This window comes from Janibacter terrae, assembly GCF_039636765.1.
Classification (GTDB): Bacteria; Actinomycetota; Actinomycetes; order Actinomycetales; family Dermatophilaceae; genus Janibacter; species Janibacter terrae.
On record NZ_CP144167.1, the window covers coordinates 2977975 to 3034305 of the forward strand.

The window sequence follows — 56331 nt, forward strand, 5'->3', positions numbered from 1 at the left end:
AGGCCCCCACCACCTCGGTGAGGCCGAGCCAGGTGGCCATCTGCCCGAGCTCCTCGGCGAGCTCCCGGCGGTCGTCCGCTCCCCCGCGCCCCGGCTCCCAGCCGACCCGCTGCGCCCGGAGCGCCCCTACGGCCCGGTCGGCCTTGAGGTCCACCCGGCCGACGAGGTCCTCCCCGAGGAGGAAGGGGAGCACGTAGTACCCGTGGACCCGTTGTGCGGCCGGCGTGTAGATCTCGATCCGGTAGTGGAAGTCGAAGACCCGCTCGACGCGCGGTCGGCACCACACCAGGCTGTCGAAGGGAGACACCAGGGCCCGCGCCCGGACCCACCGCGGTCGGCGGGCGTCCGCGTGCAGCCACGCCTGCGCGCCCCAGCCGTCGACGTCCACCGGTTCCAGCTCGCCGTCGGCCACGAGCCGCTCGACCGCCGGGCGCACGTGCACGCGCTTGATCCGGAAGTAGTCGGCGAGGTCGGTCTCGGTGGCGACCCCCATGGCACGTGCGGAGATGCGCACGAGCTCGGTGTAGGCCGCCTCCTCGGTGGGGCGGGCCGTGGGGTCGAGCCACGCGCGGGCGTCCGCGGGCGGCACGACCCGCTCGAGGGACGCGTAGCGCCGCTCGAACTGGCTGGTCCGCCCCACCGACGAGATCGTCCCGGCCCAGAAGAGGTGCTCGAGTGCGTGCTTGACGAGCGACCAGTTCCAGCCCCAGTGCTCCCGGTCACCCTCGCGCTGGTGACCCAGCGCGGCTTCGATCTCTCGGGCGGTGCGCGGCCGGCCCGCGCGCACCTCGTCGAGCACTGCGGCGACGACCTCCGGGTGGTCGCGGGCCACCCGCTGCATGCCGCCCCAGGAGTCGTCGACGGCACGGCGCATGCGGGGGTGCTCCATCAGCGGCCAGGTGCTCGGGGGCAGCAGGCTCGCCTCGTGGGCCCAGTACTCGACCAGACGTCGCGGCGCCCGGTCACGCATGCGGTCCAGCAGCCCTGTCTCGTACGGGCCGACGCGCGAGAAGAAGGGGAGGTAGTGGCTCCGTGTGAGCACGTTGACGCTGTCGATCTGCACCAGCCCGACGGTGTCGACGACGCGTTGCAGGTCACGGGTGGTGGGCGCGTGATCGGGCCGTGGTCGGGCGAAGCCCTGCGCCGCGAGGGCAATCCTGCGGGCGGCCGGCGCGCTGAGTCTGCGGGTCACGTCCCCCACCCTGCCCTGTCCCGACGACAACCGCGCCGGGCACGGACGATGGCCGCGACCCGGTCGGGTCGCGGCCATCACCGGCTGGGGGTCAGACCCCGACGCGCGCCGTCTCGGTGACGGGCGACTCGACGGCGGTGCCGTTGACGGCCGCGTCGTGGGCGGCGTCCTGGACGTCGAGGTGGATCACGCCGTACGACCAGCCGCGTCGTCGGTAGACGACGCTGGGGCGCTGGGTGTCGGAGTCGTGGAAGAGGAAGAAGTCGTGCCCGACGAGCTCCATCCGTCGCACGGCCTCCGCGAGCGTCATGGGCGCGCTCTCGTGGACCTTCTCGCGGACCTCGATGGGGCTGTCGCCGATGGAGCCGAACTGGTCGGGCGCCTCGACGCTCTCCTCGCTGGGTCCGGTCTGCAGGGTGTCGGTGAGCTCGGCGGTCGCGTCGGCGACCGAGGTGCGCCGGCGACCGCGCAGGACGTGGCGCTTGTCGTGGGCGCGACGGAGACGCTCGAGGAGCTTTTCGGCGGCGAGGTCGACGGCTGCCTGTCGGTCCTCGTGGCAGGCCTCGGCGCGGATGACCGGGCCCTTGGAGCGGCACGTGATCTCGACGCGCTCGCTGAGCTTCGCCTGACGTGGGTTGGCCTCGTGACTCACCATGACCTCGATCCGCTGCACGCGAGGGTCGAGCTGCTGGACCTTCGACAGCTTGGTGTCGACGTAGTCGCGCAGTCGGTCGGAGACGTTGACATGGCGTCCGGTGATGGCAATTTCCACGGAGTCCTCCTTGGGACATCGGTGATGCAGTGGGTTACGCCTGGCGAGGGCGCACTGGCCGTGGCACCACCCCCCGTCCAGGGCGGCCTGTCGTCGCCGGCTGCCGCCCGCGAACGCGAAGGGCCCCTGCACCGCACCGGCTGCGCCGGTCGATCGAGGGACCCATGACGTCACGTTAGTCGGTGGGCCGAGGGAAAGGTAGGGCGGGTCTGCGCGATCTGCGGGGCGTCACCATGCACACCGCCATCCCCACCCGCGCGGCCCCCGCGGCCAGCAGCGCACGCCGGCCCTCGGCGAGCGTGGCGCCCGAGGTGAGGACGTCGTCGACGAGGAGGCAGTCCCTCCCGAGGACCCGCTCGGGCCGCGGCACGGTCATCGCGCCGCGCAGGTTGTCCAGCCGGTGGGCACGGTCGAGGCCCGCCTGGTCGGCCGTCCCCCGAGCCATCACCAGGGCGGGCGCGACCTCGACTCCCGCGACGAGGCGGGCGGCACGACGCGCGAGCAGGACCGTGGGTCGGTCCCCACGCCGGCGGACGGTGGCCGGCGCGGAGGGGATGGGGACGAGCAGCACAGCGCCCACCCCAGAGCCCGTGCCGGCGAAGGGGGGCTCCGCCACCGCGCGGAGCACGGCGTCGGCGAGCAGGCGCCCGAGCGGGTCGGTCAGGTCGCGTCGGTCACCGTCCTTGAAGGACTTCATGACCCGAGCGGCCAGGCCCTCGTAGCGCACCGTCCCGGTGCACCCCGGCCACCCGACGGGGACCGGGTGGGGCGCCACCCGACCGAGGTCCGTGAGCGCCAGGTCCGCCAGCGCGCAGCGGCACGACGCGCACAGGGCGGCGCCGGCGCGCCCGCACCCGGCGCAGCCACGCGGCAGGACGAGGTCGATGGCCGCCGCCACAGCGGCCACCGACCCCTTGCCCTGCCCTGCCACGTGCTCGAGTCTCGAGCCCCATGCGGGCGGGGGCGACCCCCTTCGTCCGACTGTGGACGGGAGTCCGTTGGGGCGAGGGTCTGGGGACCTCTCAGAGACCGGCGCTCACGACGCCGTCGAGGAGCGGCTGCTCGACCCATCGACCTCCGGCGCGCTGGTAGACGCGCCCTCCCGGGGTCGTGAGCACCACGTCCGTGTCGTCACCGGTGGTCATGACCCGGACCGCGCCGGCGCGCTCGGCCATCGCCTCGAACTTGCCGCCGACGTGCACGAGGTACGGCTGGAGCTGTGCCTGCTTGTCCCGACGCCCGAGGACGGCGAGCGTCGTGGGACCGACCCACACCGCGTCGATCATCTCCACGAGCTCCGCGGCGATGCGGAAGGTCTGCGGCGAGAGCTTGGTGGGCAGCCCGTTGGACCGCCGCACCACGCCAGCGACCTCGAGCGTGCTGCCGGTGTGGGGGGACTCCTCGGACACCACGGCGATGCGGCTGCCCTCCGGCGAGACGACCGCCGCACGGACGTACCGCCGGCCGAGCCAGGGCGCGGGGATGCGACGGGGCGCCGACGCCGACTCGTCCTCGGGGTCGGCGGTGGCATTGATCGCCCACAGGCGGTTGCCCGACTCACGGCCCAGCCCCGCCCCACCGACCCAGAGCACGCCGCCGTAGTCGTAGCAGGGACGGGTGAGGTCGGCGGCGAAGGTCGGGACCTCGATCCGGCTGCGGTCGTCACGCAGTCGCACGAGGTCCCGGCCGCGGCCGTCGACCGTGGCCAGCTCCTTGGCGTCGAGTCGCAGGCCGAGACGGGAGACCGACGAGGGGATCGGTGCGAAGCGGGACGTGGCCGCCCGGACGTGCTGCTCCGAGACCGAGGAGAGACGGTCACCGATCGTCAGCACCTTGCTCCCCGAGCGGCCGAGCACGATCGGCGCCGACGCCCGCGTGCGGTCGACGAACCCCAGCTGCTCCGGGGACGTCAACGGGCCGTCGACGCCCAGCTCGAGCGGGTTGCCGGAGAGGGTGATCGCCACCTCGGTGACGGCCGGGAGCGTCATGAGCGTCGCGACGAGCTGGGCGGCGAGCTTCGTGCGGGTCGTGGTGTCCTCGGCGACCGACTCCGCGTCGAGGTCGACCTGGGCCACGCCCTCCCGGACGGGGACGGCGTCGATGACGAGCCGGGCCCCGTTGTCCGTGGAGACCGCGTCCTCGAGGTAGTCCGGCACGCGCCCGAGCTGTGCTCTCACGAGCCGTGTCGCCAGCTGGTCCTGGGGGAACCACCGCTGGTCGACGACGAGGGTGTTCCACCCGATCGCCGGGTAGTGCACGGGGTAGTCCCGGAAGATGAAGCCGACCTCCTGCTCCTGGAGCAGCCGGCCGAAGCCTGCCTCGAGCTGGTCGATGCGCCACTGCCCCTCGACCCGGGTCATCGTGAAGTCGAAGCTCTCCCAGAGGTTGGGCGGGGCCACCTCGTACCGGCCCTCGGTGTCGATCGTCGCCGCCACCCGCACCCGCACCCTGTAGACGTCCTGCTGTCCCCTGACGCGTCGGACCGTGGGGTCACCGCCTACGTAGATGACCGTCTGGCTGTCGGGGATCCACCCCCTGGCGAGGGTGTCGGTCAGGTAGGCCCGGGTGATGTCGAGCCGTTGCCCGCTCGTCGCGCCCGCGTGCAGGAACCCGAGGATGATGTCCTGCGGCGAGGCGCCGGTCTCGGGTCTGTTGGGGATGCGGTTGAGCGGCGCCGGGGGCTCGCCGTCGACCTTGAGCCCCGGCCGCACGGTGGAGTCGGCCCCGAGACCGCACCCCGCCAGCAGGCCGGCGGCTGCGGCGCCGAGCGCCGTGCGCCGGGTCACCTCACCGGGACGACTCATCGGGGCTCCCGGGCAGGTCGCCCTCGCGCGGCGTGAGGGGCAGCGGCGAGGCGGTGAGCGGACCGCCCGCGGTGCGCGGGACGGTGAGACGGAAGCGCGAGCCCTCGCCCGGCTCGCCCCAGGCCTGCAGCCACCCGTGGTGCAGTCGCGCGTCCTCGAGGGCGATGGCCAGGCCGAGCCCCGACCCGCCCGTCGTGCGCGTGCGGGCCGGGTCGGCGCGCCAGAAGCGGTTGAAGACGAGCGAGGCCTCTCCTGCCCTGAGGCCCACACCGTGGTCCTCGACGAGGACTGCGCAGGCCTGGTCGTCGCCACCCACCCAGATGTCGACGGGGCGGCCCTCACCGTGCTCGATGGCGTTGACGACGAGGTTGCGCAGGACGCGCTCGATGCGCCGGGCGTCGACCTCCGCGACCGCGGTCTGGCCCGGCTCGCGGTGGACCGTGACGTCGCTCCCGCGGGCGTCGGCGATGGACTCCGTCGAGCTGACGACCCGGTCGACGATCGCGAAGAGGTCGACGGGGTCCTGCTCCAGCACCGCGGCGCCGGCGTCGTAGCGACTGATCTCCAGCAGGTCCGCGAGCAGCTCCTCGAAGCGGTCGAGCTCGTCGTGGAGCAGCTCCGCCGAGCGCCCGGCGACCGGGTCCATCTCGTCGCGGGAGGAGTGGAGCAGGTCGGCGGCCATGCGGATCGTCGTGAGCGGGGTCCGCAGCTCGTGCGAGACGTCCGAGACGAAGCGCTGCTGGACGCGCGAGAGGCCCTCGAGCTGGCGGATCTGCGTCTGCAGGTTGTCGGCCATGTCGTTGAAGGACTGCCCGAGCAGGGCCAGGTCGTCGTGGCCGCGTGCCGACATCCGCTCGTTGAGGTGGCCCGAGGAGAGTCGCTCGGCCGCGGCGGCGGCCCGCCGCACCGGGGTGACGATCATGCTCGTCACGATGTAGGCGATGGCCGAGACGAGCGCGATGAGGAAGAGGGCTCCGAGGGTGAAGGAGCGCGAGATCGTCCCGAGGGTCGCCTGCTCCTGGTCCATCGGGTAGATGAAGTAGATGTCGTAGGGGCCCGCCGAGGGGATCTCCACCTGGGAACCCACGACGACGGCAGGCACGGACTCGGACACGGACCCGGGGAACTCGGCGCCGACCCCTTCGGTCACCTGGCGGTTCAGCTCGATCGTCACCGTCTGCTGGCGGGCCGGGTCGGCTGCCACGGCGTCCCGCAGGGAGGTCGGGATGGACTCGAGCGTCACCGCCTCGGACTCCTCCGAGGGGATGCGCATGTCGGAGGTGTTGTTACCGCCCCGGGTGAAGATGACGTAGCGGCTGTTGTCCCCTGCCGGTGCCTTGAGGGTGCGGTTGACGAGGGAGTTGGTGAAGACGGGCAGCTCCGGGGTGCCCGTCCAGCCGTTGAAACCCGCCTGGGCGTCGTCGGTGAGCTTGCGTGACTCCGCCTGGGCGAGGCTGATCCGGTTGTCGACCAGTCCGTCCGCGATGGACCGGTACATCGTCAGGCTGATGATCGAGACGACGACGACACCGAGGAGGAGGGTGCTCGTGACGACGCGGAAGCGCAGCGAACGGCGCCACAGGTCGACCAGCGCCTTGATCCTGCGGACGACGAACCCGTCGCCGGACCTGCCCCCGACGGGGCCCTCGGGCCCGGCGGAGTCCGAGACCCCGGTCGGCTCGACCGCGGGTGCGGAGGCCATCGTCAGGACGGCCCCGCCTTGTACCCGACACCCCGGACGGTGACGACGATCTGCGGGTTCTCCGGGTCGTGCTCGATCTTGCTGCGCAGGCGCTGGACGTGGACGTTCACCAGACGGGTGTCGCCCGCGTGCCGGTAGCCCCACACCTGCTCGAGGAGGACCTCGCGGCTGAAGACCTGCCACGGCTTGCGGGCCAGGGCCACGAGCAGGTCGAACTCCAGCGGCGTCAGGCCGAGCGACTGGTCACCGCGCTTGACGGAGTGGCCGGCGACGTCGATCGTCAGGTCGCCGATCGTCAGGCGCTCGGGCTCGGGCTCGTCACCACGACGCAGCCGGGCGCGCAGCCGGGCGATGAGCTCCTGCGGCTTGAAGGGCTTGACGATGTAGTCGTCGGCACCGGACTCGAGGCCGACGACGACGTCGACGGTGTCGGTCCGGGCGGTGAGCATGACGATCGGCACGCCCGACTCCTGGCGCAGCCGGCGGCAGATCTCGATCCCGTCCATGCCGGGCAGCATGACGTCGAGGAGCACCAGGTCCGGTCGGGACTCGTGGAAGGCATCGAGCGCACGGGCGCCGTCCGCGACGTGTGCGACGTCCAACCCCTCCTTGCGCAGCACGATCCCGAGCATCTCGGCCAGTGCCTGGTCGTCGTCGACGACGAGGACGCGTCCCTTCACCTTGATCCCTTTCACACGGTGTCGCTGCCCGCCAATCATCACACAGCGTGCTGCCGGGCCCGGGTACCCGTGCGGCTAGTCTGGTCGTCGAGGCCCGCGACCGGGCCTGCGGACGAGGGAGCCGTACCCGCACCACGACAAGACGGACTCAGCAAGGAACTTCATGTCCTGGCTCGTCCTTGTCGTCTCGGGGATGCTCGAGGCCGTCTGGGCCACCGCGCTGTCCGCATCGCAGGGGTTTCGCCGACCCGGCGCCACCCTCCTCTTCGTCGTCTCGCTCGCTGCCAGCATGGCCGGCCTCGCGTGGGCGATGACCACGATCCCCACCGGCACGGCCTACGCCGTCTGGGTGGGCATCGGCGCGACCCTCACCGTCGTGTGGTCCATGGCGAAGGGGGACGAGCTCGCCTCCCGCGCCCGCACCGCTCTGCTCGTCCTGCTCGTCGGGTGCGTCGCCGGCCTCAAGGTGGTGTCCTGAGATGCCGTGGGCGATCCTGCTCGTCAGCACGGTCTTCGAGGCGGTCTGGGCGACGGCCCTGGGGCGGTCTGACGGGCTCAGCAGACCGCTCCCGACCGTCGTCTTCGTCCTCACCCTCGCGATCAGCATGGGCGGGCTCGGCGTCGCCGTCCGGTCGATCCCCATCGGCACCGGCTACGCCGTCTGGACGGGGGTCGGCGCCGCGCTCACCGTCACCTGGGCCATGGTGACCGGCGACGAGCCCTTCTCCCCCGTCAGGGCCCTGCTCGTCGCGGGCATCATCGCCGCCGTCGTCGGCCTCAAGCTCGTCCCCGCCCGCGAGACCAGCGGCTGACGAGAGCGCGAGGGGCCGCCGTCCGTGTCGGACGGCGGCCCCTCGCGGCCCACGGGTCGGCGCTCAGTAGCGGTAGTGCTCCGGCTTGTACGGCCCGGCGACGTCGACGCCGAGGTACTCGGCCTGGCCCTTGGTCAGCTCGGTGAGCTCGACGCCGAGGGCGTCGAGGTGCAGGCGGGCGACCTTCTCGTCGAGGTGCTTGGGCAGCGTGGTGACGGACGGCTTGCCCTCGTCGTCGACGTACTCGTCGGCCTTGGCGAAGAGCTCGATCTGGGCGATCGTCTGGTTGGCGAAGGAGTTGCTCATGACGAAGCTCGGGTGCCCCGTGGCGTTGCCGAGGTTCATCAGACGGCCCTCGGACAGCACGATGATCGAGTGCCCGTCGGCGAAGGTCCACTCGTGGACCTGCGGCTTGATCTCGATCTTGGTGACGCCCTCGATGCGCGCCAGGCCGGCCATGTCGATCTCGTTGTCGAAGTGACCGATGTTGGAGACGATCGCCTTGTTCTTCATCGAGGCCATGTGCTCGGCGGTGATGACGTCGTAGCAGCCGGTCGTCGTGACGAAGATGTCGCCGTAGGTGGCGGCCTTGTCCATCGTGGTGACCTCGAAGCCCTCCATCGCGGCCTGCAGCGCGCAGATGGGGTCGACCTCGGTCACGACGACCCGGGCGCCCTGGCCGGCGAGCGCGCTCGCGACACCCTTGCCGACGTCGCCGTAGCCCGCGACGACCGCGACCTTGCCGCCGATCAGCACGTCGGTGGCGCGGTTGAGGCCGTCGAGGACGGAGTGGCGGGTGCCGTACTTGTTGTCGAACTTGCTCTTGGTCACCGCGTCGTTGACGTTGATGGCCGGGAAGAGCAGCTCGCCGGCCTCGGCGAGCTGGTAGAGGCGGTGGACACCGGTCGTGGTCTCCTCGGTGACGCCCTTGATGCGAGCGGCCACGGTCGTCCACTTCTGCGGGTCCGCCTCCAGTGTGCGGCGCACGAGCGCCTTGAAGACCGTGAACTCCTCGGAGTCCTCCTCGGTGGTGGGCGGCACCTGTCCGGCGGCCTCCCACTCCTTGCCCTTGTGGACGAGCATCGTCGCGTCGCCACCGTCGTCGAGGATCATGTTGGGACCCTCGTCGTCGGCCCAGGTGAGGATCTGCTCGGTGCAGTCCCAGTACTCCTCGAGGGTCTCGCCCTTCCAGGCGAAGACCGGGACACCCTGGGGGTCCTCGGGGGTGCCGGCGCCGACGACGATCGCCGCGGCGGCCTCGTCCTGGGTCGAGTAGATGTTGCAGCTGGCCCAACGGACCTCGGCGCCGAGCGCCGTGAGGGTCTCGATGAGGACCGCGGTCTGCACGGTCATGTGGAGGGAGCCGGCGATCTTGGCGCCCGCAAGCGGCGCCGAACCAGCGAATTCTTCGCGCAGGCTCATGAGGCCCGGCATCTCGTGCTCGGCGAGACGGATCTGGTGACGGCCGGCCTCGGCGAGGCCCAGGTCGGCGACCTTGTAGTCGAAGGACACGTGAAACTCCTGTGACAGGTGTGGGATCGGACCCGGCGCGGCCCTTCTGGGCTCTCGCGGGGCATCACCCACGCCGGCTCACAGCAGTGTAGGCGCTGGGCCCCGGTGCGCGGGTCGCGTCAGTGCGCGGCGTGCGCGCCCTCGTCCTTCTTCCCGAAGGGCAGCACGTGCATGACGGCGACGACGACGGCACCGACGAGGCCACCGAGGATCGCCGAGGCGACGGTGTTGGTCAACCAGCCGAGCGCACCCCCGAGTGCGCCGGTCGCCTCGTGCACGACCTCCTCGAGGTGGTGGACGAGCTCGTAGGGCTGCGGCAGCCAGCCGGTCTCGTCGAGGCCGACGAGGATGATGTGTCCACCGACCCAGATCATCGCGGCGACGCCGACGACGGACAGCACCGTGAGCAGCTTGGGCATGCCCGTGACGAGGCCACGACCCAGGGTCTGCGCGAAGCCTGACTCCCTCTGCGTGAGGGCCAGACCGATGTCGTCCATCTTCACGATGAGGGCGACGGTGCCGTAGACGACGAACGTGATGGCGATGGCCACGGCGACCATGACCGCGAGCAGGTACCAGAAGGAGTCGTTGAGCCCCTCGTCCAGGACGGCCTTGAGCGAGATGACCATGATCTCCGCGGACAGGATGAAGTCCGTGGTCACCGCACCCTTGACGATCGTCTCCTCGTCGGCGGGCCGTGGCTCGGCGTGCGCACCGTCGTCGTGCCCGGCGATCTTCTCCCAGATCTTCTCGGCGCCCTCGAAGCACAGGTAGGTGCCGCCGAGCATGAGCAGGGGCGAGAGCAGCCAGGGCAGGAAGGCGTTGAGCAGCAGGATCGCCGGGACGATGAAGACGAGCTTGTTGCGCAGCGAGCCGATGGTGATCCGCTTGATGATCGGCAGCTCGCGCTTGGGGTCCAGGCCCTCGACGTAGCGCGGTGTGACGGCGGTGTCGTCGACGACGACGCCCGCGGCCTTGACGCTCGCCCGGCCGGAGGCGGCCGCCACGTCGTCGATGGACGCCGCTGCGGCACGGGCCAGGACGGAGATGTCGTCGAGGAGCGCGACGAGGCCGCCGCTCATCGCAGGGGCCCGGGGGTCACGTGGGTCGTCAGCACGTGCACAGCGTAGCCAGCACACGCCGGCGCCCGGCCTCCAGCCACGCCGAGACGCTCACGCCATCGGTGGCGACTCGAGGACGTCCTCGGCCGGGTTGAGCTCGAGGCCGAGCAGCGCGTTCTCGACGACCTCGGTCAGGGCCGGGTGGATCCAGTACTGACCCCGGACCATGTCGGCGACGGGCTGGTCGAAGGCCATCATCTGGATGAGCGGCTGCACGAGCGTGGAGGCCTGGGGGCCGAGGATGTGCCCCCCGACGAGGGCGCCGGTCCGCCGGTCGGCGATGACCTTGCACACGCTCGTCGTGTCCTCCATGGCCCAGCCGTAGGCCGTGTCGCCGTACCGCTGCACCTTGACGGTGACGTCGATGCCCCGCTCGACGGCCTCGGCCTGGGTCAGGCCCACCGAGGCGATTTGGGGGTGGGTGAAGACGGCGGCCGGCACGGCGTCGTGGTCGAAGGCCCGCAGGTCGTCCGGGTGCGCCAGGTTGTGCGCCACGGCGCGGGCCTCCTGGTTGGCCACGTGCTTGAGCTGGAAGGGGGAGCTGGCGTCCCCGAGGGACCACACGCCGTCGACGCTGGTCCGGCCGTACTCGTCGACGACGACGCGGCCGTCGTCGTGGACGTCCACCCCGGCCGCCTCGAGCCCGAGGTCGTCCGTGCTGGGTGCCCGGCCAGCGGCGACGAGGACGGCGTCGACCTCGACCCTCGACCCGTCGGACAGGGTGGCGGTGATGCCCCCTTCGTCGCGAGTGAGGTCCGTGACGGTCGTCCCGCTGCGCACGTCCCACTGCTCGCGCGCGGCCGCGGTGAAGGCCCGGGAGATGTCCTCGTCGAGGTGGCGCAGCAGCGTGTCGCTGCGCACCGCGAGGACCACCTGGGTGCCGAAGGCGGAGAAGACGTGCGCCATCTCGGCGGCGATGTAGCCCCCACCGATGACGAGCATCCGCCCGGGCAGCTCGGGCAGCCGCATGACGCTGTCGGAGGTGTGCAGGGTGACCCCCGCGCGGGCGGCCGCCTGCGCCAGCTCGTCAGGGACCACCGGGTGCGACCCGGTGGCGATGACGACCTGCCCGGCCCGCACGTCCTGCGTGCTGCCGTCGGGCATCTCGACCGACAGGGTCCGCGGTCCCGTGAACCTCGCGTGGCCGCGCAGCAGGTGGACGTCCTCGTCGTCGCGGCGGTAGGCCTCACCGGCGGCCGCGATCGGGTCGATCCGACCGAAGACGCGGTCGCGCACGTCGGTGAAGCGCACCCGCTCGAGCGTCGCGTCGACGCCGAGGCGTCCCCCTTCGCGCACGGCCGTGGCGATCTCCGCGACGTGGACGAACATCTTGGTCGGGATGCACCCGACGTTGAGGCAGGTGCCCCCGAAGACGTCACCGCCCTCGATCATCGCGAAGGTGCGGTCCGCGAGGTCATCGGTCAGCAGGCTGTTGCCCGATCCGCTGCCGATGACGGCGATGTCGACGTCGATCACTCGGTGGCCTTCCGTGGGAGGTGGAGGTCGGAGATGCCGGGGGCGGTGGCCGGGTCGAGCCCGTGCCCGATGGCGAGGTAGGTCGCGGCGTAGTCGGTGAGCGCGACGAGCTCCGCGAGGCGCTCGAGGTCGTGGCCCGGGCGGGCGGTGTGCTCGAGCACCCGCACCCCGGTCGTGCGGGCGTGGTCGGCGACCGACTGCGCGGTGTTGTGCCGTTCGACCTCCATCGGGTCGGCGTCGTCCGCGGGCACGGGGTCCCGCAGGAGCAGCAGCCCGAGCTGCGGCCCCGACGGGCCGTCCAGGTAGGGGTCGGCGAAGATGTCCCGACCACCGTCGGGCGCCTGCCGCCCGCGGGCCCACGGCCCGGACAGGCAGGCGACGACCTGCGCGGCGGAGTCGGGCAGGCGCCCCCAGGTGCTCGGGGTGCGTGCCGTCCGCGCGAGCATCGCGCTCGTGCGGCGCGCGGCCACCCCCGTGACGGGGCCGTCCCCGAGCACGACGCCGGCGACGTCCGCGAGGTCGGCGGCCAGCACCTTGGCCGGGTTGACGAAGTGCTCGGCATCGGGCCGGAAGCGCTCCGCCTGCTCGTCGAGCCGGTCGGCGACCCCTGCGAGCACTTTCGGGGCGATGTCGACGACACCACTCCCCGTCACCCCGAGGACGGCACGGGCGGCCATGCCCCACAACGCGGTCCGCGAGTGGCCCACCCCCGGGTCCATGGCCAGGTGGAGGCCGCGGGCGGCGTGGGCGGCCTCCGCGAGCGGGCTGTCGGGTGCACCGATCGTCAGGACGTGGGCGCCGCGTCGCGCGGCCTCGCGCGCTTGGCGCACCGGCCCCTCGGCGCGGCCCGAGCGGGAGATCGCGACGACGAGGTCGAGCGTGCCGACCCAGCCGGGGAGCGGCCCCGACCCGTCGGCCGTCAGGAGCACCGGGCCGCTGCGCGAGACGAGCAGGTCGAGGACCGTCCCGACCGTCTCGGCACCGCCGACGGCGGCGACGTGCACGGCACGCGGCCGCTCCCCCGCCGTGACGCTCGCGAGATCGGTCTCCGCCGCCAGGGTCAGCGCGCGTCGCACCTGGGCGCCGGCGCCGGCAAGGGCTCGCAGCATGTCGGTCGTGTCGACGGCGGCGCGACGCCCGTCGTTGTCGAGGAGCCCGGTGTCGAAGGGGGGCATCGCCTCAGGCCCGCGGTCGTGCCTCGTCGACGAGGAGGACGGGGATGCCCTCGTCCACCCGGTAGGCCAGACCGCAGTCCGGACCGGTGCACACCAGCTCGGGCCCCTGTGCCCCGGTCTCGTCGCGCAGCTCGGCGCGGCACGCGGGGCAGCGCAGGATCTCCCGCAGCCAGGGCTCGATGGTCGACTCGCTCATGGTCATGCCTCCCGGATCGTCGTCAGGACATCGTCCCGCACCCGGGCCATGGTCGCCTCGTCGGCGGCCTCGACGTTCAGGCGCAGCAGCGGCTCGGTGTTGCTCGGCCGCAGGTTGAACCACCACATCGGCTCGCGGTCGGTGGCCGGGTGGGTCACGGTGAGGCCGTCGAGCTCGTCGACGACCGCCCCGTCCGTGACGTGGCGCCCGCGTACCACCTCGGTGACGGCGGCGGCGTCCGCGACCGTGGAGTTGATCTCGCCGGAGGCGACGTACCGCTCGAAGGGAGCCATGACCTCGCTGAGGGGCCGGTCGGTCTCCCCGAGGGCGGCGAGCACGTGCATCGCCGCGAGCATGCCCGTGTCGGCGAACCAGAAGTCGCGGAAGTAGTAGTGCGCGGAGTGCTCGCCGCCGAAGACCGCGTCGTGCTCGCTCATGTCGGCCTTGACGTAGGAGTGCCCGACGCGCGTGCGGACCGGTCGGGCGCCGTCCTCGCCGATGATCTCGGGGACCGCGGCGGAGGTGATCGCGTTGTGGACGATCGAGATCTCCGCAAGGTCGCGGCCAGCAGCGACCTCACGGGCGATCTCGCGCCGGGCGATCATCGCGGTGATCGCGCTCGGGCTGATCGGGTCACCGTGCTCGTCGACGACGAAGCACCGGTCGGCGTCGCCGTCGAAGGCGATGCCGATGTCGGCCCCGTGGCTGCGCACGCGCGCCTGGAGGTCGACGAGGTTCTTGGGGTCGAGCGGGTTCGCCTCGTGGTTGGGGAAGGTCCCGTCCAGCTCGAAGTACATCGGGTCGATCGTCAGGGGCAGCTCGGGCAGGCCCGAGCGCGTCCCGAGGACCGCGGGGACGGTGAGCCCCCCCATGCCGTTGCCGGCGTCGACCGTGACCCGCAGCGGGCGCGAGCCCGACAGGTCGACGAGACCGCGCAGGAAGGCGGCGTAGTCGGCGAGGACGTCGCGCTCGGTGACCGCGCCGGGCGTCACGCCGTCGAAGGCCGAGACGCCCGCGTCGAGGTGCTCCTGGGCGAGGTCGCGGACCTGCGCCAAGCCGCTCTCCTGGCCGACCGGCCGCGCGCCCGCGCGGCAGAACTTGATGCCGTTGTACCGGGCCGGGTTGTGGCTCGCGGTGAACATCGCACCGGGCAGGCCGAGGGCCCCGCTCGCGTAGTAGAGCCCGTCCGTGCTGGCCAGGCCGATGAGGATCGCGTCGACGCCCCGGGCGGTGATGCCCCGGGCCAGGGCGTCGACGAGCTCCGGAGAGCTCGGGCGCATGTCGTGGCCGATGACGACCGCCGGGGCGCCCTCGGCGATGGCGACGACCTCGGCGAAGGCCGCGCCCAGTGCGTGCGCGACGTCGATGTTGAGCTGGTCGGGCACGAGGCCCCGCACGTCGTAGGCCTTGACGAAGTCGGCGAGCTGGATGGTCACGGGCAGCAGCCTAGTTCGCGACCGCGTGCCGGGCGTGCGCCGGTCCTGCAGCGCCGGGTCGGGCGCTCAGTCGCGGTCGCGCAGCACGCGCAGGTGGCCGCGCCGACCGGTCTCGGTGACGCTCGCGGGCTCCGGACGCGCGGTCGTGGCGATGCCGCGGGTCCGCTCCGAGTCGGTCATCGGCTCGGGGCGCCGACGGACCACCTCGGCGAGGGCCACGAGGTCGTCGTAGGTGGCCGGGGCGGGCTGGTCCGTGGAGAGCCGCACGACGTCCCAGCCGCGCGGCGCGGTGAGGCGCTGGGCGTGGTCCTGGCACAGGTCGTAGGCGTGCGGCTCGGCGTAGGTGGCGAGGGGCCCGAGGACGACCGTGGAGTCGGAGTAGACGTACGTGAGGGTCCCGGAGGCCGGTCGTGCGCAGGCGGCACGGGAGCACTGGCGGGAGACGGTCACCCGTGCAGGCTAGGCCACGCAGGAGAGGATCGGTGACGCCACGCCGCACCGGGGCACCTACGATCGGGAGGGTGAGTCGTCATCGGGATCGTCGTGGCCGCGGCCTGCGCGGACCGCTCGCCCAGCCGGCCGTGCCGGCGATGGCGACCCGCGCAGAGGCCTTCGACGACCTCGTCGTGGACACCGCGCAGCGCTTCCGCCGGGTCCTGGGCCGACGGTGGGACGACGTGGAGTTCGCCGTCGAGGACATCCCCCCGTCCGACCCGGCCCGCTGGGAGGAGGGGGTCCCCCTCGCCAGGTTGTGGCCGGCCGAAGGGAGGTTGCCCGCCCGGATCGTCGTCTACCGGCGACCGGTCGAGACGATCGCGCGCGGGAGCGACCCGGTCGACGTGGTCCACGAGGTGATGGTCGAGCAGGTCGCGCTCCTGCTCGGCGTCGACCCGGACGAGGTGGACCCCGAGCGCCGATGACCGCCCCCCGGGTCCGCAGCGAGCCTCAGCGGCCCTGGACGACCGGCACGTCGCGCACCGTGACGCGCGAGGGCAGCACGGGGATCGAGGTCGTCTCGGCCCCGGCGCCCTGCTCCCTGCCGATGAGCAGGACCGCCGCGTGCACACGACCGTCCGTCGGACGCACCCAGACGGCGCTCGCCCGACCGATCGACAGGGCCTTGCTGCGGCCGGCCTCGAGGTCGACCTCGCGGGTCGTGATCTCGCCGTCGCGCAGGACGAGCAGGTCGGCGGTGGCCGCCTCCTCGTCGGCGGTCACCTCGACGAAGCGCCGCACGTCGCTCGAGGGGGAGGTCGGCAGGGCCGCTCCCCCGAGGGTGCCGATGGCGGGGGTGGCGACCGACCAGGCCATGTCCCTGCGCCCGCCGGAGTCCTCGGTGGAGACGTGGGCGGCGGCCACGACCGGCTCGTCGGACTCGACGACCCAGGAGTGCACGCCCGGCGACTCGGGCAGCGCGACGTCGACGGCCCGGCCCGCGGGGATGGTGCGCACGCCGGCGCTGCGGGCCCGCTCCTCGCCGACGGCGCGCACCTCGACGACCGCGTCCTGGTCACCCGGCGCCGCGAGGACGATGCCCCGCCGTGCGCCGTTGGCGTTGCCCGGGACGACGAGTCGTCGCGCGGGGGCAGCGGTCGGCCCGACGAGCTCGACCCCGGCGGGCGTCAGCCCGTCGGTGTGGTGGTCGACGAGGGTCGGGACGACGAGGCCATCGGTGGCACTCACGTGGACCGCCTGCGGGGCGTCCGTCCCGCCGACCGCGTCGAGGAGGACGACGCTGCGGCCGTGCGCGGGGACGACGACGGAGCGGCCGCGGTCCTCCCCCTTCGCCCCGACGGGCTCGATGCGGGTCGTGACGGGATTGGCCCCGGGGTTGGTGAGGACGAGCCGCTCCTGGCCGCCCTTGTCGCCACCGCCGCCGACGAGCCACGCGTCGGCGGTCGCGGTGCCGCAGGGCTGCGCGGCCAGGCCCTGGACGCTCTCGCCCGAGGCAGCGAAGCCCTCGGTCGCCACGAGCCCCGGGGCCCGCTCCTGCGTGGCGCGCACCCGCACCGGGCGCGACCCCAGGTCGCGGGTCGACTCGCTCGTCGGTCCGCTGCGCGGCTCGGCGTCAGGGGTCGGGGCCGGCTCGCCCCGCAGGTCCTCGACCGTGATCGTGCCCGGCTCGCCGGGCGGGGTGATGACCCCGTCGAGCACCTGCGCGGGTGCGGCGTGGGCCACGACGCCGCCCGTGAGGTCGACGTCGGGCGCGCCCTCGACACCGGCGAAGGGGTCACCCGGGCAGTACGTGCTCGTGAGGCTCGTCGCGATCGAGGGCGCCCCCACCGGCGGGGACGCCTGGGGGGCCACCGCGCCGAGGCGGTCGGCCCCGAGGACGACGCCGGTCGCCGCGGCGCCCACCACGACGACGCGTGCGGCGGCCGGCAGCCAGGTCGAGCGGGCGGGGCGCGGGCTCATCGCTGCTCCTCCTCGTCGGGCTCGACGCGCCGTTCGGTCGGCAGGGCGAGGTAGAGGGCGAGCAGCAGCGCGACGCCCTGACCGACCTTCCACCACGGGTGGCCGGCGCCGACGGCGACGCTCACCTCGTCGGTGCGCTCGGGCAGCTCGTAGGTCGGGACGGCGCTGTGGGTCTGCGGCTGCAGCCGGCGCCCGTCGGCGCGCACCTCGACGCGGTCGCTCCAGTCGAGGGACTCGGCGATGACGAGCTCCTCCCCGCTCGGGACCTCGACCGGGCCGTCGGTGTCGGCGTGGGCCCCCGAGGCGAGGACGGGGTGGCTGCCGTCCTGCGAGGTGACCCGCAGCCGGGAGGGGAGGGCGCCGTCGGTCTCCTCGGCGCGGACCGCCCAGGTGATCGAGCCCGCGCTCGAGCCGAGGCGCGCCAGACCGGGCGCGGCGTCGACGAGGCGGCGCTGGGACTCGCTGGGGTCGACGACGACGACGTGCGAGACGGCGTGCCGCGCGAGGACGTCGCCCGGGGAGCCCTCGCCCTCGCCGACCCCGAGGAGCTGGGCCACGGCGGAGGCCACCTGCTCCTCGCCGGGGACGGGACGCGTGGCGGGGGGCAGGTCGCGCACGAGCTCTCCCGGCTCCGCACCGACGAGCCGGTAGCGGATGCCGGCGGGAGCGGGCTCCACGACGAGGGTGCGGGAGGCCGAGGGACCCTCCGCGGCGGCGACGGCGACGAGCGGCCGCGGGTCGCGCCAGGTCGTCAGGTCGTCGCCGTAGGAGTGCTGGCCGACGACGACCCCGCTGCCGATGGCCGCGACCGGCAGGGCGAGCGCCGGCAGGACGAGCCAGCGCCGGTGCCCACCCGAGCGCAGTCGCGCGGGCAGGACGTCGGCAGCCAGGAGCACCGCGACGAGCACCGACCCGACGAGCAGGATCTGCCCGGTGCCGGCCCAGGGCGTGATCTCGCTGCCCGCGTCGACGGACCCGGAGGGGCGGTAGCCGATGACGACGCGGGGCGCGGCCACGGCCGCGGCGAGGCCGGCGAGCGCGACGACGGCCGCGACCCAGGTACCCGGCCGGCGGCCCGGGACGAGCAGCGCGAGGAGCCCCAGGGCGAGGATCGCGGCGGTCCACCACGTCGTCGCGGCGCCGCCGTCGAGCTGCCCGAGGGCGAGCTGCGGCGCGGGAGTGGTCACCGGGGCGTCGGTGAGGCCCCATCCGGCGAGCAGGCGCCGCGGGTGGTCACGCAGGGTGAGCAACCAGGGCCCGAGGAGGAGCACGGGGGTGACCGCGAGGACGATGCCCCGCACCCGTCGACGCGCGTCGCCGACGAGGAGCAGCGCGACCCCGACGACGACGAGCACCGGCAGGACGAAGGGGGCGACCGTCGCCAGCAGGGTGGCCCACAGGGCCGTCCGCACGCCGTCGCTGAAGGACGAGCACCCCCGGGCGGCGCGGGCGACGCCGGCGACGACACGCGGCAGCAGGACCAGCAGGAGGAGGGCACCGACCCGCCCTTCGCCCACGGCGAGCGCGGCGGGGACGGTCGTCACCCACGCGAGCGCCGCGGCAGCCCGCAGCCACCTGCGGTCGGTGAAGGTGGCTGTGGCCGACCACGCGACGACGGCCGCGACCGGGAGCGCCAGGATGACGAGGAGCGCGAGGACGAGACCCGCCGGCGACTGCCCGGAGCCGAGGCCGGGGATCCAGCCGACGAGCCGGGCGAGCGCGGCGAGGACGACGAGCGCCGGGCTCTGCTCGGCCCCGTCACCCCAGCCCTGGCCGTGCCAGGCCATCCACCACGAGTCCCAGAGCTGCCCGGCCGTGGCCCGACCGCCCGCGAGCTCGCCCCCGACGAGACCGGCGTCCGGTCGGTGCCGCAGCTCACCGGTGATGTGCCGGGCCGACCACGCCGAGAAGGCGGTGACCCCGATGACGAGCCAGGGCAGCGGGTGGGTGAGCCAGCGCCCACCGCGCTCGACCTCGAGCGAGCGGGCCTCGACGCCCGTGTGCCGCCGGGCGCTCCCCCGCGCGTCGTCCACCAGTCGGCGACGGGCATCGGCGGAGGTGACGAAGAGGGAGTCGAGGTCGCCCCTGGCCACCTCGCGGGGCGCGTGGCCACGCAGGCGGGAGCGCAACCGACGCGGGTCGAGCGTGGCGGGGATGCTCGCGAGCTCCTCCGCCCCCAGCCCGGGCCGCTTCAGGACGACCAGCCCGAGGCCGACGAGCAGGCTGGACACGGCGATCCACAGGGCGAGGAAGGGTGCGGTGACGACGTGCGCGCGGGTGAGGGCGGCGCGTCTCGCCTGACGGCGGTGCTCCGCGCCCGGGCGGCGCTCGGCTGCGGTCGGGCGGACCGCGACGGCGGCTCCGGGCACGAGGACGACGCGCCGCCCGGCGCGCTGCGAGCGCCAGCCGAGGTCGAGGTCGCCGCCGAAGTCGCCCAGGGCCGGGTCGTGGCCGTCGAGGAGCTCGTAGGTGGCCCGGTCGACGAGCAGGCCCTCGAGCGGGGCCGCGACCGCGTCGACATCGGCGTCGTACTGGCCCTGGTCGGTCGTCCCGGCGACGGGATCGGGGACGATGCGTCCCGACCGCGTCACCTGGAGGCCGAAGCGGACGAGGCGGCTCGGGTCCGCCTCGTCGACGAGCTTGGGGGTGGCCATGCCGACGCCCCGCCCCGTCGCGGCGACGAGGCGGCGCAGCGCCTCGGGGTGCGGGCGGGTCCGCGAGGTGAGGATCCACACGAGGTCCCGGCCGACGTCCGCCCGCGGCAGGCTGTCGATCATCGCCGGCAGGATCCGGCGCAGCCCTCGCCGGGGTCCGAGGGTGGTCGTCAGGACGTCGATGCCGGCGCGGTCGACCGGGGCCAGGAGGTCGCTCGGGTCGTCCAGACCGCCGATCGCGCCGTCGACGAGGAGCAGGCGGTCAGGGAGGCGGTCCTGCGCGAGGAGGGCGCTGAGGACCTGTCCGGCTCCTTCCCTGGTGCGCGCCACCACGACCGCGGTCACGGTCACCGGTGGCGCCGTCGTCCGCCGGGAAGGGGTGGCGGAGGGCGTGGGACTGGGCTGCGTCACGACCTCGCCGACGGTCAGACCGCGCGCTTCTTGAGCTTGCGCCGCTCGCGCTCGGACAGCCCGCCCCAGATGCCGAAGCGCTCGTCGTGCGCCAGGGCGTACTCGAGGCACTCCTGGCGGACGTCACACCCGACACAGACCTTCTTCGCCTCGCGGGTGGATCCGCCCTTCTCGGGGAAGAACGCCTCGGGATCCGTCTGGGCGCAGAGCGATCGCTCCTGCCAGGACAGCTCCGTGTCGTCGGTGGCGTCACCGGTGATCAGCTGAAGTTCGTGCATGGTCCCTCCTCGACCTCGACCCTTGGTCCCATGCCGCTCCCGGACGACGGGGTGACGACACGTCTGTAATTACATGCGTGTCATGCGTGCGTCGTCAAGCCGAGCACGGTATGGAGCGGCGAACGGTCGCCCCGTCTCCCCTCCCCTTCGCCCTCCCCGGCGGCGGCTGAGACCATGTGCCCCATGCGCATCACCGTGATCTCCGGCGGGCCGGCCGGCGCCCGATTCGTCCGCGGTCTCCTGGACCACCTCCGTCATCGGGCCGGCGACGACGAGGTGACCGTCATCGCCAACACCGGGGACGACCTCACGCTGTGGGGACTGCGCGTCCAGCCGGACGTCGATGCCCTGCTGGCCGAGCTCGGCGGCTCCCCCGCCGACCCGTCCTCGGTCGTCGCCGACGAGCTCGTCGCGCTCGACGTCCACCCGCAGTGGTACCCGGTCACCGACCGCGAGGTCGCCACCCACCTCGCCCGGACCGCGTGGCTCGGTCAGGGCGCGACACCGACCGAGGTCACCGCGCGCCTCGCGGTGCGCGCCGGGCTGCCCGACCACGTGCGGGTCCTGCCGATGAGCGACGTCCCGGTCGAGACCCACGCGGTCCTGGACGGCGCCGAGGGCCAGCAGGCGGTCCACGTCCAGCGGTGGCGGCACGAGCTCGGCGCGCCGGCGGCCGTGCGCTTCGTCGTCGCCGGCATGGACCGCGCGGCCGCCGCCCCGGGCGTGCTCGACGCCCTCCGCTCCGCGGACGTCGTCCTGCTCCCGCCGAGCGACCCGGTGCTGTCCGTCGGCATCGTCCTCGGCGTCCCCGGTGTGCGGGACGCGCTGCGCGGGACGTCGGCGCCCGTCGTCGGCGTGAGCCCCGCCCTCGCGTCCCTCGGGCCCTCGCTCGCCGCGGTCGGTATCGAGCCCACCTCCGCCGGCGTCGCCGGCCTCTACCAGGACCTCCTCGCGGGCTGGCTCGCGCCCGCGGACGGGGCGCCGGCGCGCGGGTCCCGCTGGGCGACGCGCCAGGTCGACCTCGGTCGGTCCGCCGAGCTGGTGGCCGCCGACGCCCTCGACCTCGCGCTCGGCCTGCGCCCCTGACCGGGGCGCCGTGGGGCGCGGCTAGAACCGCGTCGGCAGGTGCGTGGGCAGCGAGCGGCGCGGCCCACGCCTGGGCCGGTGGCCGGCGGTGGCGGTGACGACCCGCTGCGCGCGGTACCGGTGGCCGGCGTAGGGGGCGAGGAGCTCGGCCATGCGGTCGTCGTCGCCCACCCGACCGTCGAGCGCGAGCGTCACGTCCTTGGCCACGTGGTAGTCGCCGAAGCTCGGCGAGTCCGCGTCCCCGAGCGCCCGCTGGGCCACCTCGGCGGCCGTCCAGACGCCGATCCCCGGCAACGAGCGCATCCGGGCGTGCGCCTGCGTCAGCGGCAGGTCCGCGCACTCGTCGAGGCGTCCGGCCACGCCCATGGCCCGCACGACGACGCGCGAGCGGGCCCCGTCGACGCCCGCCCGCAGCCACTCCCAGGACGGGATGCGGGCCCAGTCCGCGGCACTCGGCGGGCAGACGAGCCCCAGCTCCTCCCCCGGCCCGGGCGCCGGCGACCCGAAGCGGCGCACGAGCTGGCGCTGGCTGCTGAAGGCCTCGCGGCCGGTGACCTTCTGCTCGAGCACCGAGCACACGAGCATCTGGGCGACGAGCCCGTTGGCCGGCACCCGCCAGGTCCGCATCCGCGGCCACCCGCGGGCGACGAGGTCGTGGTGGGGCGTGAACCCCCTCGGGTCGTCCCGGCCCCCCACGAGGTCCGGCAGGCGCTCGAGCATCCACCCCGCGCCGGCACCCCAGGCCGAGGCGAGGACCTCGGCCCCGGCCTCGCGCAGGTGGAGGGTGACCGGGCCGTCGGGCGTCGTCCAGCCGAACCACCAGCCGTCGCGGCCCCTGAGGCTCGTCGGGTCACCCGACCCTCGGACGAAGGGGGGCAGCACCAGGGCGAGGTCGACCGGCGCGGGCGGGCGGTGCCGCCGGACCGTCGCTCCCGGGTGCGTGGTCATCCGGTGCCGGTCAGCGGCGGCGGAAGGTCAGCAGGATGAAGGTGTAGTCGAGGTCGACCCTGGTCCAGTGCACGGGTCGCTCGGTGTGCGCCAGGCCCGCGTCGTCCAGGGTGCCGACGAGCTCGAGGTCGTGCCGCTCGGCCAGCGCCACGAGGTCGCGGATCTCCGTCGGCGAAAAGATGTGGACCTGCGACCCGTAGATCTCCTTGCCGGTGGTGTCCGGCGGGTCCTGGTCGTAGTCGGTCGAGACCGCGAGGACCCCGCCGGGGCGCAGCAGCCGCGCCGACTCGGCGATGAACCCCTCGAGGGGCACGCCGTGCTCGATGACCGACATGCACGTGATGGCGTCGAGGTGGCCACTCGGCAACCCGGTGTCGGTCACGTCTCCGTAGCGGAAGACGACGCCGTCGCGGGTGACCTGCGAGCCGAACTCGAGGTTGATCCCGATGAGCGAGCCCGGCGCGGAGCCGAAGCCGTAGAGCCGCAGCCACGGCAGGACCGGCGAGTAGCGCGCCGAGCCGGCGTCCATGACCCGCGCGCTGCGCGTCCCGTCGTCGACGAGGTCGAGGACGGCGCCGACGGCACCGAGGGCGTCCCAGTTCTTGGGCAGGTCACGGTGGAGCGGCAGGCGCAGGCGCTTGGCCTCGTCGACCGCACGCCGCCACGTCGCGGCGTCGGTGAGCACACCGGTCGGGGCGACGGTCGTCGGCGCGGGACGATCCCCCTTCGCCCTGGCCTCGAGGCGCCGCTGGACCGCGACGCGGCCCCAGAGGGCGTGCTCGGCGGCGCGCTTGGCGAGCGCCAGGAGGCGACCACCCGGGGGTGCGGCGACCTGGCCGGAGGAGGTGGAGTCAGACATGGGAGATCACCTTACGGGGCGGGGTCCGGCCCCGTCGGGGCCGAGCCGGGGGGCGAGGGGAGCAGGTGGTGCGACTTCGCCCAGAGCCAGCCGACGGCGGCCCAGACGACGTCGGCGAGGACGGTGAGGAAGCGCGCGACGACGACGACTGCCGTCGCCGCGGAGAAGGGCATCTGGGTCGCGAGGAGCAGGGCGAGCACGCCGTCGCGCACGCCGACGCCGGCCGGCACGACGATGCTGAACATCCCGATGCCGGCGGCGAGGAGGTACCCGGAGACCGCGACGAGCAGCAACCGCGAGGCGTCGGCGTCGTCGGGCGCGACGTTGCGGGCCATGACCCACACGGCCAGTCCGCCGGTGAGCCAGGACGAGGTGAACCACAGGCTGGACAGGCCGACGGCGGCGTGCGTGAGGTCGTGCTCGAGGGGCTCGCGCCGCAGCAGTCGCAGGAGGGTGCGGATGCCCCGGTTGAGCACCGGCGGCCACAGCAGCGCCCCCAGCACGCCGATGATGAGCAGCAGCGACCACCACGGGATGACGGCTTCGCCCCGGGTGAGCAGGACGGGCAGCGCGGGCAGGCCCGCGATCATGCCGGTGAGCGCGGACAGCGCGATGCACAGCAGACCGACGACCGCCGTCCGCCGTCGGGGGACGCCGAGCCGCGCGGCCATGTCGGTCTGGACGACGACCGACCACACCGACCCCGGCAGGTACTTGCCGAGCTGCCCGACGAAGAAGACCCCGCTCGCGGGGGCGATGTGCAGCCGCGATCCGAGGTCGGCCATGAGGACGCGCCAGCCGAGCACGGTGAAGAAGGGCGAGAGCAGCGACAGCGCCGTCGCCGCGAGGAGCGTGACCGGACCGATCCGGCGCAGGTCGCCGCGCACCTCCTCCCAGTTGGAGCGCAGCGCGATCGCCACCACCACGAGGACGAGCAGCAGGAAGCCGATGCGCAGCACGTCGAGGACCCGCTTGCGCGGGCGGCGCGCGGGGGCGCTCATCGCCGCGCGAAGGTGAGGCGCACGAGGGCGTGGGCGGCCTCGGGCTCGGTGCTCACCCTGGACGCGTGGCGCAGCCGGGCGGTGAGGTCCCCGTCCACGTCGCCGACGAGGGTGAAGCCCGCGTCGGCGGCCCGGGCGACGACCGCCCGCAGGTCGGCCGCCCCGCCGACGACGTCGCTCCCGTTGCCGCCGACGGGCAGGGTGAGGCAGAGCAGGCCGCCGGCGCGCAGCGCCCAGCCCGCCTGGGTCAGCGTCTCGTCGATGTCTGCGGCGGACGCGTCGTCGGGGTGCAGGCGCGTGATGAGGTCGAGGGTCGCGGTGTCGACGTCGAGGAGCGTCATCGACGACCGGGCGCCCCGCAGCTCGACCTCGACGGGCACGTAGCCGGCGGCCCGGGCCCACCGCCCGAAGGGGGACCCCGCGCCGGAGGCGTCGATGATCAGGGCCTCGCGCCGCCGGTCGTCACGCATGCCGACGAGCACCCCGAGGGCCCCGAGGGCGGCCCACTCCGCGATCGCGTCGCCGCCGCGGGGCAGGCCGAGCTCGCGGGCGAGCTCACGGGCGCGGACGGCCTCCTCGTCGTGCGCGAGCACGTCGGTGGCGCGCAGCCAGGACGGGAAGTCGGCCCGACCGAGGTCGAGCCGCGGTCGGCGACGGTCACGGGCGAGCCTGGCGAGCGTCACGAGGTCCTCGGCGCGGTCGGCGACCCGACCCAGGCGCGAGCGCCGGCGCACGACCGGGCGGGCCGTGGGGTCGGCCGGCAGGTCCGCGGCGGCGAGCGCCTCGAGCGAGCCGACGTAGCGGGCCCACGGGGCGTGCAGGTCGGGAGGGGTGACGCCGGCGCGGATGCGCTCGACCTCGGCGGGCTCGCGCAGCCGCTCGAGGACGGCGACGACCGCGTCCTCGTCCGCCGGGGGCACGAGGTAGCCGTCGACCTCGTCGGTGACCTGGTCGCCGAAGGTCCCCACGTCGGACGCGAGCACCGCGAGGCCGTGCTGGTGGGCGAGCAGGACGTTCTGGCTCGCGGTCGCGCTGCGGTAGGTCAGGCCGAGCACGTCGTGCTGCGCGAGGAGGGCGGCGATCCGGTCGGCCGGGACGTAGCCGCTGTGGATGCGCACGCGGTCGCGGAGGGAACGGTGCTCGGCGAGGGTCCGCAGCTCCTCGCCCGCGTCGCCCCAGATCTCGCCGGCGACGGTCAGGGTCACGTCCGGCACGCGCAGCATGGCCCGCATCAGCACGTCGATGCCCTTGTACCCCCGCACCAGGCCGAGCGCGAGGAGCCGGGCGGGGCCGCGGTGCGCGGGGCGCGGGGCGGGGTCACCACCGGGCAGGTGCGGCGGCAGGTCGGTGACGACGACGTGGTCGGCGTCGAGCTCGCGAGCGAGGCGCGACTGCTCGGCGGAGTGGACGAGCACGGCGTCCACGCGCCGGAAGAGGGTCCGCATGAGCGCCGCGTCACCCGGGTGCGGCTCGTGCGGCAGGACGTTGTGCGCGATGACGACGCTGCGCGGGCCCCGTCCGGACATCGCGGTGCGCCCGACGCCGGCGGCCCGCAGCAGCATGAGGTGCAGCGGCACGACCGGCGGGATGACGTGGACGACGATGACGAGGTCGACGTCCCGCAGCCGCCGGCCCGCGCTCAGGAGCGTGTCCGGCCGGGCCCACGACAGCGCGCGGACGGTGCGGGGGAAGGGGGGCACGTCCGGGTCCCCCTGGCTCGGGACCGACTGCTCGCCCGGGTAGAAGAAGCTCGGGTAGAGGTGGCTCCACGACACGAGCGTCACGTCGTGGCCGGCGGCCTCGAGCTCGTGGGCGAGGGTCGTCGTGTGCGAGGCCACGCCGCCCTTGTAGGGGTGGGTGGGACCGACGACGGCGATCTTCAGCGAGGCGTCACCGGGACGGTCGCCGGGATCGGGGGCGAGGTGCGCGCTCATCGCGGGCAGCCTATGCGACCTGCCGGGGTCATCGCGGGACGCGTCCCGTCCACACGGTGAGGCGCAGCGGGTCGAGGCGCTCGGGGCGCTCGGTCAGCACGTGCGGGTCCTCCATGAGCGTGGTGTCGAGGACGGTGCGCACGTCGGTCGCGCCGAGCCGCTGCAGGGTCTGCGGCTCTCGGTGCGCGACGAGCAGCACCCGTCCGCCGCGGGCCCGGACCCGCTCGTCGAGCCGCTGCGCCGCGGCGAGCACCCGGTCGGGGTCGTCCCGCAGGCGGCCGGTGGTGGCGATCGCCGGGACGCCGCACATGCCGCGGGTCACCTGCGTCCAGTGGTTCACGGCCCAGTCGTCGACGGCGAGGACGACGTCGCCGGGCTCGAGCGCCGCGCAGTAGGTCGCCGCCGCGGCGAGCCCTCCCTGCTCCACGCGCTCGGAGCGGTGCGGCCACGTCGCGAGGGCGGTCGGCACGGCGGTGACGGCGAGGAGGGCGACGAGGACCGCTCCCCCGATGACGGAGCCACGACGGTGCCGCGCCTGCCGGGCCGCCCAGGACGCCCCGGCGACCGCGAGCACGAGCGCGAGCGGGAGCGCGACGAGCAGGCGACGGTCGGCCCACGGGTGGTCGGGGGTGATCCCGGGACGGACGAGGGTGAGCAGGGTCGAGCCGGTGGCGACGACGAGGGCGGCGCCCCAGGCGGGCAGGCGCCCTCCCCCGGTCCACCAGCGACCGAGCACGTGGGCGAGCGCGGCGAGGGTCACGAGGGCGACGACGAGGGTGCCCGGCCCGACCCACCAGGCCAGCCAGTCGACGGAGTGCTCGGCGTAGGTGCGCCCGCCGTCGACGGGCAGGCCGAGCTCGGCCTGCATCCGCGCGACGTACATCGCGCCGGGGTCGCGCGGGTCCTGACGGGTGACCTGCACGAGCGGGCGGAGGGAGAGCAGCACCCCGACGAGGACCACGCCCGCGGCGAGGAGCACCGGGAGGCGGGTGGACAACCACACGGGCACGGACCACCCGCGGCGGGAGAGCCGCAGCAGCCCCCAGCAGCCGAGGGACATGAGCACGACGAGCCCGACGAGCGGGACGAGCGAGCTGCCGATCTCGCCCAGGTAGCGCCAGCTCATGACGCCGGCGACCGCGAACCCCCCGAGCGTCGTGCCGACGGCGCCGACGAGCAGCGGCCGGGCCCAGCCGCGCCCGCGGGCCAGGAGCAGGGCGGCGACGGGGATGAGGAGCATCGTCTCCCGGAGGGCATCGATGCGCACGATCGAGGTGCCCCCGACGAGGGCACCGGCGAGGAGGGCGGCCGAGCGGGTCCAGGCCGGCGGCACGTCGCCGACGGGAGCGTCCTCGGCCGCGCGGACGAGCAGGGTCAGGGCGAGGAACCCCGCCCCGAGGGTCAGCGCGGCGAGCGGCTCGGAGTAGGTGGACCGGGCGGTGTGCAGCCACGGGAAGCAGGCGCCGACGAGCACTGCGGCCGGCGCGGCGGCGAGCGGTGAGACGGTCCGCGCGACGAGCAGCCCGAGCGCGAGGAGGGCGAGGCCACCGGCGACGGCCGGGGCCCACAGCGTGGCGGTGGCTCCCCCGGCCCACCACGGCAGGGAGTACGCCACGGCGGGGCCGGGCATGAACTGCGGCTGGACCGTGGGGTCCTCGGGCGACCCCGTCCCGTAGAAGGCCGGAGCCTCGAGCGTCAGCCCCTCCTCCCTCAGCGTCTCGGGGCCACCGATGCTCTCGGGGTCGATCGCGACGGGTCGGCTGCCGGTCTCGGCGAGGTAGATCGTCGCCTGCAGGTAGCTCGCCGAGTCACGCCGTGGGAGCACCTGCTCGGAGTGGGTCACGCCGGTCCACACGGTCACGGCGAGCACGCCGACGACGAGCGCGGCAGCCGGGACGGGACCGAGGCCGGCACCAGCCGGCCGGGGCACGGCGCGGGACAGGCGCACGGCGACCGCGGCGGTGACGACCGCCGCCGCCCACCCGATCACCGGGACCCACACCCCGAGCCGGGCGAGGACCGCCCCGAGGAACCCCAGGAGCACGAGCCAGAGCCCGGCGCCGACGACGACCCGCTCGAGCGCCGGGGCGAGGTCACGGCGTGGGGTCGGGGTCGTCACGGCCGCCACGGTATCCGGCGCGGGTGACCTCCCTTCGTAGGCTGGGTCCATGCCGACCCCCGCCGACGTCCTCGCCGCGATCAACGCCGCCGACTCCGCCGCCCCGCGGATCACCTGCTACGACGACCTGCCCGGCCCGACCGCCGGCGAACGCGTGGAGCTGTCCGGGCGCGTCCTGGGCACCTGGGTGAGCAAGGCGGCCAACGCCCTGCAGGAGGAGTGGGACATCGAGCCCGGCTCCGTCGTGCACGTCGCGATGCGGCCGCACTGGCGGCTGCTCTACTGGGCCTGGGCGGTGTGGTCCGTCGGCGCCGTCCTCGACCTCGAGGACCCGGCCGCCGCCGACCTCGTCGTCACCGACGACCCGGAGCGGCTCCCGGACGACGGCCCCGCCGTCCTCGTGACCCGGGCCGCCCTCGCCCGCTGGGCCGCGGTCGAGGTCCGTGACGGTGTCATGGACGAGGCGGCGGAGCTCGCCTCGCACGGCGACCACTTCACGCCCTGGGCCGAGCCCGAGGGCGACGACGTCGCGCTGCGGGTGGGCGGCGAGCAGGCCACCTACGCACGCGTCGTGAGCACCGGCGGCAGCACGGTCGGGAGCACCGGGTCGAAGGGGGCGCGCGTCCAGCTCGTCGACCCCTCCCCCGAGGCGCTGCTGCGCACCGCCCTCGCCGTGTGGTCCGAGCACGGTTCGCTCGTCGTGCACCTCGGCCAGGATGACGAGGCGACCCTCGCCCGCCGGGCACGCAGCGAGGGCGTCACCGCCTGATCGGCGGCGACGCCCTCGTCGGGCATGCGGGTCAGCCGGCGCGTCGGGCGCGGACCTCGCGCTCGAGGGCCTGCCAGGTCACGCCGCCCACGTAGCCGGTGCGGGCCAGGCCGTGGCGCCCCTGCAGCGCGCGCACGGCGTCCCGCGTCGAGGTGCCGAAGGCTCCGTCGGCCCGGACGCCGAGGTAGGTCTGCAGCACCTTGACCGGGTAGCCCGTCGACCCCGGCTTCAGGACCGTCCTGCGGTACTGGAGGAAGGGGTACTCCCGGGCCTCGAGCGCGTCCCAGGTCTTCCCGTCGACCACGCCGGTCGCGGACAGGCCGGCCGCGCGCTGGAAGCTGCGGACCGCGCGGGCCGTGCCGCTGCCGAAGGCACCGTCGACGGCGACGCCGCCGAGCGCGCGCTGCAGCACCTTGACCGAGCCGCCGCGTGCACCGCTGGCCAGCACGGTCGACTTCACCGCAGCGAACTGGGTCTTGGTGACGACGACCGCGCCCGTGGGGGCGGCCGGCGCCTTGGGGGAGGCGACGGTCGGGTGGTGGACGTGGTCCTTCTCGGGCTCCGGCTTCGGCTTCGGCACGGTGCCGTTCTTGACGTAGGGCACGCCGGCCAGGGCCTTCCACACGTTCTGCGTGACGAAGCCGTCGACCCGCAGCTGCCGGTCCTTCTGGAAGTTGCGCACCGCAGTGTTGGTCGCGGGGCCGAAGGTGCCGTCGACCTTGAGGCCGAGGACCCGCTGGAGGGCCTTGACGGCCTCGCCGGTGGAGCCCAGGCGGATCGAGGTCTTCATGTGCGGGGCGAGGTCGCCGCCCTGGTCGGAGCCGCGGGCGGGGATCTTGCCGAGGAGGACCATCCGGTTCCACGTGGCGTCGTCCAGGACGCCGGTGACCTTGACGCCGTTGGTGCGCTGCCAGGTCTTCAGGGCCGTCTGGGTCGCCGGGCCGAAGGCACCGTCGGCGGTCACGCCGATGACCTCCTGGGCGAGCTTGACGTCGGGGCCGGACGAGCCGACGCGCAGGGTCGGGTACTCCGTCGGGTCCGGGATCGGCATCGAGGGGCCGCCGGGGGTCGTCGTGACACCGGTCCACGCCTTGCCGGTCCACCAGGACGTGCGCTGCATGGCGCCGTCCCAGCTGAAGCTGAAGTGGATGTGGTCGGTGTGCGGACTGACGCCGTTGTACGCCCGCCAGCCCGTGCTCATCTGGTAGGTCCCCCAGATCTGGCGGTTCCAGATGATGTACATGACACCGAAGCGGCGGGCCATCGCCGCCGGCCGTCCCTCGGAGTCGGGCGCGAGCAGCCAGGCGATCACGCCGTCGGCCACGGCGCGCTCGTGCGGGTCGTAGGCGTTGAGCATCCAGTCGAGCGCGCGGCCCTCGGAGTGCTCGGTGAGCCCGTAGTTGCACGCCCGCGAGATGCCGTAGTTGAACTCGTCGTAGTGGTTGGCCATGAGCCGCGCGAAGGCGGTCACACCGGGCTTGGGATCGGGGTCGCACACCGACTGCGGGATGTACGGCGAGGCGACGTCCAGCTCTTTCGGCAGGTTGCGGTTGACCGGCGGCGGCGGGACGTCGGCGGAGCGTGCGACGGCGGACGTGGCGATGGGGAGGGTGAAGGCCGGGATGAGAGCGGCGCCAACCAGGCGGACGGAACGTGACACGCAGGTGCTCCTTGGTGGAAGCGGGCAGGGGAACCCGATCAGGGCGGTGGCGACCCTCGTCCGATCACACGCGTCACAGCGCTCACAGACATCAGGCCAGTCACTCTTATTCCACGAGTCACACCAGACACGCCAGACCCACTGGTGGAATTACGTCCCTGTGGTTCACCGCCGTGACCGGCGGCGACGCACGGGTGGGGCGCACCCCCTTCGCCCGGGACGGTGTGTGCCGAGCACACCCGCGCCGCCTCCCCGGACCTCTAGGGTGACGCCCATGGACAAGGTCATCTCCACTGCTACCGAGGCCGTCGCGGACATCCGTGACGGCGCCACACTGGCGGTCGGCGGGTTCGGGCTCTGCGGGATCCCGAGCGTGCTCATCGCCGAGCTGCAGGCGAAGGGGGTGCGCGACCTGGAGTGCGTCTCCAACAACTGCGGGGTCGATGACTGGGGCCTGGGCGTCCTGCTCGCCGGCGGCCAGATCCGGCGGATGGTCTCCAGCTACGTCGGGGAGAACAAGGAGTTCGCCCGCCAGTACCTCTCGGGCGAGCTCGAGGTCGAGCTCACCCCGCAGGGCACCCTCGCCGAGAAGCTGCGGGCGGGCGGCGCCGGCATCGCCGGGTTCTGGACGCGCACCGGCGTCGGCACCCAGATCGCCGACGGCGGTCTGCCGTGGCGCTACGACGCCGAGGGCAACATCTCGGTTGCCTCGCCGGCCAAGGAGACGCGCACCTTCGCCGTCAAGAGCCGCCAGGCCGACGGGAGCACGACGAGCGAGGACCACGAGTTCGTCCTAGAGGAGGCCATCGCCACCGACTTCGCACTCGTGCGCGCCTGGAAGGGCGACCGGCACGGCAACCTCGTCTTCCGCACCACCTCGCGCAACTTCAACCCCCTGTGCGCCCAGGCCGGCCGCGTGACGATCGCCGAGGTCGAGGAGCTCGTCGAGCCCGGTGAGCTCGACCCCGACTCCGTCCACCTCCCCGGGATCTACGTGCAGCGGGTCCTGCCGCTCACGCCCGAGCAGGCCGCCGACAAGCGCATCGAGAAGCGGACCGTCACGTCGACGAAGGAAGGGGCCTGACCATGGCACTCACCCGTGAGGACATGGCCGCGCGCGCGGCCGCCGAGCTCGCCGACGGCGACTACGTCAACCTCGGCATCGGGCTGCCCACGCTCGTGCCCAACTACGTGCCCGACGACGTCGAGATCGTCCTGCAGTCGGAGAACGGCATCCTCGGCGTCGGCCCCTACCCCACCGACGACGCCGTCGACGCCGACCTCATCAACGCCGGCAAGGAGACGGTCACCCTGCGCAAGGGCGCCTCGATCTTCGACTCGGCGACGAGCTTCGGCATGATCCGCGGCGGCAAGGTCGACGCGGCCATCCTCGGCGCGATGCAGGTCGCCGCCAACGGCGACATCGCCAACTGGATGATCCCGGGCAAGATGGTCAAGGGCATGGGCGGTGCGATGGACCTCGTCCACGGCGCCAAGAAGGTCATCGTCCTGATGGAGCACGTCGCCAAGGACGGCTCCCACAAGATCGTCCAGGACTGCTCCCTGCCCCTCACCGGCAAGGGTGTCGTCCAGCGGATCATCACCGACCTCGCCGTCATCGACGTCACCCCCGAGGGCCTCGTCCTGCGCGAGCTCGCGCCGGGAGTGACCCAGGAGGAGGTCGTCGACAAGACGGGCACCGATCTCGTCATCGACCTCGACTGAGCACGACCACGACGAAGGGGGCCCGGGTCACGTGACCCGGGCCCCCTTCGTCGTCCCCGCTGCGTCGCCTCAGGCGTCGCGCACCTTGACCAGGGCTGCGGAGGTCACCCTCGACGTCGACCCCATCGCCCGCACCTGCGGCCACTGCGGGCTGCGCTGCACGAGCGAGGTCACCGACCCCGGCGCCGAGGTGCCCGTGAGGACGAGGACCGGCAGGCCGTAGCCGGCGGCAGCGACCGGGTCCGAGGTGCGCGTGCTCGTCGAGCGGGCGAGGACGACGGTGTCGCCCCGGTAGCTGTTGCGGAAGTACTCCGCGATCTGCGCGGAGACGAGCGAGGCGCTCGACCCGGAGAACCGGGTCACCCGGAACCCGCGGCCGGTGAGGTCCGTGGCGACGTCGGCGGAGATGCGGCTCGTCGGGCCCAGCAGCCGGACCGTGCGGACGCCCGCGCGCTGGAGCGCGGCCCGCGCCCGCCAGCCGACCTTCGTCGCGCCGGCCCAGACGATCGGCTCTCGGCGCACGCCGGCCACGGCCGAGAAGGCGCCGGCCTCGGGCGCCGTGTCACGGGTCGAGGCGGCGGCCGTGGACACCCCGACCGTGGCCTCCATGAGGTCGACGACGGCCGCGGCCGTGGCGTCCCGGTCGGACAGGCCGACCCGCGTGACGGTGATGCCGCGTCGCTCCAGCTGGGAGACGACCGAGCTGCCGACCATGGGTGAGCCGGCGACGAGGTAGGCACGGGTGATGGTGCCCCCGCGGCGGTCGAGCTCGCGCACGGCGGACGAGGTGAGCGACGAGCGACCGCTGAGCAGCAGCGGGGCGCGCAGCGAGCCGGCGAGCGGCCGGGCCATCAGCAGGTGCGGGACGTCCGCCTCGTAGCTGCTGGCGATGACCACCGTGCCGGCGGTGCTCGGGGCGCTCTGCGCCGAGGCCGCGACCAGGTCGGCCGGTGCACTGCCCGCGACGCGGGAGATCGGCCGGTGGATCGACGCGGACGACAGCCCGAGCGCGCTCCGCATCGCGTTGCCGCTGCGGGTGCTCGTCGCCCCCGAGGAGGAGGTCGCGGTGGCCTGTCGCACCGTCTCCGCGCTCGAGCGGTCGGACAGCCGCAGCGAGACGACGTCCGGCAGGCCGAAGGCCGCAGCGACCCGGCTGCCCGTCACGGTCGTCGTCCACGAGCGCCGGGGGTTGTCCGCGGTCAGGCTCCACGGGTCCGCGACGCTGCGCAGGTAGGGCACGGGGGCGCCGCCGAGCCACACGTCCTCGTTGGCGACCGTGCGGCCGCCGGAGGACGAGGAGTACAGCGCCTCGATGACCTGGCCGCCGTACCGCGGGACGAACCCCGTGCTCGGGTCGCCCCCCACGGCCACCGCGGCACGCCAGCGCGGCCAGGCGGCCGCCTCGGCCCCGGTCGGCACCGATCCGTACACCTGGTCGCCCTGGCCGTCGGTCACGTGGCAGGCGCACGAGGAGCGGACGCCGGCGGCGACCTTGCGCAGCGCGTAGCTGCGTGCGGCGGCGGCCTGCGCCTGCAGCACCGCGTCGGGCCAGGACCACGGGACCTCACGGATCTGGTCGAGGTACTCGCTGGAGAGCTGCAGGTGCAGCACCCCCTCGAGCGTCGCCGCGCCCGGCGTCGGCGTCACGACGAAGGGGGCATGACGGTAGCGACGCCCGCCCACGGACAGGTCGGTCCGGGACTCGTCCCAGGTCACCGAGACGGAGGTGCCGGTCACCGAGGTCGGTGAGCAGGCGGAGCAGGTCGCCACGACACTGCCCGAGGAGCGGCGCAGGCTGACGGTCTGGCCCGCGGCAGAGGTCATCGTGCGCCCGCCGGCGGTGATCGTCAGCCTGCCGCCGCTCGTCCCCGTCGCGAGGCCGGCGATGCTCGCCGTGCTCGCGCCGCGCACGACGTTGACCCGGATCGTCTGGGTGTCGACCACCGCGTCGTAGGTCGTGCCCTGGTAGTAGAAGGCGAGGATCTCCCTGGCCGTCCACCCGGCCTTGGCCTGGGCGTAGGCGCCGTACTGGCTCATCCCGACCCCGTGGCCGAAGCCGCGTCCGGAGAAGGTCCACGACGACGGCACCGCGGCCGCGCCGCTGCTGGCGGTCGTGCCGGTCGTGCCGGTCACGGCGGGCGCGGCGGAGGGTGCTGCGGTGAGCAGCAGGGCGAGGGAGCCGAGGGCCGCGACGAGGGCACGTCGGAACCGCACGGACGAGAGGGGGGGCATGAGGCGTATTGTCCGCCTCTCAGCCCCGATCCGGAAGGGCTTGACCAAGTTCGGCAGGACTCGTGAGGAAACCGAGACCCCAGGCCCAGTGCATCGTGGCGATCGCGGCCGGGACCCGGACGCGCACGGCGGGGTCCTCCCCCTTCGAGATGAGCCACCCGCCGACCGTGACGGCCGCCGCGTAGCCGAGCGGCACGGCCCACGCGGGCCGCCAGACGAGACCGAGCGCACTCGCCGCGAGGGTGCCCGCGACCATCGTCGGCGGGGCGAGGTAGCGGGCGTTGGCGGTGCCCGGGTGACGCCGGGCGACGACCCGCCGCCACCGGCCGTAGCCGCGGTACTGGTCGGCGAGCCGGGCCAGGCTCGGCCGCGGGCGGTAGGTGACGACGAGCTCGGGGGTGAACCAGACCCGGCCGCCGGAGCTGCGGAGGCGGTGGTTCATCTCCCAGTCCTGCGCCCGCTCGAAGTGCGGGTCGTACCCACCCACCCGCTCGAGCGCGGACCGGCGGAAGACCCCGAGGTAGACCGTGTCCGCCTCGCCGGCACCCCCGCCCGTGTGGAATCGGGCCCCACCGACGCCGAGGGGGCTCTTCATCGCGCAGGCGATGGCGCTCTCCATCGGGGTCGTGCCGACCGCGTCCATGATCCCGCCGACGTTGTCCGCGCCGGTCTCCTCGAGGACCGCGACGGCCCGGCTCAGGTAGTCGACCGGGATCTCCGCGTGGGCATCGACGCGGGCGACGACGTCGCCGGTCGAGGCCTCGATCGCCGCGTTGAGCGCGTCGGGGGTGCGCCCGGAGGGGTTGGCGACGGTGCGCACCCGCGGGTCGGTGGCCGCGAGGCCGGCCGCCACCTCGTCGGTCGCGTCCGTCGACGGGCCGAGCGCCAGGACCAGCTCGAGCTCGCCGGGCCAGTCCTGGCGCAGGACCATCCGGACCGCGTCGGCGAGGTGGCGCTCCTCGTTGAGGACGGGCATGACGACACTGACGCGGGGAGGCACGCGCTCCAGTATGGACAAGGTCACGCGGACGGTGCCGCGGACTCGCCGCCACCGTCCTGCGCTCTCCCAGTCATTGCTCCTATCCTCGTCGTCATGTCTGAGCGCCCCTCCCGCCCCGGTCGGTCCCCCGGCGACCGATCTCCTCGACGGCGCGGCGAGGACGACCCGATGGTCTTCGACGTCCGCAGGGGTCGTCGCGACGACGAGACCGCGCGCGCCATCCCGACCGGCAAGCGGTCGCGTCCACGCCCCCAGGGGACGAAGGGGGGCGACGTCCCGACGAGCGGCCGCCCGCGCCCGCGGGGCGCGGCGTCGTCGCGCCCCGCGGCGGCCTCGTCTCGCCGGCCGGCCGAGGAGCCCCGGACGCGGGTCATGCCCGCGGGGACTCCCCCTTCGCGCCCCGTCCGTGAGGACCGTGAGACCCCACGTCGTCAGGGTCCGCCCCCCGGTGGCGGCGGTCCGCGGCGACCCGCCCCCCGGCCGGCGGGCGACGGACCGACGGGCGGCACGCGTCGCCGGCGTCCGATGCGGACCTTCCTCGCGTGCGTGCTCGTGCTGGTCCTCGTCTGGGGCGGCGCGATGGTCTGGGCGGTCAACTCCGCGTGGTCCCACGTCGCCAAGGTCGACGCGACCCCCGCCGGAGAGCGTCCGAGCGGGGGCGAGGGACGCAATGTCCTCCTCGTCGGCAGCGACTCGCGGGAGGGGCTGAGCGCGAAGGAGCGCAACCGCCTCGGCACCGGCCAGGACACCGGCGGGGCCCGCACCGACTCGATCCTCGTGCTGCACACCGGCGGCGACCGCTCGACCCTGCTGTCGATCCCGCGCGACTCCTACGTCGAGATCCCCGGGCACGGGATGAACAAGATCAACGCCGCCTTCAGCATCGGTGGGCCGAAGCTCCTCGGGCAGACCATCGAGCACAACACCGGCCTCGAGCTCGACGGCTACATGGAGATCGGCTTCGGCGGGTTCGCCCAGGTGGTCGACGCCGTCGGCGGCGTCAACATCTGCGTGAAGAACGACATGGACGACCCGAAGGCGCACATCAACCTCAAGAAGGGCTGCCAGGACATGGACGGCCCGACCGCGTTGGGCTACGTGCGGGCCCGCTACTCCGACCCCGAGGGCGACCTCGGCCGGGCCAAGCGCCAGAGGCAGTTCCTCGGCGCGCTCATGGGCAAGGTCGCGACCCCGGGCAACCTGGTCCAGCCGTGGCGGGTCCACTCGCTCGGCAAGGAGAGCGACGGTGCGCTGACCGTCGGCGAGGATGACTCGATGCTCGAGACGGCGCGCTCCTTCTGGGCCTTCCGCAGCATCGCCAAGGGCGAGGGCAACTCCGTGACCGTCCCGGTCTCCGACAACAACCTGCCGACTGCGGCCGGGTCCGCCGTGCAGTGGGACGACGCGAAGTCCAAGCAGCTCTTCGAGGACCTGCGGCAGGACCGGCCGATCACCGTAGAGCCGGACGACTCCTGACCCTCCGGGACCTGGACCTGCGTGCGTGAGTGCGCTCACACGCCGGTAGCGTGCCCTCCATGGACAACACGCTGCACAGGATCGGGGTCGTGGGATGCGGCCTCATGGGCGCCGGCATCGCCGAGGTCTGCGCCCGCGCCGGCTCCGACGTCGTCGTCGTCGAGTCGAGCCAGGAACGCGCCGACGCGGGCCGTGGTCGGATCGAGAAGTCGCTGCGCCGAGCGCAGGAACGCGGCCGGCTCGACAACGCGGACGCGGTGCTCGAGCGCGTCCGGGTCGTCACCGAGCTCGGTGAGCTCGCCGACCGCGACATGGTGATCGAGGCGATCGTCGAGGACGAGGGCGCCAAGGTCGACCTCTTCAAGCAGCTCGACGAGATCGTCGAGAGCCCCGACGCGATCCTCGCGTCCAACACCAGCTCGATCCCGATCATGAAGCTCGCGACCGTCACCAAGCGCCCGGAGCAGGTCCTCGGCGTGCACTTCTTCAACCCGGTGCCGGTGCTCAAGCTCGTCGAGCTCGTCCCCTCGCTCATGACCGCCGACGAGACGCTCGAGCGGGCGCGGACCTACGTCGACGGCGAGCTGGGCAAGCGCGCCATCACCTGTCAGGACCGTGCGGGCTTCGTCGTCAACAGCCTGCTGATCCCCTTCATCCTCAGCGCGATCCGCATGTACGAGTCCGGCTTCGCCACCGCCGAGGACATCGACCAGGGCTTCGTGCTCGGCGCGGCCCACCCCCAGGGCCCGCTGGCCCTCGCCGACCTCATCGGCCTCGACACGACCATGGCCGTCGCGGAGTCGCTCTACCACGAGTTCAAGGAGCCGCTCTACGCTCCCCCGCCGCTGCTCCAGCGCATGGTCGACGCCAACCTGCTCGGCCGCAAGGTCGGGCGCGGGTTCTACACCTACGAGACCTGACGCCTGCCCGGGTCCGCGGTCAGCGTGAGGTCGGCAGGCCCTTGAGGAGCTCACGCGCCATCACGACCCGCTGGACCTGGTTGGTGCCCTCGTAGATCTGGGTGATCTTGGCGTCGCGCATCATCCGCTCGAGCGGGAAGTCGCGGGTGTAGCCCGCGCCGCCGAGGAGCTGGACGGCGTCGGTGGTGACCTTCATGGCCACGTCCGAGGCGAAGCACTTGGCCGCGGCGCCGAAGAAGGACAGGTCGGCGTCGTGGCGCTCCGACTTGGCGGCGGCGACGTAGACCATCTGGCGGGCGGCCTCGAGCTCCATCGCCATGTCGGCGAGCATGAACTGGATGCCCTGGAAGTCGGCGATGTGCTTGCCGAACTGCTTGCGCTCCTTGACGTAGGCCAGGGCCTCGTCGAGGGCGCCCTGGGCGATGCCGACGGCCTGCGCGCCGATGGTGACGCGGGTGTGGTCGAGCGTGCGCAGGGCGATCTTCAGCCCCTCGCCCTCGGCGCCGACGATGCGGTCACCGGGGATGCGGCACCGGTCGAAGTGCAGCTCGCGGGTCGGACTGCCCTTGATCCCGAGCTTGCGCTCCTTCTCCGAGAACCCGAAGCCCTCGTCGGACTTCTCGACGACGAAGGCCGAGATGTTGTTGCCGCGCGGGCCGTCGGGGTCGGTGACCGCGAGCACGGTGTAGAGCTCGGACTCGCCGGCGTTGGTGATCCACGCCTTCTGCCCGCTCAGGACCCAGTCGTCACCGTCGCGGGTGGCCTTGCACCGCATGCCGGCGGTGTCGGACCCCGCTTCGCGCTCGGAGAGGCCGTAGCTGAACCCCTCCCCCTTCGCCAGACGCGGCAGGTAGCGCGCGTTGAGCTCCTCGGAGCCACCGAGGATCACCGGCATGGAGCCGAGCTTGTTGACGGCGGGGATGAGCGAGGAGGACGCGCAGACACGCGCGACCTCTTCGATGATGATGCAGACCGCGAGCGCGTCCGCGCCGACACCACCGTGCTCCTCCGCGACGTGCGCGGCGTGGAAGTCGGCCGCGATGAGGGCCTCGTTGGCCTCGCGCGGGAAGCGCGACTCCTCGTCCACCTCGGCGGCGAAGGGCTTGATCTTCGCCTCCGCGACGGCCCTCACGGCCTCACGGATCGCCTCGTGGTCCTCGGACGTACGGAACAGGTCGAAGTCTGGGTTCGCGCTCACGTCCGCGATCGTACCCGCGTGCCGGCGGCGCTTGCACAGGTGTTCAACGCGGTCAGGAGTCGGTCCCGAAGAGGTCGCGCGTGTAGACCTTGTCGGCCACGTCCTCCAGGTCGGCGGTGCGGCGGTTGGCGATGATGACGTCCGCCGTGGCCTTGAACTCCTCGAGGTCGCGCAGGACGCGGGAGCCGAAGAAGACGTCCTCCTCCATGGCCGGCTCGAAGATGACGACCTCGACGCCCTTGCCCTTCAGGCGCTTCATGATCCCTTGGATGGAGGAGGCGCGGAAGTTGTCCGAGCCGGCCTTCATGATCAGGCGGTGCACGCCGACGACCCGCGGGTTGCGGCGCAGGATGTCCTCGGCGACGAAGTCCTTGCGGGTGCGGTTGGAGTCCACGACGGCCTGCATGAGGTTCTGCGGGACGTCCTCGTAGTTGGCGAGGAGCTGCTTGGTGTCCTTGGGCAGGCAGTAGCCGCCGTAGCCGAAGGAGGGGTTGTTGTAGTGCGTGCCGATCCGCGGGTCGAGCCCGACGCCGTCGATGATCTGGCGGGTGTTGAGCCCGTGGCGGGCGGCGAAGGTGTCGAGCTCGTTGAAGTAGGCGACGCGCATCGCGAGGTAGGTGTTGGCGAAGAGCTTGATCGCCTCGGCCTCGGTGGAGTCGGTGAGCAGCACCGGGGTGTCGGTGTCCTCGGCGCCCTGGACGAGCAGGTCGGCGAAGCGCCGCGCGCGCTCGCTCACCTCGCCGACGACGATGCGGCTGGGGTGCAGGTTGTCCTGCAGCGCCTTGCCCTCGCGCAGGAACTCGGGGCTGAAGATCAGGTTGTCGGTGCCGGCCGACTCCCGCAGGCCCTGGGTGAAGCCGACGGGGATCGTGGACTTGATGACCATGACGGCGTCGGGGTTGATACGCATGACGTCGGCGACGACGCCCTCCACCGTGCTGGTGTTGAAGTAGTTGGTGTCCGGGTCGTAGTCCGTGGGGGTGGCGATGACCACGAAGTCGGCGCCGGTGTAGGCGTCGGTGTTGTCCAGCGTGAACCGCAGGTCCAGGTCGCGGTGGGCGAGGAAGTCGATGATCTCCTCGTCGTGGATCGGGCTCTGGCCGGAGTTGAGCATCTCGACCCGGCGCTCGCTGATGTCGAAGCCGACGACCTCGTTGTGCTGCGCCAGCAGGACGGCCATGGACAGGCCGACGTAGCCCGTGCCGACGACGGCGATCTTGGTAGTCACGTGGTTCCTCACTGCACTTGGTTCCGGGGAAGGACGCCCCGCCGCATTATGGCCCACGTGGGTCAACGCCTCGTGGCAGCCCAGTGGCGTGGTCCGTTGATTCCCGCGGCGCGGAAGCGTTGGATGGACCCATGAGCCTCACGCACAAGAACGACACCGAGACGATGCGGCGCCTCATCGCCGACCCCGGCACGTGGGTCGTCGTGGGACTGAGCAACAACACCGACCGCGACGCGCACCGGGTCGCCCGGTGGCTCAAGCGCGAGATGCACAAGGCGATCATCCCCGTGCACCCCGATGCCGAGACCGTCGACGGGGACCAGGGCTACGCGACGATCAGCGACATCCCGGACGGCGACGTCAAGGTCATCGACCTCTTCGTCAGCTCCGAGCACGTCGGTGCCGTCGTCGACGAGGCGATCGCCCACAAGGACCGGCTGCAGATCGACGCGATCTGGATGCAGCTCGGGGTCGTCGACCCGGCCGCGGCGGACCGGGCCCGCGAGGCGGGACTGCTCGTCGTCATGGACACCTGCCCCAAGATCGAGTGGCGCCAGCTGCGCAACGAGGGCGCCTCGCGCTGACCCGCTGAACCTGCATTCCCCTAGGGCAATGCAGGTTCAGGTCTGCATTGATGCTCCTATAGATCGTCAAGTCGATTAGGCCGCGATTTCGAGCTCTCCATTAACGGGCTTGGCGATGGCGTCCGGGGCCGGCAGCAGGCGGAAGAGCTCGCGAGCGAGGTACCGCTTCAGGCACCGGATGATCTCCCGCTTCGACATGCCCTCGGCGGTGCGACGGGCCACGTAGTCGATCGTCGGCTGATGCCAGCGCATGCGCACGATGACCACGCGATACAGCGCGGCGTTGGCCTGCCGGTTCCCGCCGCGGTACAGACGGTGCCGGCTGTTGGTCTTGCCGGATCCAGCCGGGATCGGGCACGCGCCACACATCTTGGCAAACGCTGCCTCGGACTTGATCCGGTTGGCGTTGTCGCCGGCGGTGATCAGCATCTGTGCCGCAGTGTCGTAGCCGACGCCGACGGCCTCGACGAGCTGGGGCGCAGCGGCCGCAGTGAGTGCCTTCATTGATGCGGCGTGAGCCTTGGCCTCCTCGTGCAGCGCCAGCCAACGCTTCGCCATCGAGGACAGCACGTGTCGCATCGCCACATCCGGGTCGCCCGGCACAACAACGGCAGGTGCGCCACGGCGCACGGGCGGCAGTGGAGTCGGACCCTCCAGCGCCGCGCACGCGAGGATCAGCTTGTGGTCGGTGAGCGTCTCCAGCTCCGCCCGCAACGCCTCGCTCCCGGTCGCGAGGGTCGCCTTGAGCGTGATCATCGCGGTTGTCCGCGCTTGAACGGCACCGTCGTAGGCGATCTTGACCAGCCTGATCGTTTCGACCGCGCCGTCGGCGGTCTTGGGTGTCGACAGCCCGTGCCCAGCCAGGAGCTGGCGTGCAGCGTGCTCGGCATCGATGGTGTCGTTCTTCCCTGCGAGTCGACGTTCCGCGGCCCGTGCTGGGCGGGCGATCTCGTGGACGTCGTGACCGTGGTTGCGCAGGTAGCGCGCCAAGCCGACCCCGTAGGAGCCGGTGCCCTCGACGCCGAACCCGATCAGCCGACCGGCCGACCCGACGAAGGCCAGACAGAAGGCGAGGAGCTCCTCAAACCCGGCGATGGTGGTGGGCACGACGATGTCGCCGAGCCGGCCGCCAAAGCCGTCGATCGCGACCGCTACGTGGTTGTCCTTGTGGGTGTCGACGCCGACGATGACATCGTCACGCCGAAGCTGCATGCTGGGCATCGGGCTGTGGATCCTCTCTCGCACTTTCCGGGCGGGCTGTCCATGGCTCAGCTGGCCGGAGTGGGCGGACAGGACTGCGATGAGGCCCTGGTCGAGTCAGGCTCCTATCAGGTCACTGCCCACCCGGCCAGCAGCCTGGTGAACGCCACCACCCGGGGCCGACACGTCAACGCGAGGGCACCCGCAGGGCCGGTCATAAGCAAGGGTCAGACCCCAGGTGGTGGCGCAGTCACGATGCTCGCAGCCATAGGGGAATGCAGGGGGTGCGCTCAGCCGCCGGCGGCGACCCGCCGGCGCAGGCGCTCCCCCTTCGCGTGCGCCTGCGCGGACAGGTCCGCGGCGAAGGTCTCCAGGGCGGAACGCAGCCGGGCCGCCTCCTCGCCCTCACCCGCGGCGAGGATCCGTGCCGCCATGAGCCCGGCGTTGCGCGCTCCTCCGACCGCCATGGTCGCCACGGGGATGCCGGCCGGCATCTGCACGATCGACAGCAGCGAGTCCATGCCGTCGAGGTGCGCCAGCGGGACGGGCACGCCGACGACGGGCAGGGTCGTCACGGACGCCAGCATGCCGGGCAGGTGGGCGGCGCCGCCGGCGCCGGCAATGATGACCTGCAGGCCGCGGTCCGCGGCCTGCTGCCCGTAGGCGATCATCTCGGTCGGCATGCGGTGCGCCGAGACGACGTCGGCCTCGTAGGCGATGCCGAGGTCCTCGAGGACCTGCGCCGCGGCCTCCATCGTCGGCCAGTCGCTGTCGCTGCCCATGACCAGACCCACGCGGGGGGTCGAGGCGTCGTCACCGGTCATTCGCTGATCACTCCCTGGATGTAGTCGGCCGCGTGCCGGGCCCGCTCGCGCAGGTCGGCCAGGTCGCTGCCGCTGACGTTGACGTGCCCGATCTTGCGGCCGGGGCGCACGCCCTTGCCGTAGAGGTGGATCTTGAGCTCGGGGTCGCGGGCCATGAGGTGCCGGTAGGTCGGGTACAGGTCGGTCGGCTCCCCGCCGAGGACATTGCCCATGACGGTCCACTCGGCACGCGGCCTCGGTGAGCCGAGCGGCAGGTCGAGCACGGCCCGCAGGTGCTGCTCGAACTGACCGGTCACCGCGCCGTCCATGCTCCAGTGGCCGGAGTTGTGCGGGCGCATCGCGAGCTCGTTGACGACGACGCTGCCATCGGCCAGCTGGAAGAGCTCGACCGCCATCACCCCCGTCACGTCGAGCGCGGCGGCGATGTCCAGCCCGATGGCCGTGGCCGACGCGGCCGTCCGGGGGTCCAGGTCGGGCGCCGGCGCGATGACCTCGGTGCAGATCCCGTCGGTCTGCACCGTCTCGACGACCGGCCAGACCGCGGCCTGGCCGGAGGGGCTGCGGGCCAGGAGGACCGCGAGCTCCCGGACGAAGGGGACGCGCGCCTCGAGCAGCAGCCGGTCACCACGCTCCGCAGCGGCGGAGAGCCACTCGCGCACGTCGTCGATCCCGTCGGCGACGAGCACCCCCTTCCCGTCGTAGCCGCCCCGCGGCGTCTTGACGACGACGGGCCACCCGACCTGCGCGGCGAAGGCGAGGACCTCCCCTTCGTCCGTCGCGACCGTCCACGGCGGGCACGGGACGCCGGCAGCGGTCAGGGCCTCCCGCATGACGATCTTGTCCTGGGCGTGCAGCAGCGCTGCGGGCCCGGGGTGGACGGCGACGCCGTCGGCGAGGAGGGCCTCGATGACCGGCGCGGGCACGTGCTCGTGGTCGAAGGTGACGACGTCGCAGTGCCGGGCGAACTCGCGCACCGTCTCGACGTCGCTCGCCTCACCCACCGGCGCGAAGGGGGCGACGAGCGCCGCCGACGAGTCCTCGGCCTCGGCGAGGACGGCCAGGGTGATGCCGAGCTCCGCGGCGGGACCGGCGCACATCCTGGCGAGCTGGCCGCCGCCGATGATGCCGACGACGGGAAAACCTCCGGGGGCGCGTGGGGGGATCGACACGTGCGCAAGGATACGGTGCGCACTTTCGGCCCGTGCCCCGATTACGCTGCTCGAGATGTCCGAACCCACCGACACCTCCCCTGACGCGTCCGGCGCGCCCTCGCCGACCCAGCGGAAGAGCGGTCTGGCGGGCCTCGTCGACACCGTCTGGCACGAGGTGGCGAAGTTCGGCGTCATCGGCGCCCTGTCCTTCGTCATCGACCTCGGCGGGATGAACCTGCTGACCCACACCGTCCTCGGCGACAAGGTGACGACGGCCCGCCTCATCAGCGGTGTCGCGGCGACGCTCTTCGCGTGGTTCGGCAACCGCAGCTGGACCTTCGCCCACCGGCGGTCCCGACCGGTGCACCACGAGGTCTCCCTCTTCTTCGTCGTCAACGGGCTCGCGCTCGTCATCTCGACGCTGTGCCTCGTCATCTCGCACTACGGGTTCGACTTCACCTCGCGCCTCGCCGACAACGTCGCCACCGTCATCGGCATCGGGGTGGGCACGATCTTCCGCTTCTGGACCTACCGTCGCTTCGTCTTCGCCAACGAGCCGATGGACGAGGACACCTCCCCGCTCGAGGGCGGCGGCCGCCACATCGCCTGACGAAGGGGGCCGGACCCGCGGGTCAGCGGCTGCCGGGCGCCGAGAGGAAGACGGCGAAGACCGCCGGGTGGGCCTGCACGAGCTCGAGCCGCCCGCCGTTGCGCTCGGCGAGCTGGCGGGCCAGGCCGAGCCCGAGGCCGGAGCCGTGCGACGTGACCGAGCGCTCGAAGATGTGCGGGGCGATCGCTGCCGGGATGCCCTCCCCCTCGTCGCGCACCTCGATGACGACCGAGCCGCTCGAGCCGCGCATCTCGATCTCCACGCGTCCGGCACCGTGGTTGAGCGAGTTCTCGATGAGGGTCTGCAGGATCTGCGACAGGTCGACCGGGGAACTGCGCACGGCCAGACCGGGCGGCCCGACGACCCGCATCGTGCGGCGGGCCGCGGTGAAGGCCGGCTGGTACTCGCGCTGCAGGCCCGCGAGGACGGAGTCGAGGGAGATCTGCGGGAGGGCCTCGTCCCCCTTCGAGCGGTCGCGCATCGTGTCGACGACGCCCGTGAGGCGCTCGACCTGGGTGACCGCGACCTCCGCCTCGTCCCGGATGGCCTCCAGGTCGTCGATCTGGCTGATCTCCTCCAGGCGCATGAGCAGCGCGGTGAGCGGGGTACGCAGCTGGTGGGAGGCGTCGGCGGCGTAGTCACGATCGAGCGCGCGCTGCTGGGCCAGCTCCCCGGCGAGGCGCGCCAAGTCTCCCGTGGTGGCGTCCACCTCGGGGAGTCCGTGGACCGAGCGCGGCAGGGCCCCCTCGCCGTCGCGGATCGCCGCGATCTGCTCGCGGATGTAGTGCAGGCCGCGCTCACGGCGGCGCTCGACGGACCTCACGACGGGGATGGTGATCCCCGCGGCGATCCCGGCCCCGAGGGCCGGTGCGACGAGGGCCCACGCGACGAGGTCGAGGCCGAGGACGGTGACGCCGTCGAAGCCAGCTGCTGCCACGGCGACAGCGACGAGGACCACCGCGGTGAGGACCGCCGCGGCCACGACCGCCGCGAGGACGATCCGCCAGATCCGCCCCGTGGAGGTCACGCGTCGAATCTGAAGCCGACGCCACGGACCGTGGCGATGTGCCGAGGGTCGGTGACGTCGTCACCGAGCTTGCGGCGCAGGACGGAGATGTGCATGTCGAGGGCCTTGGTCGAGCCGTACCACTCGGTCTCCCAGACCTCGGCCATGAGCTGCTCGCGGGTGACGACGCGCCCGCTCTCGCGCACGAGCACGCTCAGCACGGAGAACTCCTTGGCCGTGAGCGCGAGCTCCTCGCCGTGGAACCACACGCGGCGGCTGTCGAGGTCGATGCGCAGCGGGCCGGTCGCCTCGACGACCTCGTCGCCGCGCCGGCGCAGCAGCGCGCGCACGCGAGCCATGAGCTCGGCGACGCGGAAGGGCTTGGTGACGTAGTCGTCGGCACCCGCGTCGAGCCCGACGACGGTGTCCACCTCGTCGGCGCGGGCGGTGAGGATGAGGACCGGCACGTCGGAGCTCGTCGCCCGCAGCCGTCGGCAGACCTCGAGACCGTCGAGGGTCGGCAGGCCGAGGTCCAGGACCAGCAGGTCGGGCGGCAGGTTGAGCGCGGCATCGAGCGCGTCACGCCCGTCGGCGTGCACCGTGACCTCGTACCCCTCGCGGATGAGGGCCCGGGCCAAGGGTTCGGAGATGGCGGTGTCGTCCTCGGCCAGCAGCACTCGTGTCATGGCTGGATCATAGGAACTCATCCGCGGACGTGCGCGGTGACATCGGCGGCGCGTCGCACACCCGTGACGCGGACGAGCCGGCTGGGCGCGACCTCGCCGATGCCGCGGAGCGAGCGCCGACGGGTCGGCAGGGTCGAGAACCCGCTGAGCGGCTCGAGCAGCCGGGTGAGGGCGTCGTCGACGTACACACCCCCGGGCGGGGCGACCGCGGTGAGCCGGCTGGCGCGGTTGACCGTCGTGCCGAAGACGTCGCCGAGACGCCGCACGACCGGGCCGTGCGCCATGCCGACCCGGGCGGAGGGCAGGAGGTCGTCCTCGCTCATCGCCTCGACGAGGTCGAGGGCGATGGCGGCAGCGGGCGCGACGTCGAAGGTCTGGAAGAGCACCTCGTCGCCCACCGTCTTGACGACCCGTCCGCCGTGCGCGGTGACGATGTCGGTGCACAGGTCCTCGAAGCGCTGGACCATCCGCGCGAGGTCGCGCTCGGTGAGCCGGCGCACCACCGAGGTGAAGTTCACGAGGTCGGCGAAGCCGATGACCGACGGCCGGGAGCCGTCCTCCTCGACCGTGAGCAGGCGCTGGATCGTCGCCGTGAGCTGGCGGCGCCACACGTACACCACGAGCGGCTCCAGCTCGTCGGCCAGCTCGGTGATCCAGGCAGCGGCCGCCTCGGCGTCACGGGCCCGGTCGGGCTCCGGGCCGGCGTCCTCGTCACCGTGGCGCTGACGGGCGACCTCCTCGGTGGCGAGCTGGGCCTGCCACGCCGCGAGCCGGTCCATGGTCCGCGCGATGGCACGGGTCATGTTGAGGGCGAGCTCCTCGGGCAGGTCGTCCTGGCGCACCATCGTCGCGACCCGGGACAGCGCCTCGAGGTCGGCCTCGGTGAACATCGCGTCGCCCTCCTGGACGACGGGGAAGCCCATGGCGTGCCAGAACTTGCGGGCCGAGCGGATCGACACGCCGGCGATGCGGGAGACCTCGCGGCGCCCCATGGAGGCGGGGCGCCCGAGCAGCGAGCGCTCGAAGCCCTCGAGGGCGGCGCGGCCGCTCCCTTCGTCCTCGTCGGGGGCGCCGGCGTGGCGCGGGTCGTGCGACAACGGCACCTCCACGGGTCGCCTCGGGCGGGATCAGGGTGAGGTGGACGTGCCCGCGGGGCGGATGTGCTGCACGTCACCCGCGGCCACGGTATCCGAGCCGCTCGCGCCGCTCACGACGAGGCGCCCGTGGTCGTCGACGCCGGTGGCCGTCACCGGCTCCACGGTGCCGTCCGGGCGGTGCACCTCGATGGCCCGGCCGATGGTGGCGCAGGCGCGGCGGTAGGCGTCGTGGACCCCCTTCGCCCGGTCGCCGGAGGCGGTGAGGTCGGCGTGGAGGCGGCGCAGGTGGAGCAGCACGGAGGCGGCGAGCGCGGTGCGGTCCGCGTCGACGCCGGCGAGGCGAAGGGAGGTCGCCGTCGCCACGGGCAGCTGCTCGCGGGTGTGGTGCACGTTGATCCCGATGCCGACGACGATCCCGTCACCGGCGGGCCGCATCTGGCACAGGACGCCGCAGACCTTGCGCTCGTCCTCGTCCGGCAGGAGGACGTCGTTGGGCCACTTGAGGTCGGCGCGGACCCCGACCTCGGCGACGGCGGCGCGCACGGCGAGGCCTGCGGCCAGCGGCAGCCACCCGGGGTCGGGGACGACCGGCACGAGGACCGACATCGCGAGCCCGGCGCCGCGCGCCTCCTGCCACGGGCGGCCGAGCCGCCCGCGCCCCGCGGTCTGCAGCTCGGCGAGCACGGGGGCCCACGGCTCGGCCCGCTCCAGGGCGACGACGTTGGTCGACCCGGTCTCGTGCAGGTGCACCACGTCGGGCCACTCGTGTGACCTTCGCAACGACGCGGTCAGACGATGGACGTCGATCGGATCCGGCATGTCGGCAAGGCTAGGCTGCCGCCCATGTCCCAGAGCACCGAGACCACTGACGCGCAGGCGATCGGTGGCACCGACGTCCCCAGCGACATCGACATCCACACGACGGCGGGCAAGCTCGCCGACCTCAAGCGTCGGGTGGCCGAGGTCGCGCACGCAGGATCCGAGCGCGCCATCGACAAGCAGCACGCGCGCGGCAAGAAGACCGCGCGCGAGCGTCTCGCCCTCCTGCTCGACGAGGGGAGCTTCGTCGAGATGGACAAGTACGCGCGCCACCGGTCGACCGCCTTCGGCCAGGAGGCCACCCGGCCCTACGGCGACGGGGTCGTCACCGGCTACGGCACGGTCGACGGGCGTCAGGTCGCGGTCTTCGCGCAGGACTTCACCGTCTTCGGCGGGTCCCTCGGCGAGGTCTTCGGCGAGAAGATCACCAAGGTCATGGACTTCGCGATGAAGATCGGCTGCCCGGTGATCGGCCTCAACGACTCCGGCGGCGCGCGCATCCAGGAGGGTGTCGTCTCCCTCGGTCTCTACGGCGAGATCTTCAAGCGCAATGTCCACGCGTCCGGCGTCATCCCGCAGATCTCGCTCATCATGGGCCCCTGCGCCGGCGGTGCCGTCTACTCCCCCGCCGTCACCGACTTCACCGTCATGGTCGACCAGACCTCGCACATGTTCATCACCGGTCCCGACGTCATCAAGACCGTCACCGGTGAGGACGTGGAGTTCGAGGACCTGGGCGGCGCCCGCTCGCACAACACCAAGTCCGGTGTCGCGCACTACATGGGCACCGACGAGGAGGACGCCATCGACTACGTCAAGGCGCTCCTGTCCTACCTGCCGAGCAACAACCTCGAGCAGGCGCCGACCTTCGGCGGCGAGCTCGACCTGACGGTCAACGACACCGACCTCGCGCTCGACACGATCATCCCGGACTCGGCCAACATGCCGTACGACATGAAGGCCGTCATCGAGTCGGTCGTCGACGACGGCGAGTTCCTCGAGGTGCACCCGCTCTTCGCGCCCAACATCATCTGCGGCTTCGCCCGCATCGAGGGCCAGTCGGTCGGTGTCGTCGCCAACAACCCGATGCAGTTCGCCGGGACGCTCGACATCGACGCCTCGGAGAAGGCCGCGCGCTTCGTGCGCACCTGCGACGCCTTCAACGTCCCGGTCCTGACCTTCGTCGACGTGCCGGGCTTCCTGCCCGGCACCGACCAGGAGTGGAACGGCATCATCCGCCGCGGCGCCAAGCTCATCTACGCCTACGCCGAGGCCACCGTCCCGCTCGTCACGGTCATCACCCGCAAGGCCTACGGCGGCGCGTACGACGTCATGGGCTCCAAGCACCTCGGCGCCGACATCAACCTCGCGTGGCCGACCGCCCAGATCGCCGTCATGGGCGCCCAGGGCGCGGTCAACATCCTCTACCGCAAGCAGCTCGCCGCTGCCGAGGCCGAGGGACGCGACGTCGAGACCGCGCGCGCCGAGTTCATCACCGCCTACGAGGACGCGCTGGCGAACCCGTACGTCGCCGCCGAGCGTGGCTACATCGACACCGTCATCACGCCGAGCAACACCCGGATGAACGTCAGCCGCGCGCTGCGGGCCCTGCGCACCAAGCGCGAGACCCTGCCGCCCAAGAAGCACGGGAACATTCCGCTGTGACGTCGTCGCAGGCTCAGACGTCTGATCGGCTCCACGCTGTGACGGGCGCACCCGAGCAGCCCGAGACCGATGCGACGGCTCCGACGGGTCCGCGGATCGAGGTCCTCGGCGATGCCTCGCCCGAGCAGGTCGCGGCCCTCGTCGCGGTCCTGTCCGGCGGCCTGGGCGGCGGCGCGGAAGAGGCCCCGGCGGGCCCCCCTTCGGCCTGGTCCTCCCCGGAGCGGCTCGTCCGCCCGCCGGTGTACCCCTCGCGAGCAGGGTGGGTGGCCTCCGGCCTCCCCCGCTGAGGACCAGATCGAAGGAACGACCCAGTTACCCGCGGGTACGACGCCCACTCGTCGGGGCGCCCACGACTGCACCCCCGGAAATCGGGGCCCACGCAGCATCGGACTCGCACGAGTGGGTGTCGTACCCGCGAGTCACGTCCGGGGCGAAGGGGGCGCGTAGCCTGTCGCGGTGTCCTCACCGCAGCCGCAGGTCCTGTCCGTCAACGTCGGCCGACCGATGGTGCAGCGCATCCCCCGCGGCCGTCCCACCGGGATCGGCAAGCAGCCCGTGGAGGTCATCAGCGTGAGCGACCCGGGGCCCAAGCGCGTCGAGGACGGTGCAGGTGTCTCCGGCGTCTGCGGCGACCACGTCGGCGACGGTCGGCACCACGGCGGTTCGGACCAGGCCGTGTACGCCTTCGCCCGGGAGGAGCTCGACGCCTGGGAGCGGGAGCTCGGCAAGGAGCTGCCGCCCGGGATGTTCGGGGAGAACCTCACGACGGCGGGCCTCGACGTCGACGCCGCCGAGGTCGGGGACCGCTGGCAGGTCGGCACAGCCGTCCTCGAGGTGCGCGGGCCACGCGTGCCGTGCGGGACCTTCGCCGAGCGGATGGGCGAGCGCGGGTGGGTCACGCGCTTCGCTGCGCACGGACGCAGCGGCGCCTACCTCCGCGTCGTCCAGCCGGGTGAGATCCGTCCCGGCGACCCGATCACGGTGACCCTCTCCGGGTCCGGCCTGGACCTGCCGACCCTCCTGCGCACCCTCCTGCGCCGCCCCTGATCAGAAGAGCGAGAGCGGCTCGTCCTGCACCGCCCGCTCCACCACCGTCTCGGCCGTGCCGGAGCGGGCACCCGGGATGCCGGGTCCGGGGACGGGGGCGGCCCCCTTCGCCCACGCGGCTGCGGCGGTCGTGGCGAGCCGGTCGGCATGCTCGTTGAGCTCGTGGCCGGCGTGCCCCTTGACCCACTCGAAGGTCACCGAACGTCCCGCCATCGCGGCGTCGAGCGCCTGCATGATCTCGAGGTTGAGGACCGGCTTGCCGTCCTTCTTGCGCCAGCCCTTGGCCTTCCACCCCGGCATCCAGGAGGTGATCGAGTTGATGACGTACTTGCTGTCGCAGATGACGTGCAGGTCCTCGTCGAGGTGCGCGGTCTGCTGCAGCAGGTCGAGGACCGCGGTCAGCTCACCCATGTTGTTGGTCCCGTGCGCCCAGCCGCCGAGGTCCCAGCGCTCCTCGTCGACGTACCAGCCCCAGCCTGCGGGTCCGGGGTTGCCGAGGGCGGAGCCGTCGGCGGCAGCGGTGAGGGTCATGAGGTCACTCCGGGGACCGTAGGGGGGAACGTGTGCACGCCCGATCCTCTCAGGACCACGATGACCGGGTTGACGAGTAGCCTCGCGCGGGTGACCACCGAGCAGCGTCGCCCGCAGACCGAGATCGACCGCATCGCCGAGGCCCACCTCGACGCCGAGGCCGACCTCTCCCCCATCACCGCGACCTACCTCGGTCTGCCGGGGCACGACGGCGAGCTCGACGACCTCTCACCGGCCGGCTTCGAGGCTGCAGCTCGGCTGCGCCGACGCACCCTCGGCGCGCTCGACGCCGCGGCCCCGGCCGACGACGTGGACCGGGTGACCGTCGAGGCGATGCGCGAGCGTCTGGGGCTCGCCGAGGAGATCCACGCCGCCGGTCTGGACCTGCAGGAGATCAACGTCATCGCCTCGCCGATGCAGTCGGTCCGTGACGTCTTCGACCTCATGCCGACGGCCACCGTGGACGACTGGGCGACGATCGCCACCCGCATGGCCGCTGTCCCCACCGCCCTCGAGCAGTGGACCGACTCGCTCGCCGCCGCCGCGTCGCAGGGCAACATCGCCCCCCGTCGTCAGTACGACCGGTGCATCGAGCAGTGCGCGGACCTCGTCGCGGACGACGGGTACTTCGTCGGCCTGCTGGCCGGCGCCACGCTCGAAGGGGGTGACCCCCTACCCGGGACCGTCGCCACCGACCTGCGGCGCTCGGTGGACGCCGCCGCAGCAGGCTTCGCGGAGCTCGCCGAGCGCCTGCAGCCCCTGCGTGACCTGGCGCCCCGGGCGGACGCCTGCGGGCGCGAGGCCTACCAGCTGTACTCGCGGACCTTCCTCGGCGCGGAGGTCGACCTCGAGGAGACGTACGCCTGGGGTCAGGAGGAGCTGGCCCGCATCAGCGCCGAGATGGGGGCGGTCGCCGAGCGGATCCGCCCCGGGGCCACGGTCAAGGAGGCGATCGAGGCGCTCGACGCCGACCCGCGCTACCAGCTGCACGGCACCGACGCCCTGCGCGCGTGGATGCAGCGCACCGCCGACGAGGCGATCGAGCTGCTCGACCCGCACCTGGACATCCCCGAGCCGGTGCGCACCATCGAGTGCCGCATCGCCCCGACCGAGACCGGCGGGATCTACTACACCGGGCCGAGCGACGACTTCTCCCGGCCCGGCCGCATGTGGTGGTCGGTGCCCAAGGGCGTCACGCAGTTCGGCACGTGGCGCGAGCTGACGACCGTCTACCACGAGGGCGTCCCGGGCCACCACCTCCAGGTGGGCCAGACGATCTTCCGCAAGGAGCTGCTCAACCGCTGGCGCCGGCTGGCGTCGTGGACCTCCGGCCACGGCGAGGGCTGGGCGCTCTACGCCGAGTGGCTGATGGCCGAGCTCGGCCACATGGACGACCCCGGCAACCGGATGGGGCTGCTCGACGGGCAGTCGCTGCGGGCCGCGCGCGTCGTGCTCGACATCGGGGTCCACTGCGGCTTCGAGGCCCCGCCGGAGGTCGGTGGTGGCGCGTGGACCTACGACAAGGCCTGGGACTTCCTCTCGGCCCACGCCAACATGGACGAGGGCTTCCTGCGCTTCGAGCTCGACCGCTACCTCGGCTGGCCCGGGCAGGCCCCGAGCTACAAGATCGGCGAGCGCCTGTGGCTGCAGCTGCGCGCGGAGACGGCGCGGCGGGAGGGGGACGCCTTCGACCTCAGGGCCTTCCACCGTCGCGCCCTCGACATCGGCGGCGTCGGGCTCGACACCCTGCGCACGGCGGTGCTCGGGCGGGGCTGAGGAGGTCTCGCCCGAGCACCGCTCGTCGCTCGGTCAGAGGCGCCAGCAGCTGCTCGCCTGGTTGAGACCGGCGAAGCGCGCCTCGAAGAAGAGCATCGACTTCTCGACGTGCGGGACCATGCCGCCGACGTGCGTCGGGGTCAAGCCGGCGTTGAAGGAGACGCGCGTGCCCTGGTCGCACCAGTCACTGCCGAGCTGCCTGCCGACCGCGTACGGGATGACGTCGTCGCCGAGCGCGTGGTTGATCTGCACCGGGGCGTTGGGCTCGAGCGTCCCGATCCGCTGCTTCGCGACCGCCGACGCGAAGGGCTCCTCCTCGAGCAGCTCCGTGAGCTTGTGCCCGCTCGTCGTGTACCTCGAGGTGTCCAGGTGGGCGTAGGAGAGGAGGTCGAACACGCAGGCACCCTCGACCTCGCTCGCCAGCTGCTGCCCCGCCGGGTTGAGGTGATCGGTGACGTCGATGTGCTCCGCCGCCGCCACGCCGAGCGTGGCGAAGAGCGCGAAGAGGGTGTAGGTCGTGCCGTCGATGTTGGTCCCGACCTCGGCCAGGTCGGCCGGCGGCGCCCCGATGGCCGAGCCCTTGATGTCCAGCTCGGGGGCGTACGTGGACGCCAGCTCGGCGGCCGCGGCCGCCGCCCCGCCGCCCTGGGAGTAGCCCATGAGGCCGACCGGGGTCCTGGCGTCGAGGCCGCTGCCCTGCAGGTCCTGCGCGGCGCGGGCCATGTCGAGCGTCGCCCGTCCCTGCGGCTCGCGGGCCATGTAGGTGTGCGACCCCGGCGTGCCGAGGCCCTGGAGGTCGGTGATGCCCACCGCGTAGCCGCGTCCCACCGCACGAGCGACACCGATCCCCTCGTACTCGACGAAGCTCTCCATCTGCCGGGACGGGGCGCACCGGTCGCCCATGCCCTGGGTGCCTGGGGCGTACGAGATCAGCGGACGCCGCGAGGCACCGACGTAGGTCGTCCTCGGCACGAAGACCGTGCCGGTCACCGCGATCGGGGTGCCGCTGCCGTCCGTGGATGAGTACATGACCCGCGTCGCGGTGACCACCGACGAGGACAGGCCGAAGGGGTCGAGCAGGAAGGGGGCCGGCTCGCTGCGGATGATCGTGCCGGGGGTGCTCGGGATCCTCGCCGGCGGCTCGTAGAAGGCCGGGCGGGGTGGCTCGGGGGTGTCGGTCAACGTCCGGGCACCGGCGGTACCGGGGACGTCGCGGTGGTCGGCGCCGGCCTGACCGGCGAGGGGCAGACCGAGGGCCAGGGCCACCGCAGAGGCGGCCACGGCACGCTTCGTCGTCGAGAACATGCGCATCCTGTCGTCGAGGGAGGGGTCGAGGTCCCCCGGACAGGTGTGGTGGCTCCCTGCGGACGACATCGTCGGTGTGGTGGTGGGCCCTATGTTACCCGTCAGTCATCTCGCGGCAACTGGGTGATGATGTGGCCATGACCTCAGTCGTCCTCGCCTCCGCATCCCCCGCACGTCTGGCCCTGCTGCGTGCCGCCGGCATCGATCCGCAGGTCGTGGTGAGCCACGTCGACGAGCCGACGCTCGAGGCGGCGGCCCGGCAGCGTGACCCGCACCTGTCCCCGGCCGCGCTGGCCCAGCTCCTCGCGGAGGCGAAGGGGGCCTCCGTCGCCGATCGCCTGCCCCCCGGGACCGACCTGGTCATCGCCTGCGACTCCGTCCTCGAGATGGACGGTCGGGTCCACGGGAAACCGGGGACGGCCGAGGTGGCCCGGGAGCGCTGGCGCACGATGCGCGGGCGCTCCGGCGAGCTGCACACCGGGCACCACGTGATCGACCTGCGCACCGGCCGGACGGCCGGCGCCCCGGCGAGTGCACGCGTGCACTTCACCGGGGCGTCGGATGCGGAGGTCGACGGCTACGTCGCCACCGGGGAGCCGCTGCACGTGGCCGGGGGCTTCACGATCGACGGGCTGGGCGCCCCCTTCGTGGAGCGGATCGAGGGCCACCCGAGCACCGTCATCGGCCTGTGCCTGCCGCTGCTGCGGCGCCTGCTCACCGACCTCGACGTGGCGTGGTGGACGGTGTCAGCGGCGCCGCAGGCCTGATCGGCTCAGCCGCGCGGGTAGGCGACGGCCGCCTCGGCGTCGACGATGCCGCGGCCGTAGAGCGGGCTGAAGCCGCCGCGGGTGCCGAGCAGCGGGTCGCGCGAGGTGGCGAGGATGGCCTGCTCGACGTCGGCCAGGTCACGACCCTGTCCGTAGAGGATCGCCGCGACGCCGGCGACGTGCGGGGTCGCCATCGAGGTCCCGGCGAAGGCGGCGTAGTCCGTGCCCTCGCCGCACTCGTCCGTGCCGGTGCCGCGGGGGACGGTGGAGAGGATGTCGTCGGAGCACTCCCCGCCGAGGAGGCGGCCGGACCCGCCGGGGGCGGCCACGCCCTTGCCGCTGAGCTTCACCGGGAGCTCGGAGAAGTAGGACTTCTGCTCGTCGCGGTCGGTCGCGCCCACGCAGATCGAGTCGCTGCTGAAGGCCGGGTCGTTGCAGACGAGGGTCGAGGAGTTGCCGGCCGCGGCGACGG

At 73.2% G+C, this 56331-nt stretch carries 52 protein-coding genes and 1 riboswitch (2 of these 53 cut by a window edge); of the genes, 16 read left to right on the forward strand and 36 right to left on the reverse strand.

Annotated elements, in window-relative coordinates; all coding sequences use genetic code 11:
• The 6 genes from V3C34_RS14865 to mtrA form a co-directional block, all read right to left on the reverse strand.
• A protein-coding gene (locus V3C34_RS14865) for a winged helix-turn-helix domain-containing protein (protein WP_346007534.1) crosses the window boundary here: on the reverse strand, nucleotides 1-1192 show its 5' portion. It extends 2 nt beyond the left edge of the window; the window shows 1192 of its 1194 coding nt (coding positions 1-1192); the start codon lies at nucleotides 1190-1192; the stop codon is cut by the window's left edge — 1 of its three bases falls inside, at nucleotide 1.
• Between the two features lie 91 nt (nucleotides 1193-1283).
• Nucleotides 1284-1964 carry a ribosome hibernation-promoting factor, HPF/YfiA family gene (gene hpf, locus V3C34_RS14870; RefSeq protein WP_068322166.1) on the reverse strand — a complete coding sequence of 227 codons (681 nt, stop codon included), beginning with the start codon at nucleotides 1962-1964 and terminating at the stop codon, nucleotides 1284-1286.
• Between the two features lie 175 nt (nucleotides 1965-2139).
• On the reverse strand, nucleotides 2140-2895 hold the full coding sequence (locus tag V3C34_RS14875) for a ComF family protein (RefSeq protein ID WP_345914091.1): 756 nt from the start codon (nucleotides 2893-2895) through the stop codon (nucleotides 2140-2142).
• Between the two features lie 91 nt (nucleotides 2896-2986).
• Nucleotides 2987-4768 carry a GerMN domain-containing protein gene (locus V3C34_RS14880; protein ID WP_346007535.1) on the reverse strand — a complete coding sequence of 594 codons (1782 nt, stop codon included), beginning with the start codon at nucleotides 4766-4768 and terminating at the stop codon, nucleotides 2987-2989.
• Complete coding sequence (mtrB, locus tag V3C34_RS14885) at nucleotides 4752-6470, reverse strand: MtrAB system histidine kinase MtrB (protein WP_082807402.1); 1719 nt, start codon at nucleotides 6468-6470, stop codon at nucleotides 4752-4754. Before mtrB ends, V3C34_RS14880 begins: the two co-directional genes overlap by 17 nt.
• 2 nt (nucleotides 6471-6472) lie before the next feature.
• Nucleotides 6473-7150 carry an MtrAB system response regulator MtrA gene (gene mtrA, locus V3C34_RS14890; protein ID WP_068322526.1) on the reverse strand — a complete coding sequence of 226 codons (678 nt, stop codon included), beginning with the start codon at nucleotides 7148-7150 and terminating at the stop codon, nucleotides 6473-6475.
• A gap of 87 nt (nucleotides 7151-7237) precedes the next feature.
• A riboswitch (guanidine-III (ykkC-III) riboswitch) is annotated at nucleotides 7238-7303 on the forward strand.
• Nucleotides 7304-7313: 10 nt separating this feature from the next.
• Here mtrA and V3C34_RS14895 point away from each other — a divergent pair.
• The gene (locus tag V3C34_RS14895; protein ID WP_338537775.1) at nucleotides 7314-7628 is read left to right on the forward strand and encodes a multidrug efflux SMR transporter; all 315 of its coding nucleotides are present in this window, start codon (nucleotides 7314-7316) and stop codon (nucleotides 7626-7628) included.
• 1 nt (nucleotide 7629) lies between these two features.
• Nucleotides 7630-7962 (forward strand): multidrug efflux SMR transporter, encoded by a 333-nt coding sequence (locus tag V3C34_RS14900; RefSeq protein WP_346007536.1) that lies wholly within the window; start codon nucleotides 7630-7632, stop codon nucleotides 7960-7962.
• Between the two features lie 63 nt (nucleotides 7963-8025).
• Here the strand turns inward: V3C34_RS14900 and ahcY are convergent, their stop codons facing one another.
• The 7 genes from ahcY to V3C34_RS14935 form a co-directional block, all read right to left on the reverse strand.
• On the reverse strand, nucleotides 8026-9474 hold the full coding sequence (ahcY, locus tag V3C34_RS14905) for an adenosylhomocysteinase (protein ID WP_068322152.1): 1449 nt from the start codon (nucleotides 9472-9474) through the stop codon (nucleotides 8026-8028).
• Between the two features lie 119 nt (nucleotides 9475-9593).
• Nucleotides 9594-10556: a DUF808 domain-containing protein gene (locus tag V3C34_RS14910; RefSeq protein ID WP_068423934.1), complete on the reverse strand. Its 963-nt coding sequence runs from the start codon at nucleotides 10554-10556 to the stop codon at nucleotides 9594-9596.
• Between the two features lie 90 nt (nucleotides 10557-10646).
• Nucleotides 10647-12071, reverse strand: a complete 1425-nt coding sequence (locus tag V3C34_RS14915; RefSeq protein WP_068322147.1) for a mycothione reductase — start codon at nucleotides 12069-12071, stop codon at nucleotides 10647-10649.
• Nucleotides 12068-13246: an SIS domain-containing protein gene (locus V3C34_RS14920; RefSeq protein WP_338537773.1), complete on the reverse strand. Its 1179-nt coding sequence runs from the start codon at nucleotides 13244-13246 to the stop codon at nucleotides 12068-12070. Before V3C34_RS14920 ends, V3C34_RS14915 begins: the two co-directional genes overlap by 4 nt.
• Nucleotides 13247-13250: 4 nt before the next feature.
• A complete protein-coding gene (locus V3C34_RS14925; protein WP_068322520.1) occupies nucleotides 13251-13442 on the reverse strand; it encodes a Trm112 family protein in 192 nt (63 codons plus the stop codon).
• A gap of 2 nt (nucleotides 13443-13444) precedes the next feature.
• Entirely contained in the window at nucleotides 13445-14878 is a 1434-nt protein-coding gene (locus V3C34_RS14930; RefSeq protein ID WP_068322140.1) for a phosphomannomutase/phosphoglucomutase, read from the reverse strand.
• A gap of 66 nt (nucleotides 14879-14944) precedes the next feature.
• On the reverse strand, nucleotides 14945-15328 hold the full coding sequence (locus V3C34_RS14935) for a DUF3499 domain-containing protein (RefSeq protein ID WP_068322134.1): 384 nt from the start codon (nucleotides 15326-15328) through the stop codon (nucleotides 14945-14947).
• 71 nt (nucleotides 15329-15399) lie between these two features.
• Between V3C34_RS14935 and V3C34_RS14940 the strand changes: the two genes are divergently transcribed.
• Nucleotides 15400-15798: a metallopeptidase family protein gene (locus V3C34_RS14940; protein ID WP_245634770.1), complete on the forward strand. Its 399-nt coding sequence runs from the start codon at nucleotides 15400-15402 to the stop codon at nucleotides 15796-15798.
• Between the two features lie 25 nt (nucleotides 15799-15823).
• Here the strand turns inward: V3C34_RS14940 and V3C34_RS14945 are convergent, their stop codons facing one another.
• The 3 genes from V3C34_RS14945 to V3C34_RS14955 form a co-directional block, all read right to left on the reverse strand.
• Complete coding sequence (locus V3C34_RS14945; RefSeq protein ID WP_346007537.1) at nucleotides 15824-17293, reverse strand: DUF5719 family protein; 1470 nt, start codon at nucleotides 17291-17293, stop codon at nucleotides 15824-15826.
• On the reverse strand, nucleotides 17290-20298 hold the full coding sequence (locus tag V3C34_RS14950; protein WP_346007538.1) for a glycosyltransferase: 3009 nt from the start codon (nucleotides 20296-20298) through the stop codon (nucleotides 17290-17292). Before V3C34_RS14950 ends, V3C34_RS14945 begins: the two co-directional genes overlap by 4 nt.
• A 74-nt stretch (nucleotides 20299-20372) precedes the next feature.
• Nucleotides 20373-20636 (reverse strand): WhiB family transcriptional regulator, encoded by a 264-nt coding sequence (locus V3C34_RS14955; protein ID WP_068322119.1) that lies wholly within the window; start codon nucleotides 20634-20636, stop codon nucleotides 20373-20375.
• 183 nt (nucleotides 20637-20819) lie between these two features.
• Between V3C34_RS14955 and V3C34_RS14960 the strand changes: the two genes are divergently transcribed.
• Entirely contained in the window at nucleotides 20820-21722 is a 903-nt protein-coding gene (locus V3C34_RS14960) for a 2-phospho-L-lactate transferase CofD family protein (RefSeq protein WP_346007539.1), read from the forward strand.
• A gap of 21 nt (nucleotides 21723-21743) precedes the next feature.
• Here the strand turns inward: V3C34_RS14960 and V3C34_RS14965 are convergent, their stop codons facing one another.
• From V3C34_RS14965 to V3C34_RS14985, 5 genes are read right to left on the reverse strand one after another with little or no spacing between them, the layout of a single operon-like run.
• Entirely contained in the window at nucleotides 21744-22670 is a 927-nt protein-coding gene (locus V3C34_RS14965) for a DNA-3-methyladenine glycosylase 2 family protein (protein WP_346007540.1), read from the reverse strand.
• Nucleotides 22671-22680: 10 nt separating this feature from the next.
• Nucleotides 22681-23529 carry a class I SAM-dependent methyltransferase gene (locus V3C34_RS14970; RefSeq protein ID WP_346007541.1) on the reverse strand — a complete coding sequence of 283 codons (849 nt, stop codon included), beginning with the start codon at nucleotides 23527-23529 and terminating at the stop codon, nucleotides 22681-22683.
• An 11-nt stretch (nucleotides 23530-23540) separates the two neighbouring features.
• Nucleotides 23541-24530 (reverse strand): lysylphosphatidylglycerol synthase domain-containing protein, encoded by a 990-nt coding sequence (locus V3C34_RS14975; protein WP_068322107.1) that lies wholly within the window; start codon nucleotides 24528-24530, stop codon nucleotides 23541-23543.
• Nucleotides 24527-26464, reverse strand: coding sequence for a glycosyltransferase family 4 protein (locus tag V3C34_RS14980; RefSeq protein ID WP_346007542.1), 1938 nt, complete (start codon nucleotides 26462-26464; stop codon nucleotides 24527-24529). The genes V3C34_RS14975 and V3C34_RS14980 overlap by 4 nt, the downstream gene beginning before the upstream one ends.
• A gap of 28 nt (nucleotides 26465-26492) precedes the next feature.
• On the reverse strand, nucleotides 26493-28583 hold the full coding sequence (locus tag V3C34_RS14985; protein ID WP_346007543.1) for a hypothetical protein: 2091 nt from the start codon (nucleotides 28581-28583) through the stop codon (nucleotides 26493-26495).
• 49 nt (nucleotides 28584-28632) lie between these two features.
• Between V3C34_RS14985 and V3C34_RS14990 the strand changes: the two genes are divergently transcribed.
• Nucleotides 28633-29352: a TIGR03089 family protein gene (locus tag V3C34_RS14990; protein WP_068322100.1), complete on the forward strand. Its 720-nt coding sequence runs from the start codon at nucleotides 28633-28635 to the stop codon at nucleotides 29350-29352.
• A 31-nt stretch (nucleotides 29353-29383) separates the two neighbouring features.
• Here the strand turns inward: V3C34_RS14990 and V3C34_RS14995 are convergent, their stop codons facing one another.
• Nucleotides 29384-31012 carry a peptidoglycan-binding domain-containing protein gene (locus V3C34_RS14995; protein ID WP_068322094.1) on the reverse strand — a complete coding sequence of 543 codons (1629 nt, stop codon included), beginning with the start codon at nucleotides 31010-31012 and terminating at the stop codon, nucleotides 29384-29386.
• Between the two features lie 274 nt (nucleotides 31013-31286).
• On the opposite strand from V3C34_RS14995, the gene V3C34_RS15000 reads away from it, so the two are divergent.
• Together V3C34_RS15000 and V3C34_RS15005 are read left to right on the forward strand one after the other, a co-directional pair.
• The gene (locus V3C34_RS15000) at nucleotides 31287-32096 is read left to right on the forward strand and encodes a CoA transferase subunit A (RefSeq protein WP_068322086.1); all 810 of its coding nucleotides are present in this window, start codon (nucleotides 31287-31289) and stop codon (nucleotides 32094-32096) included.
• A gap of 2 nt (nucleotides 32097-32098) precedes the next feature.
• Nucleotides 32099-32737: a 3-oxoacid CoA-transferase subunit B gene (locus V3C34_RS15005; RefSeq protein WP_068322083.1), complete on the forward strand. Its 639-nt coding sequence runs from the start codon at nucleotides 32099-32101 to the stop codon at nucleotides 32735-32737.
• A gap of 69 nt (nucleotides 32738-32806) precedes the next feature.
• Here the strand turns inward: V3C34_RS15005 and V3C34_RS15010 are convergent, their stop codons facing one another.
• Nucleotides 32807-34969 carry a SpoIID/LytB domain-containing protein gene (locus V3C34_RS15010; protein WP_068322080.1) on the reverse strand — a complete coding sequence of 721 codons (2163 nt, stop codon included), beginning with the start codon at nucleotides 34967-34969 and terminating at the stop codon, nucleotides 32807-32809.
• A 19-nt stretch (nucleotides 34970-34988) separates the two neighbouring features.
• Entirely contained in the window at nucleotides 34989-35969 is a 981-nt protein-coding gene (locus V3C34_RS15015) for a glycosyltransferase family 2 protein (protein WP_428832176.1), read from the reverse strand.
• Nucleotides 35970-36062: 93 nt separating this feature from the next.
• Here V3C34_RS15015 and V3C34_RS15020 point away from each other — a divergent pair, with 93 nt between their 5' ends.
• On the forward strand, nucleotides 36063-37445 hold the full coding sequence (locus V3C34_RS15020; protein ID WP_346007544.1) for an LCP family protein: 1383 nt from the start codon (nucleotides 36063-36065) through the stop codon (nucleotides 37443-37445).
• Nucleotides 37446-37504: 59 nt separating this feature from the next.
• A complete protein-coding gene (locus tag V3C34_RS15025; RefSeq protein WP_346007545.1) occupies nucleotides 37505-38365 on the forward strand; it encodes a 3-hydroxybutyryl-CoA dehydrogenase in 861 nt (286 codons plus the stop codon).
• Nucleotides 38366-38384: 19 nt separating this feature from the next.
• Here V3C34_RS15025 and V3C34_RS15030 read toward each other — a convergent pair whose 3' ends face one another.
• Both V3C34_RS15030 and V3C34_RS15035 read right to left on the reverse strand, forming a co-directional pair.
• Nucleotides 38385-39563: an acyl-CoA dehydrogenase family protein gene (locus tag V3C34_RS15030; RefSeq protein WP_346007546.1), complete on the reverse strand. Its 1179-nt coding sequence runs from the start codon at nucleotides 39561-39563 to the stop codon at nucleotides 38385-38387.
• 52 nt (nucleotides 39564-39615) lie between these two features.
• The gene (locus V3C34_RS15035; RefSeq protein ID WP_346007547.1) at nucleotides 39616-40791 is read right to left on the reverse strand and encodes a nucleotide sugar dehydrogenase; all 1176 of its coding nucleotides are present in this window, start codon (nucleotides 40789-40791) and stop codon (nucleotides 39616-39618) included.
• Nucleotides 40792-40922: 131 nt separating this feature from the next.
• On the opposite strand from V3C34_RS15035, the gene V3C34_RS15040 reads away from it, so the two are divergent.
• Nucleotides 40923-41375, forward strand: coding sequence for a CoA-binding protein (locus V3C34_RS15040; RefSeq protein ID WP_346007548.1), 453 nt, complete (start codon nucleotides 40923-40925; stop codon nucleotides 41373-41375).
• 75 nt (nucleotides 41376-41450) lie between these two features.
• Here the strand turns inward: V3C34_RS15040 and V3C34_RS15045 are convergent, their stop codons facing one another.
• From V3C34_RS15045 to V3C34_RS15055, 3 genes are all read right to left on the reverse strand, one after another.
• A complete protein-coding gene (locus V3C34_RS15045) occupies nucleotides 41451-42596 on the reverse strand; it encodes an IS110 family transposase (RefSeq protein ID WP_068326595.1) in 1146 nt (381 codons plus the stop codon).
• A 269-nt stretch (nucleotides 42597-42865) separates the two neighbouring features.
• Nucleotides 42866-43399: a 5-(carboxyamino)imidazole ribonucleotide mutase gene (gene purE / locus V3C34_RS15050; protein ID WP_068322065.1), complete on the reverse strand. Its 534-nt coding sequence runs from the start codon at nucleotides 43397-43399 to the stop codon at nucleotides 42866-42868.
• On the reverse strand, nucleotides 43396-44568 hold the full coding sequence (locus V3C34_RS15055; RefSeq protein WP_346007549.1) for a 5-(carboxyamino)imidazole ribonucleotide synthase: 1173 nt from the start codon (nucleotides 44566-44568) through the stop codon (nucleotides 43396-43398). The genes purE and V3C34_RS15055 overlap by 4 nt, the downstream gene beginning before the upstream one ends.
• A gap of 55 nt (nucleotides 44569-44623) precedes the next feature.
• Between V3C34_RS15055 and V3C34_RS15060 the strand changes: the two genes are divergently transcribed.
• Entirely contained in the window at nucleotides 44624-45160 is a 537-nt protein-coding gene (locus V3C34_RS15060; RefSeq protein ID WP_068322057.1) for a GtrA family protein, read from the forward strand.
• A 22-nt stretch (nucleotides 45161-45182) separates the two neighbouring features.
• Here V3C34_RS15060 and V3C34_RS15065 read toward each other — a convergent pair whose 3' ends face one another.
• The 4 genes from V3C34_RS15065 to V3C34_RS15080 are packed head-to-tail and all read right to left on the reverse strand — an operon-like array spanning nucleotide 45183 to nucleotide 48768.
• The gene (locus tag V3C34_RS15065; protein WP_255218225.1) at nucleotides 45183-46187 is read right to left on the reverse strand and encodes a sensor histidine kinase; all 1005 of its coding nucleotides are present in this window, start codon (nucleotides 46185-46187) and stop codon (nucleotides 45183-45185) included.
• Nucleotides 46184-46852 carry a response regulator transcription factor gene (locus tag V3C34_RS15070; protein WP_068322051.1) on the reverse strand — a complete coding sequence of 223 codons (669 nt, stop codon included), beginning with the start codon at nucleotides 46850-46852 and terminating at the stop codon, nucleotides 46184-46186. Before V3C34_RS15070 ends, V3C34_RS15065 begins: the two co-directional genes overlap by 4 nt.
• Nucleotides 46853-46869: 17 nt before the next feature.
• On the reverse strand, nucleotides 46870-47955 hold the full coding sequence (locus tag V3C34_RS15075; protein WP_400293229.1) for an adenylate/guanylate cyclase domain-containing protein: 1086 nt from the start codon (nucleotides 47953-47955) through the stop codon (nucleotides 46870-46872).
• A 24-nt stretch (nucleotides 47956-47979) separates the two neighbouring features.
• Nucleotides 47980-48768 carry a biotin--[acetyl-CoA-carboxylase] ligase gene (locus V3C34_RS15080; protein ID WP_346007551.1) on the reverse strand — a complete coding sequence of 263 codons (789 nt, stop codon included), beginning with the start codon at nucleotides 48766-48768 and terminating at the stop codon, nucleotides 47980-47982.
• 24 nt (nucleotides 48769-48792) lie between these two features.
• Between V3C34_RS15080 and V3C34_RS15085 the strand changes: the two genes are divergently transcribed.
• The 3 genes from V3C34_RS15085 (at nucleotide 48793) to V3C34_RS15095 (ending at nucleotide 51480) form a co-directional block, all read left to right on the forward strand.
• Nucleotides 48793-50433, forward strand: coding sequence for an acyl-CoA carboxylase subunit beta (locus V3C34_RS15085; protein ID WP_338537758.1), 1641 nt, complete (start codon nucleotides 48793-48795; stop codon nucleotides 50431-50433).
• Between the two features lie 38 nt (nucleotides 50434-50471).
• Complete coding sequence (locus tag V3C34_RS15090; RefSeq protein WP_338537757.1) at nucleotides 50472-50720, forward strand: acyl-CoA carboxylase subunit epsilon; 249 nt, start codon at nucleotides 50472-50474, stop codon at nucleotides 50718-50720.
• Between the two features lie 169 nt (nucleotides 50721-50889).
• Entirely contained in the window at nucleotides 50890-51480 is a 591-nt protein-coding gene (locus V3C34_RS15095) for an MOSC domain-containing protein (protein WP_338537756.1), read from the forward strand.
• Here the strand turns inward: V3C34_RS15095 and V3C34_RS15100 are convergent, their stop codons facing one another.
• Nucleotides 51481-52011 (reverse strand): ribonuclease H family protein, encoded by a 531-nt coding sequence (locus V3C34_RS15100; protein ID WP_068322034.1) that lies wholly within the window; start codon nucleotides 52009-52011, stop codon nucleotides 51481-51483.
• A gap of 60 nt (nucleotides 52012-52071) precedes the next feature.
• Here V3C34_RS15100 and V3C34_RS15105 point away from each other — a divergent pair, with 60 nt between their 5' ends.
• Nucleotides 52072-53787 (forward strand): DUF885 domain-containing protein, encoded by a 1716-nt coding sequence (locus V3C34_RS15105; RefSeq protein WP_422388930.1) that lies wholly within the window; start codon nucleotides 52072-52074, stop codon nucleotides 53785-53787.
• 33 nt (nucleotides 53788-53820) lie between these two features.
• On the opposite strand, the gene V3C34_RS15110 is transcribed toward V3C34_RS15105, so the two are convergent.
• Nucleotides 53821-55092 (reverse strand): lipase family protein, encoded by a 1272-nt coding sequence (locus V3C34_RS15110; RefSeq protein ID WP_338537754.1) that lies wholly within the window; start codon nucleotides 55090-55092, stop codon nucleotides 53821-53823.
• A gap of 137 nt (nucleotides 55093-55229) precedes the next feature.
• Here V3C34_RS15110 and V3C34_RS15115 point away from each other — a divergent pair, with 137 nt between their 5' ends.
• Nucleotides 55230-55859 (forward strand): nucleoside triphosphate pyrophosphatase, encoded by a 630-nt coding sequence (locus tag V3C34_RS15115; protein ID WP_068423889.1) that lies wholly within the window; start codon nucleotides 55230-55232, stop codon nucleotides 55857-55859.
• 5 nt (nucleotides 55860-55864) lie between these two features.
• Here the strand turns inward: V3C34_RS15115 and V3C34_RS15120 are convergent, their stop codons facing one another.
• Nucleotides 55865-56331 carry the 3' end of a S8 family serine peptidase gene (locus tag V3C34_RS15120; protein ID WP_068322028.1) on the reverse strand. The gene runs 607 nt beyond the window's last position, so the window shows 467 of its 1074 coding nt (coding positions 608-1074); its start codon lies off the right edge, out of view — the gene reads right to left on this strand; its stop codon occupies nucleotides 55865-55867.

Excerpts from the sequence above, each read along its gene's own strand:
- V3C34_RS14880 (WP_346007535.1), bottom strand. The coding sequence starts at position 4,768 with ATGAGTCGTCCCGGTGAGGTGACCCGGCGCACGGCGCTCGGCGCCGCA.
- mtrB (WP_082807402.1), bottom strand. The coding sequence starts at position 6,470 with ATGGCCTCCGCACCCGCGGTCGAGCCGACCGGGGTCTCGGACTCCGCC.
- V3C34_RS14895 (WP_338537775.1), top strand. The coding sequence starts at position 7,314 with ATGTCCTGGCTCGTCCTTGTCGTCTCGGGGATGCTCGAGGCCGTCTGG.
- V3C34_RS14900 (WP_346007536.1), top strand. The coding sequence starts at position 7,630 with ATGCCGTGGGCGATCCTGCTCGTCAGCACGGTCTTCGAGGCGGTCTGG.
- V3C34_RS14910 (WP_068423934.1), bottom strand. The coding sequence starts at position 10,556 with ATGAGCGGCGGCCTCGTCGCGCTCCTCGACGACATCTCCGTCCTGGCC.
- V3C34_RS14920 (WP_338537773.1), bottom strand. The coding sequence starts at position 13,246 with ATGCCCCCCTTCGACACCGGGCTCCTCGACAACGACGGGCGTCGCGCC.
- V3C34_RS14925 (WP_068322520.1), bottom strand. The coding sequence starts at position 13,442 with ATGAGCGAGTCGACCATCGAGCCCTGGCTGCGGGAGATCCTGCGCTGC.
- V3C34_RS14945 (WP_346007537.1), bottom strand. The coding sequence starts at position 17,293 with ATGAGCCCGCGCCCCGCCCGCTCGACCTGGCTGCCGGCCGCCGCACGC.
- V3C34_RS14955 (WP_068322119.1), bottom strand. The coding sequence starts at position 20,636 with ATGCACGAACTTCAGCTGATCACCGGTGACGCCACCGACGACACGGAG.
- V3C34_RS14960 (WP_346007539.1), top strand. The coding sequence starts at position 20,820 with ATGCGCATCACCGTGATCTCCGGCGGGCCGGCCGGCGCCCGATTCGTC.
- V3C34_RS14965 (WP_346007540.1), bottom strand. The coding sequence starts at position 22,670 with ATGACCACGCACCCGGGAGCGACGGTCCGGCGGCACCGCCCGCCCGCG.
- V3C34_RS14970 (WP_346007541.1), bottom strand. The coding sequence starts at position 23,529 with ATGTCTGACTCCACCTCCTCCGGCCAGGTCGCCGCACCCCCGGGTGGT.
- V3C34_RS14975 (WP_068322107.1), bottom strand. The coding sequence starts at position 24,530 with ATGAGCGCCCCCGCGCGCCGCCCGCGCAAGCGGGTCCTCGACGTGCTG.
- V3C34_RS14980 (WP_346007542.1), bottom strand. The coding sequence starts at position 26,464 with ATGAGCGCGCACCTCGCCCCCGATCCCGGCGACCGTCCCGGTGACGCC.
- V3C34_RS14990 (WP_068322100.1), top strand. The coding sequence starts at position 28,633 with ATGCCGACCCCCGCCGACGTCCTCGCCGCGATCAACGCCGCCGACTCC.
- V3C34_RS15000 (WP_068322086.1), top strand. The coding sequence starts at position 31,287 with ATGGACAAGGTCATCTCCACTGCTACCGAGGCCGTCGCGGACATCCGT.
- V3C34_RS15005 (WP_068322083.1), top strand. The coding sequence starts at position 32,099 with ATGGCACTCACCCGTGAGGACATGGCCGCGCGCGCGGCCGCCGAGCTC.
- V3C34_RS15010 (WP_068322080.1), bottom strand. The coding sequence starts at position 34,969 with ATGCCCCCCCTCTCGTCCGTGCGGTTCCGACGTGCCCTCGTCGCGGCC.
- V3C34_RS15020 (WP_346007544.1), top strand. The coding sequence starts at position 36,063 with ATGTCTGAGCGCCCCTCCCGCCCCGGTCGGTCCCCCGGCGACCGATCT.
- V3C34_RS15025 (WP_346007545.1), top strand. The coding sequence starts at position 37,505 with ATGGACAACACGCTGCACAGGATCGGGGTCGTGGGATGCGGCCTCATG.
- V3C34_RS15040 (WP_346007548.1), top strand. The coding sequence starts at position 40,923 with ATGAGCCTCACGCACAAGAACGACACCGAGACGATGCGGCGCCTCATC.
- V3C34_RS15045 (WP_068326595.1), bottom strand. The coding sequence starts at position 42,596 with ATGCCCAGCATGCAGCTTCGGCGTGACGATGTCATCGTCGGCGTCGAC.
- purE (WP_068322065.1), bottom strand. The coding sequence starts at position 43,399 with ATGACCGGTGACGACGCCTCGACCCCCCGCGTGGGTCTGGTCATGGGC.
- V3C34_RS15060 (WP_068322057.1), top strand. The coding sequence starts at position 44,624 with ATGTCCGAACCCACCGACACCTCCCCTGACGCGTCCGGCGCGCCCTCG.
- V3C34_RS15070 (WP_068322051.1), bottom strand. The coding sequence starts at position 46,852 with ATGACACGAGTGCTGCTGGCCGAGGACGACACCGCCATCTCCGAACCC.
- V3C34_RS15080 (WP_346007551.1), bottom strand. The coding sequence starts at position 48,768 with ATGCCGGATCCGATCGACGTCCATCGTCTGACCGCGTCGTTGCGAAGG.
- V3C34_RS15085 (WP_338537758.1), top strand. The coding sequence starts at position 48,793 with ATGTCCCAGAGCACCGAGACCACTGACGCGCAGGCGATCGGTGGCACC.
- V3C34_RS15100 (WP_068322034.1), bottom strand. The coding sequence starts at position 52,011 with ATGACCCTCACCGCTGCCGCCGACGGCTCCGCCCTCGGCAACCCCGGA.
- V3C34_RS15105 (WP_422388930.1), top strand. The coding sequence starts at position 52,072 with ATGACCGGGTTGACGAGTAGCCTCGCGCGGGTGACCACCGAGCAGCGT.
- V3C34_RS15110 (WP_338537754.1), bottom strand. The coding sequence starts at position 55,092 with ATGTTCTCGACGACGAAGCGTGCCGTGGCCGCCTCTGCGGTGGCCCTG.
- V3C34_RS15115 (WP_068423889.1), top strand. The coding sequence starts at position 55,230 with ATGACCTCAGTCGTCCTCGCCTCCGCATCCCCCGCACGTCTGGCCCTG.